This window comes from Clostridium lacusfryxellense (genome assembly GCF_018861735.1).
GTDB classification, from domain to species: domain Bacteria; phylum Bacillota; class Clostridia; order Clostridiales; family Clostridiaceae; genus Clostridium_AD; species Clostridium_AD lacusfryxellense.
This window is the reverse complement of the sequence record NZ_JAHLEB010000026.1, coordinates 1-57671: the sequence shown is the minus strand read 5'-3', so window position 1 is coordinate 57671 and position 57671 is coordinate 1. Positions and strand designations below refer to the sequence as shown.

Here is a 57671-nt window from a genome sequence, read left to right as displayed (position 1 = left end):
TCATATTATTTAATAAAATTCAACATTAATATTACTATAGCAAAACAAACCGCTGAAAATGCTGTAACTTTTGCTAAGACTGATTCTGCTGTTTTTGTTTTATTTTTCGCAAAAAAAGTATCAGAAGTTCCTCCTATAAGGCCACTTAATCCATCTGTTTTACTAGGTTGCATCATAACCGATACAATTATAACAATTGAAATTATAACTAATAAAACTATTAAAAAACTATGCATATGTACACCCCCTGTTCATTAAATACATGATTATTTTAACATACTTTAATGTAAAATGTAAGAGTATAGTCAAAGTGACTATACTCTTATTTGAAAATTTATCTATTTATATTATAGAATGCTTTAAGTCCTCTATATTCAGCCATTTCATCTAGTTCTTCTTCTATTCTTAATAACTGATTATATTTTGAAACTCTTTCGCTTCTAGCTGGAGCACCAGTCTTGATTTGTCCTGCATTCATAGCTACAACTAAATCAGCTATTGATGTATCCTCAGTCTCTCCTGATCTATGAGAAACTACTGCAGTATATCCTGCACGCTCAGCCATTTCTATAGCATTTAATGTTTCAGTAAGTGTTCCTATTTGATTTAATTTTATAAGAATTGAATTTGCAGTTTTCTTCTCAATTCCCATTTTCAATCTATCAGTATTAGTTACAAATAAGTCGTCTCCAACTAATTGAACTTTATCTCCAATTTTATCAGTTAAGTATTTCCAACCAGCCCAATCTTCTTCAGCCATACCATCTTCAATAGAGATAATTGGATATTTATTAACTAGTTCTACATAGTAATCAGCCATTTGCTCTGGAGTTAATATTCTTCCTTCTGATGCTAAATTGTATTTACCATCTTCGAAGAATTCAGAAGCAGCTGGATCAAGAGCTATAAATATATCTTTTCCTGGAACATATCCAGCTTTTTCTATAGCTTCAATTATAATTTTTATAGCTTCCTCATTTGATGATAAGTCTGGAGCAAATCCACCTTCGTCACCAACACCAGTAGCTAATCCTTTAGCTTTTAATAATGCTTTTAATGAATGATATACTTCTGCACTCATTTGTAAAGCTTGTTTGAAAGAAGTTGCTCCAACTGGCATAACCATAAACTCTTGTAAGTCTACATTATTGTCAGCATGGCTTCCACCATTTATAATGTTCATCATTGGTACTGGTAAAACTTTAGCGTTTACTCCACCAATATATTGATATAATCCAAGTCCTAATGACTCAGCAGCAGCTCTAGCGCATGCAAGAGATACTCCAAGAATTGCATTAGCTCCTAGTTTTGCTTTATTAGGTGTTCCATCAAGCGCTATCATTGCTTTGTCAATTGCTATCTGATCATATACATTCATTCCAACAATTTCTTCAGCTATTATATTATTTACATTATCAACAGCGTTTAATACTCCCTTACCGCCGTACACATCTTTATCTCCATCTCTTAACTCTACAGCTTCAAATATACCAGTAGATGCACCTGATGGCACTGATGCTCGTGCTATTGTTCCATCTTCTAATGTAACTTCAACCTCAACAGTTGGGAATGCTCTTGAATCTAAAATTTGTCTTGCATAAATATCAATTATCTCAATAAAGTTTTTCATATTATCTAACCTCCAAAGTTTTTTTCTATTATATTATTGCCTAAGTTAAACTAAGATACTCTTATAATTTAGAAGAATATCAAATTAACATAGGCATTGTGTTACTTAATTAAAGATTTCCCTGTCATTTCACTTGGAATATCAAGTCCCATAACTTGAAGCATTGTAGGAGCTATATCAGCTAATATTCCAGCTTCTCGCATCTCTGAACTGTGATTTGAAACATATGTGAATGGAACTAAATTTGTTGTATGTGCTGTCATTGGTTTTCCTGAAGAATAGTCTATCATTTGCTCAGAGTTTCCATGATCTGCAGTTATAAATACACAACCATCTTTTCCTAGAACAACATCTACAATTTTTCCAAGACATTCATCAACTGTTTCTATTGCTTTTTTAGCAGCATCAAAAACCCCTGTATGACCTACCATATCTGGATTAGCATAATTAAGTATAATCATGTCATATTCATCTGATTCAAGCCTTTTCAATAATTCTGTTGTAACCTCATATGCACTCATTTCTGGTTGCAAATCATAAGTTGCAACTTTAGGTGATGGAATTAACGCTCTATCTTCATTAGTATTCGGAGCCTCAACTCCTCCGTTAAAGAAGAATGTAACATGAGCGTATTTTTCTGTTTCAGCTATTCTTAATTGTTTTTTACCCATCTTGCTAACATATTCGCCAAGAGTGTTAGTGTAACTCTCAGGAGTATATGCTACATCAACGTTCTCAATAGATATATCATATTGAGTAGTACAAACATAATTAAGTGTTAAACTTTCTCTTTTAAATCCATCAAACTTTTTATCATTTATTGCTCTAGTAAATTCACGAGCTCTGTCTGGTCTAAAGTTAAAACATATTACAGTATCATTATTACTTATAGCTGCTATTGGCTTATTATTTTCCATTATAACAGTTGGAAGAACAAATTCATCTGTCTTATTGTCATGCATAGCTAAACGCACTGCCTCAAGTGCTGAGGTATTCTCCTCACCTTTAGATAAAACCATAGCATTATACGCAAGCTCAACTCTTTCCCATCTTTTATCTCTATCCATAGCATAATATCTACCAGCTATAGAAGCGATTTTCCCAAGGCCTATTTCACTCATGTATTCTTCTATTTCTGCTATGTACTTGAGCGCAGAACCTGGTTGCACATCTCTACCATCTAAAAAAGCATGAACATAAACTTTTTTAGCACCTTTATCTTTAGCAAGCTTTATTAAAGCTTTTAAATGATCAATATGAGAGTGAACTCCTCCATCAGACAATAATCCTAAAAGATGAATTGAAGAATTAGCTTTAATAGCTTTATCAATGGCTTTATTAAAAGCCTGATTTTTAAAGAAGTCTCCTTCTTTAATTTCTTTTGTTATTTTTGTAAGTGCTTGGTATATTATTCTGCCTGCACCTATATTTAAATGCCCAACTTCTGAATTTCCCATTTGACCCTCTGGTAATCCTACCTCAAGGCCACTTGCAGTTAACTTAATATTTGGATACTTCTCTATTAATCTGTCATAGTTTGGTTTATTTGCTGAAAATACTGCATTTCCGGAAGCGTTACTAGACAATCCAAATCCATCTAAAATCATTAGCATTACTGGTTTCTTTGACATTTTTGTACCCCCCCACCAATTATTTATAATATTAATGCATATAAATATGCATTAATATTTACTTAAGTAAAATAAATCACTTTAAATTAAGTATATTAATAGTTTACTATTCCAGCGAAGTCTTCTGCCTTGAGGCTAGCTCCACCAATTAGTCCACCATCTATATCTGATTTACCCATTTGTTCTTTTATAGTTGAAGGTTTAACAGAACCACCATATTGAATTCTAAGTTTCTGAGAAACGTCATCACCAAATATTCCACCAACAGTTGCTCTTATAAATGCAATTGTCTCATTAGCTTGATCAGCAGTTGCAGTTTTACCTGTTCCTATAGCCCAAATTGGTTCATATGCAATAACCAATTTTTCAACTTGTTCTTTTGTTAGTCCATCAATTCCTAATTTAACTTGATTTCCTAAAACTTTTTCTGTAATATTTCCTTCTCTATCACTAAGAGTTTCTCCTATACAAAATATAGGTTGAATAGCATGGCTATAAGCCGCTTTTATTTTTTTGTTTACAGTTTCATCAGTTTCATTGAAATATTGTCTTCTTTCACTATGTCCAATTATAACATATTCAACGCCCATATCTTTTAGCATTGATGGTGAAACTTCACCTGTAAACGCTCCATTGTCTTCAAAATGCATGTTTTGTGCTCCTACTTTTATGTTTGAACCCTTAGCTGCTTTTATTACTGCATCTAAAGCTAAAAATGTAGGACAAACTACAACATCACATTTTGCATCTTTAACTAATGGTTTCATTTCTTCGATTAAAATAACAGATTCAGCTACAGTTTTATTCATTTTAAAGTTTCCTGCGATTATACCTTTTCTCATCAAAAAAACCCCCTATATATCTTTGTTATAGATAAAACTATTTATTTTATCTATAACAAGGTATTTATTTTTTATTTAATTATTTATTTGTAAGAGCTTCAATTCCTGGTAATAATTTACCTTCTAGGAATTCAAGTGATGCTCCACCACCTGTAGATATGTGGGTCATCTTATCTCCAAATCCTAATTGATTAACAGCAGCGGCACTATCTCCACCACCTATTATAGTAGTTCCATCAACTAGTGACATAGCTTCTGCCACAGCAATTGTTCCATTTGCAAAGTTTTTGAATTCGAATACTCCCATAGGACCATTCCAAACAATAGTTTTAGCTGTGCTTATTGCACCTTTATATATTTCACAAGTCTTAGGTCCAATATCTAGTCCCATATATCCATCTTTTATGTTTTGATCTTCTGTAACTACTGGCTCTGCCTCAGCTGAAAATTTATCAGCAGTAATGTTATCTACTGGCAACAAAAATTTAACTCCTTTAGACTCAGCTTTTTGCATCATAACTTTAGCATATTGTACTTTATCTTCTTCAACTAAAGAACTTCCTATAGAATAACCTCCGGCTTTTAAGAATGTATAAGCCATTCCTCCACCAATTATTAAAGTATCAACTTTTTCAAGCAGATTTTCAATAACATTTATTTTATCTGAAACCTTAGCTCCACCTAAAATTGCAACAAATGGTCTAACAGGACTTTCTATTGTATCTCCTAAGAATTTCAATTCTTTTTGAATTAAATATCCACATACTGAAGTACTAACAAACTCAGTTACACCAACAGTAGAGCAATGAGCTCTATGAGCTGTTCCAAAAGCATCATTTACAAATATATCTGCAAGTGAAGCCAATTCTTTAGAAAAGTTTTCTTTATTTTTAGTTTCTTCTTTTCTATATCTTGTATTTTCAAGAAGCACTATGTCTCCGTCTTTCATTTTTGCTACGGTAGATTTTACTGTTTCACTAACTACATTTGGATCTGCTGCAAAAAGAACTTCTTTGTCTAGCATTTCACTTAACTTCTTAGCAACTGGTGCTAGTGAAAGTTCAGGTTTTGCTTCTCCAGCAGGTTTTCCAAGATGCGAACATAAAATAACTTTTGCACCTTTCTTTACTAAATATTTTATTGTAGGCATTGCACCTACTAATCTATTAACATCTGTAATTTCTCCATCTTTTAGTGGTACATTGAAATCACATCTTACTAATACATTTTTACCTTTAACCTCTATATCTTCGATTGTTTTCTTATTGAATTGCATACACATTCTCCTCTCGTTTATCTCATAATAGAAAAGGTCTGATTCCATAGAATAACTATAAAACCAGACCTTATACTATACTTACAGTTCCCTAAAATTAGATTTTATAGTCTATCTGCAACAAATTTAGTTAAATCAGCTAATCTATTTGAATAACCTGCTTCATTATCGTACCATGAAACAACTTTAACCATGTTTCCTTCGATAACCATAGTTGACATTGCATCAACTATAGAAGATCTTTCGTCCCCTTTGAAATCTATTGAAACTAATGGTTCTTCACAGAATCCAAGAATTCCCTTCATTTCATTTTCAGAAGCTTTTTTGAATGCTGCGTTTACTTCTTCTACAGTAACATCTCTAGAAACTTCACATACTAAATCTGTACATGAAACAGTAGGAGTTGGAACTCTTAAAGAGAAACCATTTAATTTTCCTTTTAATTGTGGTAAAACTAATGCAACTGCTTTAGCAGCTCCAGTTGTAGTTGGAATCATTGATAATGTAGCAGCTCTTGCACGTCTCATATCACTATGAGGAGCATCTAATAATCTTTGATCTCCTGTATATGAATGAATTGTAGTCATTAAGCCTTTAACTATTCCAAATTCAGCATCTAAAACTTTAGCAAATGGTGCTAAACAGTTTGTAGTACATGATGCATTTGAAATTATGTTATGTTTAGATGAATCATATTTTTCTTCGTTAACTCCTAAAACTATTGTTATATCTTCATTTTTAGCAGGTGCTGATATAAGAACTTTTTTAACACTTACTCCTAAATGATCGCTAGCTTTAGTAGCATCTGTAAAGAATCCTGTTGATTCTAAAACTATTTCTACTCCAAGTGAACTCCAATCTATGTTTTTTGGTTCTCTTTCTGCAAATATTTTAATTTCCTTACCATTAACAACTATTGAATTTTCTTTAGCTTCAACAGTTCCAGGGAATTTTCCGTAAAGAGAATCATATTTTAAAAGGTGTGCTAATGTTGCGGCACTAGTTAAATCATTGATTCCTACTACCTCTAACTCTGCTCCGTAATTTTTTACTAGTGCGTTAAATACGTTTCTTCCTATTCTACCAAATCCATTAATACCTACTTTTATCATATTGACAAAACCTCCTAAGATTTTTTTAAACTGATTATATGTAAATATATAATTCTCTTTTAATAAAATCATTATATAGTTTACTCTATTTTATCTAAAATATTTACTATTTCTACTGCGGCTGATTCATCAATTACTAAAACAGTACTAGAACAGTTGATTTCAGTTGCGATGATGGCTTTAGCCTTACTTTTTCCGGCCGCTACTGCAATCAATATCTTATCGTTTTTAGCATCCCCATTTTTAACCACAATAGTAGGTACTGTATAAATCTTTTTTCCTACCTCATTATAGTATTCACCAAACGCTTCCCCTACGGCACCTACTTCTTTAAGCTCCGCTATTACTTTTTGCGGTAACCCTCTTTTTAATGCCATTTCACTTGCGACACCTATTCCATAAATAAGTATATCCGCATTTCTAATCTTTTCAATTATATCTTTTATGTTTGTTTCATTTAATATAGTTTCTAGTGCTGCATTACTCAAATTATCTGGTACGTGCAGTAATTCATAATTTCCACCAATTTTATCTGATAACCTTGCAACCAAGGTATTAGCTTGGATTTCTACATTTCTCGCCATTCCGCCTCTAGCTGGAAGAACCAAAATATTATTGTATTTCTTATTTGGTAGAAAACTATCTACAACTTCCTTAACTGTTGATCCACCTGTTAATGCGATAACACTATTATCGCGAATAACATCCATTGCATAACCGGCTGCTGCTTTCCCAAGTTCTTTAAGAACACTTTTATCAATTTCTACATCTCCGGGAACAACTATAACTTGAGCAAGTTTCAAATGTTTCTCAATAAATTTTTCAATTTTAGACAACCCTTTGATTTCATGAATAAATCCTTTTAGCTGATTTATAACTTCTTCGCCCTCGATCGTAATGAACATACCTAATGCATTAACTTCAATCAAGTTCTGAGATTTTAGAAAATTTATTTCATTTCTTATTATTCTCTCACTTATGCACATATGATCCGCTAAAATTCTTCTTCCAATAGGTTGATTATAACATATCATCCTTAATATATCATGCCGTTTTTCAAGAAGTTCTATTAACTCAGGCACTACCTTTTGCTGTAATTTTAAAATTTTCTCCACTTGAACACCTTTCTCCACTTGAACACCTTTCTGGACTTTATAAGTCCCGGCCTATATTTTTTGCTCCCACATACATTATAGATGAAATACTAACCTTTTACAAATTAGTATTCCTAAAAATAATGTTAACATTCTGTAAACGAATCGATTAATATGAATAATTTTAAAATCTTTTCCGTTTACTAGAGCTTTTAATTTCTAATTCTTCTCTATATTTTGCTACAGTTCTTCTTGAAATATTCATGCCCTCAATATTTAATCGGTTACAAATGATTTGGTCTGATAGAGGTTTCTTTGGGTCTTCTTCCTCCACTATTGTCTTAATCGTTTTCTTAATATTAATTGTAGATATATCCTCGCCACTTGCGGCAGACGTTATTCCATTTGTAAAGAAGTCTTTTATTTTAATGATTTTTCCATTATTTATACTAACATATTTTTCTCTAATCGCACGACTTATAGTAGATTCATGCATTTCTAAATTATTAGCAATAATTTTAAGCGTCATTGGCTTTAAATATTCCGCCCCTTTTTCAAAATAATCTTTTTGAACCGATAAAATTTCTTCTAAAACCCTATAAACAGTATTCTTCCTTTGTTCAATACTTTTAAGAAGAAACATCGCACTATTAAGTTTCTCTTTCACATATTCAACAGCTTCTACGTCTTTTTCATTTATAATAATTTCTTTATATAAACTATTTATGTTAAGTTTCGGAAGAACATCTTCGTTCATAGAAATAAAGTATTGATCATCAATTTTATTAATATAAGCATCCGGAACAATATACTTAACACTCTCTCCTGTATAAAATCCTCTTGATGGCTTAGGTTCTAAATTCTTTATTATATCTGCATATGTTTGAACGTCACTAATTTTAACTTTTAATTCTTTTGCTATATCATTATACTTATTCTCTGCTAAAAGCTCTAGATAATTATTTATGACATTATAAATATTTTCATCATCTATACTTAAATTGCGTAGTTGAATTGTTAAACATTCTCTTAAATCCCTAGCACCTATACCTTCAGGATCTAATGATTGGAAAACTTTAAGTGCAGTTTCCGCCTTTTCATTTGATATTCCAAGTTCTTTACATATATCCGATAAATTAGCAGATAAATAACCTTTGTTATCTAAATTTTCAGCCAAATATTTGCATATATTTATAATATCATATCGCTGGTTGAGTTCCCCTATTTGTTCCTTAAGATAATCCTTAAGAGATTTTTCCTCTGCAATATAATAAAATGGAGAAACCTCATCATTTTCTGATTTCACAGCATAATTTTTTGTTTTATAATTATCTTTATCAAGGTACTTAATTATTTCCTTATATTCATTTACATCATTGGTATTACTTTTACTCGGCTGTACATCTCTTTCCTCAAGCACCGGATTTTCTTGCATTTCTTTATTCACATATTGTCCTAACTCATATGCCGACATTTGAAGAAGTTTAACAGACATCTGCATTTCTTGTGTCATTATTAATTTTTGTTCTTGGACCAAATTTAATCCAAAATTAATATTCATTTTATCCATCACCTCATATAAGTCGCATTATAAATATTATAACATAGCACTGATATATTATGCATTAGGATAAAATAAAAAAAGATGCGACCTACCTATGAACTCCCACTGTAGCACACAAATAAGAGTTTGAAACGTGAAATTCCATTAAGAGATTCTAATCTTTTGCAAATATAAAATCTTAAATGGAATTTCAATGTTTCTGCTCTTCTTATTTGGTGCCACTCCCGGAGAATTTCATACTTTATCATATTTACGTTTAGATGTATGGGTATGGTTTGCGTATAAGGAAATATAATCTCAAACCCCCCCACACAAGAAAAATTTTTCAGCCTACAATCTACAGATATAATGAGCATTTCAAGTACAATAAAAAACAGCATAAAAACTGTTATAAATTATAAATATTACTTTATAACGTATAACAGTTAATTTATGCTGAGATTATTATTCTTGATATGTTACCTAGATCCCTTATCGTATGGCTTGCCACTAGCAAGTGGTCCTGTTGTTTTCCCAACAAAACCTGCAAGTGCAACCATTGTAAGTACATAAGGAATAACGGTATATACTTCTGAAGGTAGATTTAGACTAAGTCCTTGCGCAAAAATATCAAATGCACTACCAAATGCAAATAATAAACTAGCACCAAATGCTCCAAAAGGCTTCCAATTTCCGAATATAACAGCAGCTAACGCAATAAATCCACGTCCAGATACCATACCTTCTCTATAAAGCGGAGTTATACCAAGCGACAATGCCGCTCCACCAAGGCCAGCAAGCATTCCTGATAAAATAACACATAAGTATCTTATTTTATAAACATTTATTCCTAATGTATCCGCAGCCTTTGGATGTTCTCCTACAGCCCTAATTCGAAGTCCTAAAGGTGTTTTATATAATACGTAATGAGATACTATTACTAAAGCAATGGCTAATATAACAAACCAGTTTAGTTGTGATATTAATTTACCTACCAAAGGTAAGTTTTTAATAAAGTCTGGTATGTTATATGATAGTCCTTCAACTATGTCAGTTTGACCACCTTTACCATCAAATAACTTAAATATCAAGAAACTAGATAGAGCCGTCGCAAAAAGATTTATAGCTGTCCCTGAAATTACCTGATCCGCACGCAAATGTATACTTAAAACAGCATGTATTAGCCCCAAGACGCCTCCCGCTAGCATGCCATAGAGAATCCCTACAACAGGACTTCCCGTCGCATAACTCCCATAGACCGCAAAGAATGCTCCTATAGCCATCATACCTTCAAGACCAATATTTACAACACCTGATTTTTCAGAAAATATACCACCTAGTGCAGCAAAAATTAGAGGCGTAGCTATTCTTAAAGTTTGCCCAAGCAAATTAATTAAAATAATGCTACTCATTTGCAATCGCCTCCTTATTTCTCTTTTCAGAGAAGTACTTAACAATGTAGTCTGTTGCTACAAATATAATAATTATAGCCTGAATTAAATAAACTATCTCTTTTGGTATTCCATTGAGCTGAAGAGTCCTAGCACTACTATTTAATGTTCCAAATAATAAGGCCGATGCTACACATCCAATAGGATTGCTTTTAGCAAGTAATGCAACTGCAATACCATCAAATCCATAGGATGGTAGTGCCATAAGGTCTTTTACATTATGAAGTACACCTGCAACATGCGTTGCCCCTCCTACTCCTGCTATAGCTCCAGAAAGCACCATAGCAAGTACAATATTTTTCGATACATTGATTCCACCATACTCTGCAGCGTGTGGATTTATGCCTACTGCTCTTATTTCATATCCAATAGTAGTTTTCCATAATAACCAGAATATAAATATAGCTACCGCTATTGCAAGAAATATACTAATATTAGCTCCACTACCAGCAACAAACCTATGAAGCTCTGCACTCTTTTGTATTTCTGGAGTACTTGATTTACCTGCAACTCCAAAACCAGTTCTTAATATAAGAAAATTTGCCAAAGCCATAGATATATAATTCATCATAATAGTGTTAATAACTTCATGGGTACCTACTTTAGCTTTTAAATAACCAGGTATAGCCCCCCATATGCCACCAGCGATAAATCCAGCAAGAATCATTAATATTATATGTATTACAGGATTTAGTCCTGGAATTAGCCCTACGGCAGCTCCTGCTAACATTCCAAGTATAAATTGACCAGCAACGCCTATATTAAACAGTCCACATTTAAATGCTACAGCATTAGCAACTCCTGTAAATATTAATGGGGTAACTTCTGAGATAGTAACAAATGTTACACGCTCGTTACCAAACCCACCTTTATATATAAGTCCAAACAAATCACCTAAAGCAGAAAAATACTGTAATATAGAATATCCTTTTGCCCACATTACAAAAAACACTGCAACAAATATAGAAATAATTATAGAAAGCAAAGGGAATGCAAGTGTTTTAAGTATGTTTTTGACTGAAACAATAAATTTATTATTTTTATCAACTTCTTTATTCATTAACTTTACCTCCTTCCCTAGCCTGGCCAAGAGTCCCACCAGCCATAAGTATTCCAAGTTTTTGCTCGGTAGCATCTTCTCTGGATAATATATCCACTATTTTCCCATCATACATTACAGCTATTCTATCTGATAACGATAATATTTCATCAAGTTCTAATGATACTAATAAAACAGCCTTGCCCTTATCTCGTTCCTCAACTAACCTTTTATGAATATATTCAATTGCGCCAACATCAAGACCTCTTGTAGGTTGCGCCGCTATTAGTAACTCTGGGTCTTTTGAAATCTCTCTAGCCGCTATAAGCTTTTGTTGATTTCCACCTGATAATGCCTCAGCGCTTACATCTTCGTTTGGAGTTCTAACATCAAACTCACGAATAAGATCATTACAGTGTTTTCTAATTGATTTATAATTCATAACTATGCCTTTACTAAATGGTTTATTTCTATGAATTCCAAGAACTGAATTTTCAACTAGAGAATAATCTAAAATAAGACCCCTTTTTTGTCTATCTTCTGGAATATGTCCAACCCCTGCCGACATAATGTCTCTTGGGGACTTGCCATATATATTTTTACCATTTATTATAATGTTTCCACTTTTAGGTTTACGAAGTCCAGTTAGAACCTCTAAAAATTGAGATTGCCCATTTCCATCAATACCAGCTATACCCAGAATTTCTCCACCATATACTGTTAAGTTTAAATTTTGTACTGCAGGTAATCCCCTTTGATCCTTAGCACAAAGATTTTCAATTTTTAATATTTCGCCTCGAATCTCAGCTGGTTTCTTTTCAACAGTTAGATTAACTTTTCTACCTACCATAAGTTCTGCTAATTCGTCTATACTTGTTTCTTTTGTTTTTATGCAGCCAGTTATCTTTCCTCGCCTTATTATAGTAACTCTATCACTCATACTCATAACTTCTTTTAATTTATGAGTAATAAGTATTACAGATTTTCCTTCATCTTCAAGATTTCTAATTATAATTCCAAGTTCTTTAATTTCCTTAGGCGTTAATACTGCTGTAGGCTCATCTAATATTAAAATTTCAGCTCCCCTATATAATGCCTTTAGTATCTCTACCCTTTGTTGTTGTCCAACTGAAATATCTTCTATAACTGCAGTAGGGTCTATCGCAAACCCATATTTTTCTGAAATCTCTTTAATGTCATTTATTGCTTTCTTCATATCAATTTTAAAACCTTTTCTGGGTTCAATACCTAATATTATATTTTGAGTAACAGTGAAATTATGTATTAGCATAAAATGTTGATGAACCATTCCTATGCCTAGTTTTATAGCATCATTAGGAGAAGATATATTAACTAGGTTACCGCTTACATAAATCTCGCCTTTTTCTTGTTTATAAAGTCCATAAAGAATATTCATAAGAGTTGTTTTTCCAGCGCCGTTTTCACCAAGCAGAACATGTGTCTCACCTTTTAACAATTCAAAATCTACATTATCATTAGCAACTGTACCTGGAAAAATTTTAGTTATTCCTTTCATTTCAATTACCTTTTCCATTTACTTTCCCCCTTAAAAAGATTTAATCATAACTTGAGTGTTATGCTTGTCGTGGTAAAATTACCACTTATAGATGTAGATGATTTTCTTTTTAAAAATTATAAATTATCATTATTCTTAAAAGGAGCTAGATGTACTACATCTAGCTCCTATTGTATACTGAAATTGATAAAATAGTAAATGATAAGTTCATAAAAATTTATTATTTCTATGAACTTATTTGTATGAACTATTTTAATTTAAAATCCATTGCTTCTTTTCTTGTTGCTGGAACAACTATTTCTCCAGCTATAACTTTATCTTGGTAAGTTTTAACTTCATCTAATACAGCTTTAGGTACATTTTTACTAGACGTGCCAGCTATTCCTACGCCTTCCTCTTTTAATCCAAGCGAAACAACTGCTCCACCCTTAAATTTATTTTCAGCTTGTGCTTTAGATTCATTATAAGTTGCTGTGTCAACTCTTTTGATCATACTTGAGAGAATTACATCAGCATATTTTTCAACTGTTACAGCTTGATCCATATCAACTCCTATAGCCCAAACTGCCTTTCCGCTATCCTTTAGTTCTTTAGCTGCTTTAAATAACCCAATACCAACGCCTCCTGCTGAATGATAAACTATGTCACAACCACCTTGGTATAAGGATTTAGCTAATTCATAACCTTTTGCTGTATCTGCGAAACTATCCGCATATTTTACAGTTGTTCCAGCACTTTTTCCATTTGAACTTATTAAACCTTTTGCAGCTTCTGGATTAACTGATTTAACACCAGCTGCAAATCCAGCTTCAAATTTGTTTATTAGTTCTCCATCTTTTCCACCAATAAATCCAATTTTATTAGTTTTAGTCATTTTTCCAGCAATTACTCCCATTAAAAAAGAACCTTCTTGTTCTTTAAATACAATTGAAGTTACGTTTGGAAGATCAACAACTGAATCTACAATTGCAAAATGTTTATCAGTATGGTTTTTAGCAACCTCTGTTATTGCATCAAACATTTGATATCCAATTGCAAATGTTAAATTTGAACCTTGTTCAACTAATGTTTCTAGATTAGCATTATAATCTTCTTTCTTTGCAGATTCAATTGGCATATATTTAAATCCAAGTTCAGCCTTAGCCTTATTAACACCTTCATTTGCCGATTGATTAAATGACTTATCGTTTAATCCACCTTCATCAGTAGTTAACCCTATAATAGTTTCATTTTTCACCGCTGTTTCTGTTTTTGCTGTTTCCGGTTTTACTTCTTCCTTAGTAGATTTACATCCCACGAATAGTGTTGCAACTAATGCCACTGATGTAAGTGCTGCAATTAACTTTCTTTTATTCATAATGATTTTGCCCCCTTAAATAATTAAATAATTTATTTTGTTTCGTTTTGTTAATTATATTTCAAGTATATATTCTATAAGTGTTTAAAAAAACCTCTTTATTATACATTTTTATTATTTCATATTTTTAATTATCTTATACTAATATATTAAATACTAACGTCTATTATATTAGTTATTGATATATTTAGAAAACTTATCTCTAATCGGTTTTACTTTTAAGATTATTTCATCTATATCTAGAACCATTTCCATAATACCGCATTGCTCTTCATAAACTGAATTTTCAAAAGCACCTTTTACTTCTGGTTCTAATACATGATATACAACAAGACCTAAAGCAATCCCCGATAAAGGAGCCATAGAGGTTTGGTCTCCTGTGGTCACTATTTCTGCGCAAAGTTCTGACGCTTCTGCCTGCGCTACTCCAATAACTATTACTATATTCTTAGCACCATACTTTTCAACATAATCCATAATTATTTGTTGCTGATCAAATTCTATCCCACCTAAAATGCTGCAAGCAAAACATGTTGTAGAGGCAAACAATACCTCCGCACCAGCAGATTTTACGCATTCCTCTATAGCAGGGCCTGGCACTCCATCTTTATCACCTATGATAATAGCTTTTTTACCATCTAGTATATTCTTTGTACCAATCACTTTCATCTTCCTCTCATGTTTCAATCTACTCTAGCTGAATTTATTTTCAATGTAATGCTCAGCAGCAGTTGCTGCTATTGCACCATCAGCAGCTGCAGTGATTACTTGTCTTAACAATTTTTCTCTTATGTCTCCTGCTACGAATACACCTGGTATGTTAGTTTTCATTTCCTCATCAGTAATAATGTCTCCACGACTTGTCATAGTTATTTTCCCTTTATATAATTCTGAAACTGGAAGGTATCCTACAAATACAAAACACCCATCTGTTTTTAAATCACTAACTTTTCCGGTTTTAATATTTTTAAGTACTAACCCTTCTAAGCCATTTTCACCCTTTGCTTCCTCAACTACCGTATCCCAAATAAACTTTATCTTAGGATTATTAAAAGCTTTTTCTTGAAGTGACTTAGCAGCTCTTAGCTCATCTCTTCTGTGAATTACAGTGACGGTTTCACCGAATTTAGTTAAATATATTGCTTCAGATATAGCTGAGTCTCCGCCTCCGAGTACTGCAATATCTAACCCCTCATAAAAGTCTGCATCACAGGTTGCACAATATGAAATTCCTTTTCCTCTTAATTCAACTTCGTTTTTAAATCCACCAAGTCTAGGGTATGCGCCCGTTGTAATTATAATGGTTTTAGCTTTGTAAGTTTCCCTCATACACTTAACAACCTTAATGTCACCTTCAAGTTCAACTTCTACAACTTCTTCGCTAACAAATAAAGCTCCAAACTCCGCTGCTTGCTCCTTCATTCTTACACTTAATGTTGCTCCTGTACAATTTTCAATGGATCCTGGGTAATTATCTATTTCATTAGTTGTTGCCACCTGTCCACCAAATGCTGCTCTCTCAATAATCAAAGTATCCATTTTTGATCTTGCTGCATAAAGTCCTGCTGATAATCCCGCAGGACCACCACCAATAATTATAGTATCGTAAATATGCTCCATATTTTACATCTCCTTATTTCTTACATTTCGATTTTTTTTGTTTTTCTATTTCATATCTTTAAAACCTATTTGCCTAAGTGCTTCATATGTCACAACAGCTACTGTATTTGAAAGATTAAGTGACCTTGTCGAACTATTTATCATAGGTACTTTTATGCATCTCTCGGGGTCACTACCGCGAACGCTATCTGGAAGTCCTGAAGACTCTCTCCCAAACACTATAAAATCTCCTTCCTTATACTCTACTTCACTGTAGAATTTTGAACTTTTAGTTGTAGAAAAATAAAATGTTGAATCTTTATATTTTTCTCTAAGTGCTTCGTATGATTCATGTATTTCTAACTCTAAATATGGCCAGTAATCGAGACCTGCCCTTTTTAGTTGTTTTTCCTCTAAGCTAAAACCTAAAGGTTTAACAAGATGAAGTTTACAATCAGTAAGCACGCAAGTTCTTCCTATATTTCCAGTGTTCTGTGGTATTTCAGGTTGAAATAAAACTATATTTAAATTCATTAATTAATCCTCCTTAGTTTTCTATTCTCTCCGCTCTTTTATATGCTCCTTGTGTTATTACTTTTGGATAATTCATATATTCTAAAAGCCTAATTGCATTTCTAGTTTGAGATATTCCTTTTTTTATCTTATAATCAAAACTTAACCCTTTTTTTGTATCAACTTTTTCACTAAAATAATAAAATCCGTAATTTTCTTTTAAAATATCAACCAATTCTCTATCATGAGTTGCTACAATAGAAATACTTTTTCCATTATTTATATATGTTAATATCTCTGCAGACATAGAAATTTTTTCTATTGGATTTGTACCTCTAAATATCTCATCTATTGGGCAAAATACAGGTACATCCTTTTCTAGAGCTTTAATTATTCTAAGAATTGATTCTACCTCTGCCATGTAGAAACTCTTTCCCTTTGTTAAATCATCATTTGGACTAATCGATGTAACTATATTAAAAAACGGTGCCTCATAATCTTTAGCCAAAACGAAATAAAAGGTTTGAGCCAAAATTATATTTACCCCAAGCATTCTTAAAAAAGTAGATTTTCCGGCCATATTTGTGCCGGTAAGTACTATACCTCCATTTTGTATGTTAATTGAGTTGGCAACAGCATCTTCTATAAGAGGATGTATACCTTCCTTTATATTTAAAGTAATTTTCTTTATAAACTTTGGTTCTACATATGACTGCTTTAAATTATGCTGATAACCTGCAATTGAAATTAATGCTTCCAATTCCCCAACTATGTAGAAAAGATCCATCAAAACTTTTTTTTCTTCTTTTATTTTGGCAGATATAGAATAATAAGCACTTTCTTCAAGAAGAAAAATTACAGAGATAAATTCAAAAAATCCTCCCCACATATTTATAACTCCTATCAATCTTGTACTTCTTTCTATGCCCTTTACACTTTTAAGCATAGATGTTATTTTCTCCTTATAATAAATAATACCATCATTATTTATGTTTGCAATTTTTTTAGCGGCAACAATATTTTTTCTCAAATAAAATATACCATTAGACTTAATCTCTTTTACTTCTGTTGAGTTTATAAGCATATTAATGGAACTTATTCCAAGTAAGGCAATCATATAACCTTTATTCACAAATATCGCAAGAAAAATTATAATTAATGGGATTATTTTACCAAGAAGTGTATAAACATAATATTTAGCTTTATTTACTATAACATCTTGGTCAAGCATATCTAAAAGACAATTTTTATAATCTCGATTTAATTTAAAATAAATGCTCTGAAGACTATCTCTTAATTTATTATCGTCTTTAAGTAACTTAATCAATATTCCTCGTTTTTTTAACTTCTCATCTTTAAGTAATGGATTTCTAAGCATTGAATATAGCGCAGCCTCTCCAGGAGTGCTATAAGCTCTATCCAATTTGTTATATACCTTATTCATATCCAAATCGTCCCATGTCTGATCATCTAAGGTATAGTCATTTTTTTCACTCATATCAAAATATTTCCTACTCTTTTCAAAATCGCTTTTTTTGTCTGTTTCATAGTTATAATCATTCCTAATTGAATTTAAAATCATTCCGCTCATAGTAAAATGCTCCCCTCTGTTTATTACATTATACTCAAACATAATAAACTTTTCCAATCTTTAATTATGTATTTGTATTTTAAATTATAAATTATAAATGAATTTTAGAATTACTTGGCGAAGTGAACGCATTTCTAGCAATATAAACTTTCGTTATAGCATAATCTAAGAAAAACCTCGTAACTGCAAGGCACACATGAAATTTTTCTATTGTACCATTTATCATAATTATGATATAATTTAATCATAATTATTATAGTGAGGTGTTAATAATGCCAAAAATTCTTCCAATTTCTGATTTAAGAAATAACTTTAATAAAATTTCTGAAACTTGTCATAAAGAAGCTGAACCTATTTATATTACAAAGAACGGTAAAGGTGACCTCGTAGTCATGAGTTTAGCTTATTTTGAACAACTTCAAGCAAAACTTGACTTATACGAAAAATTAGCTGTTGCTGAAGCAGAAAAGCTTAATTGTGCTCCTACAGTTTCACATGATGAATTCATGAAAACCTTAAGGAATAAATACAATGCCTAAATTATTTAAAATAGTATACTACCCTACAGCTATTGATGATGTTAACAATATTTTAAATTATATTTCGATTGATAATCCACCTGCAGCAATTAAATTAATTAATAAGATAGATGTTGCTATTAGTTCTCTAGCACAATTTCCGTACAAAGGCCCTACTCCAAAAGATTTTAATCTAAAATTAAAAAATTATCGTCTGCTTATTGTAGATTCATACATTGTATTTTACATTGTAAATGATCTTCTCTCCGTTATAGAAATAATGTGAGTTTTGTCAAGCAAACAAAGCTATTTATCAATTCTTTAGCTCCAAGGCATATGCTAACCCATTTAACTAAGTATAACAATGTAAGATTTATAAAACCCGCAGCCTACGGCTAAAACCTTTTAGATTAAGGCTTTTAAGCTTTTTTTACCTCTCTTATTTAAATGTATCTCAGTGTAATACATAACATAAAGTATGATATTTCTCCGGAGTGACTTGCAACAACAAACGAAGAAACTATTAAATTTCATTTAGTAATTCTTTTTTTGCAAATATAAACTTTTAGTAATACTATATGCGTCACAACAATTAAGAGTAACAATTTTAATAACTATATGTTTTTCTTAGATTATGCTAACAAAAGTTTATATTGCGCAGAATGCGTTGAGCGAGCCATAGTAATTCTTAATTCATTTTATTAACAGATGCGTAAAGAAAATGCATGTTTGAGCGTCAGCGAGTTTGCATTTTTAGCAACTGTTAATAAAATAAATTTTAGAATTACTTGGTGAAGTGAACGCACTTCTAGCAATATAAACTTTCGTTATAGCATAATCCAAGAAAAACTTCGCTACATTTCTAGTACAAATTTCTCAATAGCCTTTGCTACTCCATCACAATTATTGTTGTCAGTAATATACCCTGCCGCCTCTTTTACATTCTCATCTGCATTTCCCATAGCAATCCCAAGCCCAGCATATTTTATCATAGATAAATCATTTTCACTATCTCCAATACAAATAACCTGTTTACTATCTATTCCATAATAATTGGCTAAAACTTGAACCGCATTTCCTTTTGACACTCCCTTACCTGTTACTTCAAAATTATCAAAATGAGAACTTACCACTTCAAATTCATTCATATCTCTTATTGATATTTTTGCCTCTCGAATTTTTTCTAAATTAGAATGTATACCGATGGCTTTAAAAATTTCAGCCTCATATTTCTTAAATATAAGATCCCAATCTTCAACAAGCACAACCTTAATTTGCTTATCTTTTGGTAATGTTTTATTAGTTGCCTCGTAAAAACGCGAAGAATATTCCACATTTTCTGTAAAAATCCTTTCATTGGTATAATAATGTGGATATATATCATATTTTCTAAACACAGATAAAAGTTTCTTACATCTTTCAATACCTATTGATGATGTGTAAATTACTTCATCTCTATCCTTCTCTCTAATATAAGCGCCATTTGCTGCTATTACAGGTGACTTAACACCCAATAAATCTGAGAAAGCCTCTGCTGAAGTAAAAATCCTACCTGTACATACTGAAATCCGTACACCTCTATCATAAGCAAGCCTTATAGCTTTAATATTCCTCTCACTAATAGTTTTTTTATCATTAAGCAATGTACCATCCATATCTATACATATTAATTTGTAATCCATATTTTTATCCTCCCGACTATTTTTTATTACATTTACTATAAACATATAGTATATGTAAAATGTTGTAATTTCCATTAATTATATTATTAACTTAAGTTAAGTTTACTATAACAAACTACTCTTTACAAAAAAAACATAACGTTAATCCGTTATGTTTTTTGCACTATTTCTTTGTACCAACTTTTGTGATACCATTTATAACATGAAATGTATCATTGCTTATAACTTCTGTCTTAACTAACTTACCATTTTCATAAGTTTGTCTTGATATTTTAACTTTGAAACCTGCATATCCAGTTTTAACAATCTCTTTTTGACCCTCATACATAGTAGGATCTTGAATTATTTGCGTTGTTGGCTGGGTAACTCCATTTACTTCATTTAAAATTCTATATGTTTTTTTAGTTAATTCAGAATTAGAATAGACATTAAAATTAAGATTTCCATTTAATGAGGAACCTTCAATATATATTGGATACTTAAACGTATTTTTGAACTTATAATCAAGATTGCCATAATCAACTGTAGCATCTTGACCTTTAGGAATATAACCCGAAGAAATTGTATGATGAATTCTTTCTACAGAAACAATTCCAGTTGAAAGTATAGCATTATATAATGTAGATGAAGTTTGACATATTCCCCCACCCAATCCTTGTTCTAATTTATCTCCAATAATTACTCCTGCGGTTTGATATCCTCTTGCTACTGTTCGCTCTCCAACAACACCATTAAAGCTAAACACATCACCGGGCATAAGTAATGTTCCATTTATACTTTTAGTCGATAAATCTATATTTGTAATTCTTCCTTCTTTTGAACTTGAAAAATTTGTATTATAATTCGATATTTTCGTGTTTATTGTTTTTAATGCCTTTGCAGTTACTTTAGGCTTCAAATCTTTTACTTGTGCTTTAATACTTATAACATCCTCAGATAGAATTCCATTTATTTTGCTTTTAATTTCTTTTTTTAACTTATCTGACTCTAACTGTTTTCCAATAGTATCATTTGTAACAATAAATTCACCATTTTCAACCTTTGTTATAGTTGCATTTACAGATTCTTTATTTGTGTCTTTAGCCATTTCCGCAAGTATTGTATCAATAATCTTATCATTATACTCAAAGGTTAGCTTTATATTCTTGTTAACCGGTTTTCTTATAGCTTTATATTTTTGAAACATATTCATATCACTACCATAGCTCATTGCCTGATTTACTGCTTCGTCTATATTATATTTTGCATCTAACATAGCATAATCCACTGTATACTTTTTTTCATCAGTTACAATAGTAATTTTTTTCTTAATTACCTTACTTGAGTACTTGTCCTTCATTATAGTTTGAGCTTGCTGCCTAGTTTTACCTGTTAAATCTTCATTTTCTATTTTGACTTTGGGTAAAATCAAAGAATCCCATTGTTTTACTTTAATATAAGAGTAATTTGCAAATGAAACAACACAAGCTAACATTAAAACCCCTAATATTATTATCGCTTTTTTCTTCATATGTAATAATCTCCTTTTCTACTTATGGTAGTATAAAAGTATACTACAAAAAAACGGATAATCCTATATACTATCTATAAACTATCTTTTGCTTACTTATATGCTTAAACAAAATATATTAGTTCTTATTTTGTATACTTTATGGTAAAATTTACAGTATAAATTCCATTTTAAGGAGTGATCATATGATCTACAATGAAGAAAAAATTAAGTCTTATTTAAAAAATATTTTATCAATACCAAGTCCATCGGGTTATACCTCAAAAATTATGGACTACATAATAGATGAACTTCAAATTCTAAACGCACCCTATATCATTACTAATAAAGGTGCAGTTATAGTTACTTTAAAAGGTAAAAATAATGATTATCAAAGAACACTTTCAGCTCATGTTGATACACTTGGTGCGATGGTTAAGAATATTAATACTAGTGGCTCTTTAGCAATAGATCCTATAGGTGGGTTTATGATGAACTCAATAGAAGGTGAAAACTGCCAAATAGAAACTATTAACGGCGAAACTTTCACAGGAACTATTCAAACTACAAAACCTTCAGTACATATTAATGGTAGTGATGCTCGGGAGCTTAAAAGAGTTCCTGAAAATATGGAAGTAATTCTTGATGAAAAAATTTCTTCAAAACTAGAAGTTGAGGAATTAGGTATTAGTGTTGGTGATTTTATTTGCTTTGATGCTAGAACAATTTTTACGCAAAAAGGATTTATAAAATCTAGGCATTTAGATGATAAAGCTTCAGTTGCAATTCTGCTTTATGTCATCAAATATACACTGGAAAGTAAAATTGAACTTCCATATACAACCAATATATATATCAGTAATTATGAGGAAGTTGGACATGGTGCATCGTCCGCAATCCCTTTGAAAACTAAAGAATTTATATCTGTAGATATGGGTTGCCCTGGTCCTTTGCAAAATTCATCTGAATATAGTGTTTGCATATGTGCTAAAGATTCATCGGGACCTTATGATTTAGGACTTCGCAGAAAGTTAACAGAGGTATGCAAAAATGAAAATATAGATTATAAAATAGACGTATATCCTCACTATGGCTCTGATGCCTCCGCTGCTCTAAGAGCTGGATGGGATATAAAAACAGCTTTGATTGGTGCAGGAATTTTCGCTTCCCATGGATATGAAAGAACTCATATGGATTCAATATTAGCTACACTTGATTTAATAATAAAATACAATATGTTAGAATAAAACAAAAAAAATATATATTACGCGTATTGCATTGCAATACGATTAATGCAGTCGCTTCGCTAAGAACTACTAATTTTATTTTCAATTAATCTGCTAAAAACATAAACTCGCTGTCGCTCAACCATATGTTTTCTTTACGCATCTTAATTAAAAATAAAATAAGAAGTTCTAAAGCTCGCTTCAATGCATTATACGTAATAAATATTTTTTTTTTGCGCGTAGAAACATTGACTCTAAACTATAAAAAAAGTTATCCAGATTGTTTTCCGCAAGCTGTTTCCTATATAATAAAAAGTAGAGTATAAATTATCTACTCTACTTTTTGTTTGATTTAATTAACTACAAAATCTATGTTTTCCAATTACTTTTATAAGTGTTCTTGACCAAATCCACTTATTAGTACTAGTCGCAGGATTAAAATAGAATACTGCTCCACCAGATGGATCCCATCCATTTAACGCGTCCCTTGCCGCTCTTGTAGAGCTCTCAGCCATTTCTGCATTAATTTGTCCATCTACTATAGCTGTGAATGCCCCTGGTTGATATATTACTCCTGCTATTGTAGACGGGAATCTTGCATCTCTTGTTCTGTTTAAAATTGTTGCTCCAACAGCTACCTGACCTTCATAAGGTTCTCCTCTTGCCTCGCCATTTATAAGCCTTGCTACTAAAGCTACATCCTTACTATTTGTTAGATTTTTGCCAGAAGCAGCCCCACCAGAAGTCGGTGCGCTACTTGGAAGTCCAATGGCTGCAAGTGTTGTTTTACCCGCTATCCCATCTGCTTTTAACCCATTACTTTTTTGAAATGCTTTAACAGAAAGATATGTATTATAACCATATATTCCATCAACACCAAACTTATAATATCCCCATTTTTTTAACTTAGTTTGAATTTGCTTAACTTGTTCACCTCTTGACCCGTGTTTATAAACCTGTGCTATAACTTTTCTACTCGAAATATTAAAATAAACTTCACCTGCAAAGTATGCAATTAAAACTATCATAACCACAGCGCTGCATCTTTTGAGTAAATGTTTTCTAATCTTCAAATGTATTCCTCCTTATATAAAAATATAAATGCTTCTCAACATTATTAGTTTGTGCATAATTCCAAAAAAAATACACTATGCTACTATAATCTAATTTAGTAACACAGTGTATTCTTATATAATTCTTATATAAGTTATATAATTCTTATATAATTTTTTTAAGTTTTCTTTTCCATCTAGGAGATAATAATTCCTCAATTATATCATTCATAATTACTATTCCACATAATTTTTCTTCCTCGTCAACTACTGGGAGCGATATCAAATCATATTTAAGTGCCAGTTCAACAGCTTCCTCAATATCTTGGGAATCTTTAATTTTAACTACTTCCTCATCCATAATGTCTTTTAACTTTTGCACTGGAGACGATAACACTAAATTTCGCAGGGAAATTGTTCCTTGCAGTTTTTCATCTTCATCCACAATATAAATATAATGTATTACTTCATCTTCAGGTTGAAGTTCCCTTAAAATCTCTATAGTTTCACTAGCTGTAATATTAAATTTAAATGATATAAAATCCTTATTCATTATACTACCAACAACTTCCTCTTCATAATTCATAAGGTTTCTAATTTCTGCTTCATCATCTTTCTTAAAATTCATAAGGATTTTTTCTGCGTCATCTTCCTTCATTTCATCTAAAATATCAGCGATTTCATCATTAGGCATTTCATCTAAAATTTCTTGCGCGCGTATATTATTTATACTGCTTAAAATATCAGCTTGAATTTCCGGTTGCAACGCCTCTAGAGTATGAGCCGCCAAATCTTTTTCCAGACTTTCAAATATTTTGTTTCGAGCGGATGTATCTAGCCCCTCCAAAATATCTGCAAGGTCTGCTGGATGAAGTTTAGTTAATTTACCATAAGGCTCTGTTAATTTTAAGCTATGATCTACCATCTCGAGAGACTGAACACTTTCCCATGTAATACTATTTTCTCGTGGCTTTCTCCCAACTATCTCATAAAAAGCTCTAATTAATCCATCTAGTTTGTATTTTCTAGCCGCTGCAATAATACCCGATTCTACGGCTACAACCCTTATTTCTCCACCGACTTTATTCATAGTTAAATCATTAACTTTAACCACTTTCTTACCGTTAACATCAACTATTTGTTTGTTCAATAAATGTTTAGATAAAAGATAAGAAAATTTTCTTGGAATTATATCTCTAACTCCTCTTACTCTTATGGTTATTTTTTTATCTTCTTTACATATTTCAATTTTTTTAAATTCGTAATTAAAAATTTCGCTCTGCTTTTTAATTTTATACCCTATAACCCTTGGATATCCCTGATCGGTAGTAACATAAATGTCATATAGCCTACCAATATTATCCTCAAATTCATCATATACATTTTGATTTAGTATTTTGCTTAGAAAAAACTCTGAAATTTTTTCCATAGATATCCCTCCTCCTATGCAGAGAAATATCAAAATATATCTTAATCCACTATTTTATAATGGTTACTTATCTATATCAATTTCTATTATTAGAAACTCTCTGCATATTATTAAATTTTGAATTAATTTTGACCTTCTAATTCGAGGGCCATTTTCCATTTACTTTCACCACCTATGTTTTTTCCTTCTATAATAATCTATTGTATATACTATATTTTAATCCAATACAAAAAACTCATTCTATATAATTATATTATATAAACTTCAGATTGCAACCAAAAAAGAGAAATTCAATTAGAATTCTACATTTTACGATTAAGATATAATAAATATGGAGTATTATAGTTCATATTTATCACTAGATATGTTAATATTATTAAATACGGTTAACATGAGACGAAGAACTTTAGTTCAACTTGTGAACATCAGGTTCAACTAGTCAACCTAAGTTCAACCAGTCTCTTAGGAGGATTATATGATAGTAAACAAACAATTTTTACCCATTAGCATGGATGATTTAAAAGAAAGAAATATATCTCAATTAGATTTTATAATAATTACAGGGGATGCATATATCGATCATCCATCCTTTGGAACTGCTATAATTGGTAGAACCTTAGAACGAGAAGGATTCAGCGTTGGTATTATAGCCCAACCTAATTGGGAAAACGTAGATGATTTTAGAAAACTTGGAAAACCTAAATATGCATTTATAATAAATTCAGGCAATATAGATTCTATGGTTAATCACTATACTGCAGCAAAGAAAAAAAGACATATAGACCTTTATTCACCTGGTGGAGAATCAGGTCATAGACCCGATAGAGCTGTAATTGTTTATTGTAATAGAGCAAGGGAAGCATTTAAAAATGTCCCAATTGTAATTGGAGGTATAGAAGCAAGTCTTAGACGTTTTGCCCATTATGATTATTGGGCAGATAAGGTAAGAAGAAGTTTGTTAATTGATGCCAAAGCAGATTTACTAATTTATGGTATGGGCGAACGAACAATAGTTGAAATGGCTAATCTTTTTAGATATGGTATGAACATAGAAAAAATGACTAGTCTACTTGGAACAGTGTATGCAACAAAAGACATTAGTCAGCTTAAGGATTTTGTAGAAGTACCATCATTTGAAGAAGTTTCCACTGATAAAAAAGCTTATGGTCTCAGTTATAAATTGCAGTCTTTAGAGCAAGATGATATAAGAGGGAAGACAGTAGTTCAAAAACATAACGATCGATATGTAGTACAAAACGCCCCTCAAATTGCTCTAACTCAAAAGGAAATGGACATAACTTATGGTCTGCCATACACTAGAACCTACCATCCTATATATGAAGCTAAAGGTGGAATTCCAGCAATAATTGAAGTTGAATTTTCTATAACTAGCCATAGAGGTTGTTTTGGTAGTTGCTCGTTTTGCGCCCTAACATTTCATCAGGGCAGAGTTATTCAAAACAGGAGTCAGCAATCTATTATAGATGAAGCAACCACTTTAACTACTTTAAAGAATTTCAAAGGATATATTCATGATATTGGTGGACCCACTGCAAACTTTAGACATAGAGCCTGCAAGATTCAAGAAAAAGTAGGTGTATGCCGTGATAAACAATGTATGTTCCCGGCTCCCTGCAAAAATCTTATTATTGACCATACTGAGTATCTAGATTTATTAAGAAAAGTTAGAGTTATTCCAAACATTAAAAAAGTTTTCATTCGTTCTGGAATAAGATATGACTATTTAATATATGATAAAAACCCTAAGTTTTTTGACGAACTATGTGAACATCATATTAGTGGACAATTAAAAGTAGCACCTGAACACATAAGTGACAAGGTACTAGACCAAATGGGTAAATCAAAACAAGAAGTTTTCGACCGTTTTGTTAAAAAATATTCTGAAACGAATAAAAAACTAGATAAAAACCAATTTTTAGTTCCATACTTTATGTCAAGCCATCCTGGTTGTGACCTCGCGGAATCAATCAAATTATCAGAATATATAAAAGAAATGGGATACACTCCAGAGCAGGTTCAAGATTTTTACCCAACACCTGGAAGTTTATCCACTACAATATTTTATACAGGGGTTAATCCTTTCACTGGTGAGAAGGTTTATGTTCCCACTGAGCAAAAAGAGAAAAATATGCAAAGGGCTCTGATGCAATTTAAAAATCCAGACAACTATAACATTGTAAAAGAAGCGCTAATAAAAGCTCATAGAGAGGATTTAATTGGATTTGATAAAAAGGCCTTAATACCATCAAGACCTATTAAATCTAATACTAATTCTAAATTTCCAAGTAAAAGAAGATCTAAATCAACCTTTTCAAAATCAGAGGCAGATACATCTGTGAATCCTACTCAAAAAAGCTCTGCGAAAACTACTTTAAAGGTCGACATAAAACAATCTACAAAGACAATTTTGAAGACGTCTCCTAAAAAATCATCGAAACCATCTCCAAACCATAGTCCTAGGACAAGGAGAGATTAAAAAAGCATACACAACTATGAATTACTTATAGTTGTGTATGTTTTTTTAGTTCTTTATTTTTTTACTGCTTCTTCTTTTAAATTTAATTAGCCCATAATTAATAGTAATAATCCAAGAAATATCCCCCATCACAAGCCATTCGAAACCAGGGTTTGTAGAGGTTAAAATCACTGATAATAATGTAATACAAGAAGCTATTATTACCATTATATCACCTAATTTATTTGAAAATGATGTATTAAAGAGTTCTATACCCTTTATAACAAAAATCGAATTTATTATAAGCAGAGTAACATAGAAATAATCTTTAAATTGTAATTCTATAGTGTATCCACAGATGTTTGATATATTTATATTTGAAGTCGATTTATATACAACAACTCCATAAACTAGAAATAAAATAGCACATATAAATAAAATTTTCTCTAGTTTGATTTTATTGTTTTTAGCAAAAATCATAATTGAAATAACACCACATATCGGTAAACATAAAAAATTTGTATACACTCCAAATTTTAATAAATATAAATAATTTAGATTTTTTACAACAAAAAGGATTATTAGAGCTATGTATCTAGCAATCATTAAAATTAAAGCTATAACACTTATTATCTTAATTTTTCTAGGCGCATAAAACAAACTAGAAATTAAACCTTGATATAATAATAAACCCATTATTAATAAGAGTAAAAAATATATACTCATTAATATACTCTCCCTAAAATTGTTACTATTAATATTTATTAATTAATCTTTGAAAATATGCTTAATTTATTTTATGTTAGCTCCTAATATGGATAAACCACCTTTTTCACATTTTATAGTAAGCGGGAAATCTGGTCCTCTTTCACCGTCTATATCCGTAACAATATCCTCAAAACATTCTATTTCTAATCTATTAGTCTTAAAATAAACAATTCCATCTACATTTTCTAGATGCTCATTTCTAAGCATTCTTATAAAAATATTTAAAATATTTTTCATGACTCCAGCTTTAATTATAATTACATCTAAAAGACCATCATCGACCTTGGCGTTATATGCAAATTTTAGATTTCCTGCAGTTTGTCCATTAAACACTAACATTAAATACATGTCACCATCAAAAAAAACTTCATCAGAAGTAACTTTTATTTTTAATTTTCTAAAATTGGGTAATTGCTCTATACCTTTTACATAATACGCCAATTTTCCAATAGTATTTTTCAAATTGGTATCCATATTTTGAGATATATCAGTAAATAACCCTGTACTAGCTACATTCAAAAAATATTTGTCATTTATTTTTCCTATATCTACTTTTTTCACTTCACTTTTTAATATTTGATTACATGCTTCATAAACATCGTGAGGCATTCCTATATAGTTTGCGAAATCATTTGCAGTACCTGCTGGAAGGATAGCTATAGGTAAATCGATATTCCTTTTTTTCATCTCATTTAATACACTATCTACCGTTCCGTCTCCACCTGCTATTAAAATGTATCTATAACTTTTATCTATGTCCTCAAAGGCATCTGATATAGGATATTCATTGCATATTCTATAAGGCACTATTGTATGCTCATATTTTTGATGAATCATTATTATTGTATCTAAATCTGATGCTATAGTGTTTTCTCCAGAATATGGGTTGTAAATAAATTTCACCTTATTCATATTATTCTCTCCTATTCCCCGTTCAAATTATTATATTAATAATATAATATAAACAGCTCATTTTTGTACATTATACCTCTTTAAAAATAAATCCACAAGATTGCCTTTTCTTGTGGATTTTCACATAATAACTTAACTATTGTGACAAGATGGGATGGAAATCTCGCCAAGTGCTTGCGTTGTTTCCTCTCTTAGATTTGGTTCTAGTGCTAAATCTCCAAGAGAAAGCATACCAACTAACTTATTGCTTGAAGTTATTGGAATTCTTCTTATTTGCCTTTCGCTCATAATTCTAGCAGCTTCATTAACATCAATATCGCAATCACCAATTACTGGGTTCGAAGTCATAATTCCTCGAACTTTTTGTGTTTTTATATCTTTCCCCTCTGCTGCACATCTAAGTATTATATCTCTATCCGTTACAATGCCTACTACGCCTCTGTCCTCTGTGTTTACAGGAATTGATCCTATATTGTACTCCTTCATAAGCTCAGCTGCTCGCTCCACTGTATCATCTACCGATAAGCTTATAACATCTCTAGTCATTATTTCCGAAACCTTCATAATATATATCCTCCTCATTATTACTGATATAATTTTTCTTTAAAGTTAATTCATTATTTTTTTATTTTAACCATAAATAAAAATTAATATTAGTATTTGTTTATTTTATTTGTTTTTCTTTGAAGACTTGGAAATAAAAATATGTTTTAGACCCTTAAATATTCATCTAAAATGATGTATACTTATAGAGATGCTTTTATAAAATATATATTAATATTATATTTAAATTCATAATGAAATTTTATTATTTTAGGAGTGATGTTTAGTGAAAAAGTCTTCAATACCAAATATTCTTACTTTTGGAAATTTAGTTTTCGGCTTATTGTCCTTATTAATGACTTTTCAGGCTAATTACAAAATATCTGTAGTTTTTATATTATTAGCTGCTCTTATGGATAGATATGATGGCCAATTAGCACGATTTTTACAAGTATCTAGCAGTTTAGGAAAAGAATTAGATTCATTAGCTGACCTAGTATCTTTTGGCGTTGCACCTTCATTGCTAATGTTTAATTTATATAATTTTATGTCTTTAGGTTATTTGGGTTATATTTGTTTTTTAATTTTCCCTGTAGCTGGTGCTTATAGACTAGCAAGATATAATAACTCTGAATTTAATAATGTTTACACTGGTATTCCTATTACACTTGCTGGTATGCTCATAGCACTGTACGCCTTAGCAACTTTAAATTCACCTCATAACTTTCCACTTACTATTATTATAATATTTAGTCTTTCTTACCTTATGATAAGTAAAGTCCAAATTAAAAAAGTATGATAAGTAACTAGACATATAAAATAAAACTCAATATCTTCTTAGATATAAAATTTATTTTCCCCTGTAAAATATGGCTTAACCCAATATTTATATTTATGTCTGCGATTTCTATTCCTATAAAATAACCCTTAATATTCATTTTGTATACATTAATTAAATCTATTAACCCTAAGGAGTGAATAGATTTATTCTTCCCTCTATTCATTTTCATATCATCCAATCTTTTAAAAGTTAACGTGCCTGGAGTATTCCCATAATACGTTGAATCAATAATATAAAATATGTCTACCTCATTTAATTCCGAATAGCAGAAATCTACATCTGTTTCTCCTATAATAGTTTCTATACCTTTAGCCTGTAGGAAATTTTCAATTTTTTCTAAAATCAAAATTGCTACTGCATCATCCATCATTAACCTATTACCTATAGCAATAACTTTTTTACCAATATTAAAACACCCTCTTTATATAAATAAAACCTGTCATAAACAGACTTTATTTATTAATTTCTTTTTTTTCTTTACACATTCCAGAATCCATAAACATAGTTCATCTATCCCTTCATTTGATAAACATGATGTTTTAAAAATATTTGCCTTGTCATTTATTATTTTAATATCTTTATAAAACTCTTCTTCATTAAAATCCGTGAAATTAATTAAATCAATCTTATTTAAAATAACAGCTGTACTTTTTTTAAACATCAGTGGGTATTTTAAAGGTTTACCATTACCTTGGTCAACGCTAAGAACACAAATCTTTATATCCTCACCAATATCAAATTGTGCTGGAATTGTCAAACACCCCACATTTTCTATAACAATAAGATCTATCTCTCTTAAATCAAAATTTAATGAAGCCTCTCTTACCATTCCTCCATCTAAATAACAAGGTCCCGCTGTATCTATTTGTACCACGGGGACTCCCATGGCTTGAATTCTTTTTGAATCCTTAGTTGTATATATATCCCCCTCAATTATTCCCATATTTAATTTTTTTCTAAGTTTCGGTATCAACCTTTCAAGTATAGATGTTTTGCCAGACCCTGGAGCGCTCATTAAATTTATAACAAATATGCCCTCTTCATCGAAAAGACTTTTATTCTCCATATGGATTTCCTCATTAGTATTTAACATATTAATACTAATATTCATTCACTCTTCTCCTTCTATTTCATGTAAATATAGGTAATGTTTTAAGTAATATTTATATAATAAGGCTCGCCGTACTCAGTGTTAACATGGGTAGCACAGGATATACAAGGATCAAAAGACCTTACTATGCGACCTATCTCCACAGGATTTTTAAGATTTTGAATTTCAGTACCAATGAGAGCACTCTCAAGTGGTCCATGCCTGCCCTTTTCGTCTATCGGTGATAAATTCCAAGCGGTCGGTGTAACTATATCACAATTCTTTATAACGCCTTTTTCTATAGTAGTCCAGTGCCCAAGAGCTCCACGTACAGCATCACAAAGACCTACCCCCTGTGCGCTATCTGGAATAATAAATTTTTCCTGAACTGCTGGTATAGGCTCTATGGAATCAAGTATTAAAAACATTTTTTCACAAAGTTTTTTTCCCTCTAGTACCCTCGCCATTAGCCTATCCATGGTGGATATACTATTTTTATAAGAACCTGATAAAATCATGCGAGCAAGCGGCCCAACCTGCACAACACCTCCTTTATACCTAGGTGCTTTGATAAATGTATAAGCTCCTGGCTTTTTAATATCTGTTTCAGATGGATAATTTGCTGGCACTTCACTAGTTTTAGAGTCTTTATACCAAGAAAATGTTGAACTCTCCGTTATTGCCTTTGGATCTAAAGTAGCTACCTCACCGTCAATATAACTTGAAGGCAAAACATATTGCATATTTTTATTATTTAAATCATGAAATAAACCATAAGTTAAAAGATTTTTTGTCCCACCGCCAATTTTAAAATACTCTGGATAATAATTAGCTATAATATTTATGTCGTACACCATATTTTCGCACATAAATCCGCTGATGGAACTAAGAATAGATTTCATCCTTATAATTTTAGATGCATCCATGTTTGCTGTTGTTCCACCAACAAATACACCATGATTATGTGGTGCTTTGCCACCTATAAGCGCTATGATTTCGTGAGCAAGCCGACTACATTCTATTGCCTTTATATAGTCTTTATTAATTGTTTGCGTATGATTTTTAGAAAGTCTAAAATCATAATCTGAATTTCCTGGAGTAGCTGCTATATCTACATAATCTGGGAATACAAAAATACAAATTTGCCTTATGATGTTTTGAAGGAAATCAGCTCCATTTGCAAAATTTCTAATTTTTACTCCGTTTTCATTTGGTATTACTTTAAGTGCATCTTCTAGTGCTAAACTTGCTACGAGTCCATGTGACGTCGAACATATACCACATATTCTTTGCGTAAAATATACAGCATCTAATGGTGGCCGTCCTATTAGCATCTTTTCAAACCCTCTAAACTGTATTCCACTACTTTTAGCATCTACTATTTTATTTTTTTTAATTTCTACTTCAATACTTAAAGGTCCCATTATTCTAGTTATAGGGTCTATAGTTATTTTTGTAGTCAAAACACTCACCTCCCCATTGAATAAATTTTAATATCAATTATTACCTATCTAATAGTTCGTAATCCTACTTAGTATTTAACAAAAGGCTTTGTACCGTCCGGAAAAAATTCACTAGCGCATCCTATGCAAGGAGTGTTAGCCTCTACCGGCCAATTAATTCTCGAATTCCATAATCCAAGTGGACAATATGCCTTTGTAATAGGACCCTTGCATCCAACCTTTATCATGCACTCTTTTTCTCCTAACTTGTCTGCAAATACTTTATTATCAAAATACGAGCGTCTTGGACAATTAGTATGGTTGCTTTCTTTAAAAAACATTGTTGGACGTCCTTTTTCATCTATTTCAACCTTTTTATGAAGAATAATGCTAGCTATAGTTCCCATTACCCACAGTGGATTTGAAGGGCAACCCGGAATATTTATTACATCACGTCCAAGGAACTTCCCTAAACTTAAACATCCAGTTGGATTAGGACTAGCTGCAGATATTCCTCCAAATGAAGCACAAGTTCCAATGGCTATTATTGCTTTTGCATTTGGGGATGCTAACTTAATAGCTTCTGCTGTAGATATTCGCCTACCTTTATATGTTGCAAATATATTATAAAAACCATCATCCATATCGGTTATGGCGCCTTCAACTCCTAATATAAAGTCAGTATTTAAAATTTCCAAGAATTTTTCATATGCAACTTCGCCTTCTTCTTGCATAAGGCTAGGGCTAAATTTTAGTTCAACCATTTCTTTCTGGAAATAAAGAACATCTGGCTGATCTGCATTAAGAAAAGAAATTATATTTCCCATGCAACCATTCGCCTCTATCCATATAAAATTAATTTTTTTAGCCTCTCCTCTTTGAATTTTATCAATAGCATTTTTTATAAGTTTTCTTTCATGCAAAATATCCCCTCCTAAATCTAAAAATATTATCCATTTATTTAAAATTCATCTTTTTATTTTCTATTTTTCTAATTAACCAAAAACATATTTCATCTATCCCCTGATTTTTAACACATGATGTCTCAAATGTATCCACATTAGCATTTAGAGATTTTATATCTCTATAGAACTCTTCTTTGTCAAAGTCAGTAAATTCTATTAAATCTAGTTTGTTTAAAATAATAACCCCACTTTTTTCAAACATTAGTGGGTATTTAAGTGGTTTATCATTGCCTTCCGTGGTACTTAAAATGCAAATTTTTATATCTTCACCAATTTCAAATTCTGCGGGACAAACTAGATTACCTACATTTTCGATTACTAGCAAATCAATCTTATCAAGAGTTAATGTTTTTAATGCATTTTTTATCATCTCTGCGTCAAGGTGACACGCTCCCCCTGTGTTGATTTGAACCACTGGAACGCCTTGAGCCTCTATTCGCATCGCATCTTTCGTGGTATAAATGTCTCCTTCAATTACAGCAATATTTATATCATTTTTAAGCTTAGCTATTAATCGTTCAAGTAGCGAAGTTTTACCTGATCCTGGTGAGCTCATTAAATTTATTACATAAATACCTTTTTCGTCTAGTAATTTTTTATTTATAAGTGTTATCTCATCGTTTCTTTGAAGTATGTTCATAACTATTTTTATTTCACTCATATTTTAATCTCCTTCGATTGTATTTACATAAAGCTCATATCCACTAATAATGCTTAAGCAAAACTTATTACATATTGGACAAAGTTTATTAAAATGATCTATCGGGAATTTGCATTTACAATCAGAGCATTCTGCTCTTGCACCGACTTTTTCTATTTTTAAAGTTGAACCTTCAAGTATTGTATCAATTATGCAGATTTCAAATGCAAAGTGTAAACATTCTGCCATTACGCCAGATAACTCACCAATTTTTAAAGATACTTTGTTAACCTTAGTTAAATTGTTTTCATTTGCTTTTTCTGAGACTATTTTGATGACATTTTGAATTATCGAAACTTCATGCATATCTATCTCCTAATTATTTTGTAATTCTTTTTTATTAAGTATATGTTAAATATTTCATTAAAATGTTGATGATGTTTTTTAAATTGTGACTAGCTATCGTGATAAAAGTCTTTTCTACATTGCATAACAATAAAAAAGCACCTAGATAACAGACACGTCTGTATTCTAGATGTTTTTAAATTGACCAACTAATTTTAATTATTATTTTCTATTACAAGAGAACTTATTATAGCGCAGCTAGCTATAAATAATAGCCCAGTTTGCGGTGCAATCATTGTAAAATCAACTAATCCATGCCCGATTATTACGGCTTGAATACCAGCTAGCATTGGAACCAATCTACAATCTCGAGAATGAAGTATTTTTAAACTTTGAAATAAATTAATTTTCATATAAGTATATACACAAAGCCCAACCACCCCAAGAGTTGAAGTAATAGTAATCCAGATATTATGACCATGGTATAACGTTGAGTAATAATAACCTTTCATAAAGTCAGCACCATGCTCTGTAATCCCCATAAGCCCCCAACCTGTAAAAGGCTTAATCTGTATCATTTTTAAACATCCCTTCCATATTCCAAGACGACTAATAAATGATTCATCAAAATCATGTCCAGTTACATTTTTCAAAATCGCAGGTGGCATAAAAGTAACTACAACCGTAAGTATGAATATTGTTATAAACAACCACATATCCTTTTTATTACCCTTAAGAAGATAAAAAATAAATAGTCCAAATAATAGCCCAATAAACGCACCACGTGATCCTGTTAAATACAATGCAATAACAAACAAAAGAGTTGATGTTTGATAAAATATTTTTTTAGTTCTAACTGTAGAGGTGCAAAAATAAAGTCCTACAATAATCATTATAGCAAACCAATTTCCGGCTACATTTGGATTTCCAAATGTACTATATATTCTATTATTAACTACTGGCTGAGATGTAATTCGAAGAAATTTGGACCAAATATTAAATTTAAAATAAACATATATAGCTTTTTCAATAATTCCAAAAACAGCTGAAAATAGTGAAAAATACACTAAATACATATAAAACTTTTCTATATTATTTTCGTTTTCACAATAGTTTTGTATAAAAACACTTACACATAAATACATAAAGAGAGCAAACGATGTAGCAATTGATGTAAAACTATAATTTATTACTCCTACTATTAGAGCCCAAATAAAGAGCAAACAAAGTCCTATATTCCAGTAGTTTTTGTATATGCTTACCTTTCTAAACAAAACCATATAAGTCATATATATTACTGGTATTATGGTCGTATAAGGGGAAATGACTGTTAACAAAACTAAAATAACCATAATAAACCACCTCACCCTATAGTCTACCAAACCCCGTCAAAAATATACGCCTATAGTTATCTTAATATTAGCACTATTAAATATCAGTACTCGCGTCCCCCTCTTCATTGTCCCCATTTGTTTTTCTCTTTTCTTTTATAAATACTATAACTCCTGGCAGTATTGAAACAATAATTATAGCTATTAACATGTATGAAAAATGATTTTTTATAAAAGATAAACTTCCAAAGAAGTAACCCCCACCTAAGAATAAGCTAACCCATAGTCCCCCACCAATCATGTTGTAGGGTATAAATTTCGAATAATTCATTTCACCAATACCTGCAACAAAAGGCGCGAAGGTTCTAATTATAGGAATAAATCTAGCAATCACTATTGTCATTGAGCCATGCTCTTCATAAAATGTCTGTGCTTTTATTATATAATCCTTGTTTATAAACCTAACCTTTTCTTTTGAGAATATCTTTTTACCAATATTTTTGCCAATATAATAATTAGCAGTATCCCCAAGTACTGCTGCTATATATGCTACAATTAGAAGAGTAAATATATTCATTGATCCGATCCCTGCAAGTGCTCCTGCTGCAAATAACATTGAGTCACCTGGCAAAAATGGTGTAATAACCAAACCTGTTTCAATAAATATAATTAAGAAAATAATAACGTATGTTACTACCCCATACTGCTGTATTATTAAAGCTAAATACTTATCAATATGCATTAATCCATTTATAAAGCTCATTAAAATATCCATATTTTTCTCCTTTGATTATTATGAATTTGTGTAAATTTCTCTATGTTTCATATTATAGATATTTAAGATTAAAATGGGATTAAAAAAGCATTATATTTAGCTTAAGAATTGGGATATATTAAAATAAAATAGCGAGGAATTAAAATGAACATTTTAATTCCTTTATACATATAAATAACATAAAGGAGATGATACTTATTATGGCAAAGCTTACGATTAAACCTATGAAACAACCAGATAAAATCATTAATTATTGGAAAAAAGAAAAATTTGTTGTAACATGTATTGTAATATTTGGCTTAACCTTTAATAGTGCAACGATTCTTGGACCAATTTATCAGGGAAAGTTAATTGACTCCATTATTAGCGGTTACGACCTGCGATCTGTAGTAATACTTGCGATTACCTTTATAGCACTTATATCCATAATTCAATTGATGCGCTACTTTAAGCGTTTTTACATAAGACGATTTGCCAATAGTACAAGTGCTACCATGAGGCTTATGATATACAATAACATAATGCATAAAAGCATTGAAAAGTTGGATGAGGAAAACATGGGGGATTTAATGACTAGAGCCATTTCTGATGTTGACCTGTGCGTTGAAGGTATGCGCAAATTCACCACAGAGATATTTGATACTGGTGTACTAATGGCCTCCTATTTCATATCAATGCTTGTCTATGATTTAAAAATAACTATTCTATCTTGCCTTTTTATTCCCGTTGCAATGATGCTTGCTGAAAAACTAAAAAAAATTATTTACAAATATACCATCGCCTATCGCAGCAAAAGCAGCTATGTTGCTAGTATTACTTATGATACCATTGAGAATGCAATGTTATATCGTGCAAACGGCATGGAAGATCAAAATCTAGTCAAATATAATATTGAATTAGAAGACTTGCAAAATAAGGCTATTAAATCTAACATCTTAGAAAATTCCATGCAGCCAATTTATAATGTTATTGCAATGCTCGGAATAATAACGGTAATTTACCTTGGAGCTACGAATGTAATTAATGGTGGATGGACTGTAGGTAACTTTTCCACTTATCTTATTATGTTCGCCGCTATAGCAACTAAGGCAAGTAAAGCAGCTAATTTATTTAATTCTGTGCAAAAATCACAAATATCATGGAAACGTATTAAGCCATATCTTTCGTTATACCAAAGCAAAAATACCACAACCAACATCCATATGGATAATACAAAAATTTCAGTAAACAATTTTAGTTTTTGTTATCCAGAGGGTAAAGAGAATATATTAAAAAATATTAGTTTTGAAGGAAATCAAGGAGAAATCATAGGTGTCACTGGGTCTATTGCATCTGGTAAATCTACACTTGGTTTATCGCTCCTTGGATTGTATCCTTATATCGGCAGTATTAAGATCGATGACAAAGAGCTTAATACATACTCTGAATATGAGCGAAGCCATATGATCTCTTATCTCGGTCATAATCCTCAATTACTAACTGACAGCATTTATAACAATATAACCCTTGGAAATGGTAAAGACATTTCTTCTGTTTTAAAGGATGTTTGCTTCGATACTGATTTATCATCGATGCCTCTTGGAGAAAGCACATTAGTTGGTAACAGTGGAACTAGGCTAAGTGGCGGTCAACAATCAAGGATATCACTTGCAAGAACCCTAATAAACAAAAGCAAAATTATAGTTCTAGATGATCCATTTTCAGCAGTCGATATGAAAACGGAACAAGAAATAATTAAAAACATTAAAAATAATTATCAAAACAGTCTAATTATACTAATTTCACACCGCTTAACTATTTTTAGTGAAATTAACCAAATTATCTATCTCCACAAAGATAAAACAGTAGATTATGGTTCTCATAGTGAACTGATTAAAAGCTCTGAGGTTTATAAATCAATCTTTAATCTACAATCTACTGGAGGTGACACCTATGAGAAGTAGTCTAGTAAAAAATTCTATTATTAAAGTTATGAAGAAAAACATAAAAATTGATGTGTTATTGATTTTTGCTATTTGTGGTGTTGTTATAGCAAGTTTAATCCCTCCTCAAATTTTAAAATATATTGTAGATCATATCCTTGTACCTAAAGCCAGTGATAAACTACTTAACTTAGCAATTATTTATATGGGCGTACTACTCTTTATTGGTATCTTTGATTTTATGAAAAATACTGTACTTACCGTTCTAGGTCAAAAAATAACCAAAGAAATTCGACTTGAAATGATGGAAAAGTTAAAAAAAATAAATGCCATGTTCTTTTCCTCAAATGGTACCGGTACAATTGTTTCAAGATTTACCAATGATGTAGATTCAATAAGTTCCATGTTTACAAGTGGAATTATCGGAATGATGATTGATTGCCTCAAAGTTGTAGGAATCGTTGCTTCTATCTGGACATTCAGTACAAAGCTTGGAACTTTCACTTTATTTTTATTGCCTATTATTTATGTTATTACTAGAGTTTTTCAAAAGAAAATGCTAAATGCTCAAATAGAAAATCGAATTTTAGTTGGCAAGGTAAATAATCATATTTCAGAAAGTTTAAAAAATATACAAATGATTAAATCCTACAGTAAAGAAAGCTATATGGAAAAGAACTATTCAAATTATTTGTTAGATAACTATAAAACCATAGAAAAAGTAAATTTTTATGATTCTGTATTTTCTCCAATAATCCAGCTTACTCGTGCTTTAGTAATTGGCTTAATTGTACTACTGTCCTCAAGACAACTAAACTATTTGGGTATATCACTAGGTATGGTCGCTGCCTCTATTGAGTTAATCTCTAATCTATTTACTCCTATAGAAAATCTTGGCATGGAGCTTCAAAACATTCAGCAGGCAGTGTCTGGCATCCATAGAGTAAATGACTTTTATAACTTGCCTGAAGACCAATGCTCGCTTAGCAATCTTAAAGCAGAGGATATTATTCCAAGTCGCGCTGATATAAGACTATCCTTTAATGATGTGTCTTTTCAATATGAAAAAGGTGCTGATATTTTAAAAAACATTAGTCTTCATTTAAATCCTCGTGAAAAGGTTACATTTGTAGGAAGAACGGGTGTAGGAAAATCAACATTGTTCAAACTTGCTATGGGGTTTTTAAAGCCCTCAAATGGAAGTATCACCATAAATGGCATTGATGTTTATAACATATCAAACTCTGAAAAACGTAAAATGTTCGGATATGTTAACCAAAGCTTTCATATGATTAACGGAACAGTGGCTGATCAAATTAGTCTGCAAGATGAGAACATTAAAAAGAATCAAATTGAAAATGCACTAGAATTTGTGGGACTAACAGATTATGTAGTGGCTCTCGAAAATGGTATCGATACGGAGGTCACTAGTGATTCACTTTTTTCACAAGGTCAAAAGCAGCTCCTTGCAATTGCAAGAGCAATTGTGACAGATCCGCCTATACTATTACTTGACGAAATCACTGCAAATCTTGATTCTATTACAGAGAAAAAGTTTATATCAGTCCTCCAAAAGGCAAGTCATGCCCATACAATATTATCTATAACTCACCGCTTATCATCTATGATTGACTGTGACACTGTTGCTATATTAGAAGATGGCATGGTTAAAAATGTGTGCTCGCCTGAAATGCTTTTGAAAAATGATGATTGGTATAGAAGTCATATTGAACTCGAGAAGTTAAAATGGAACTAAACTCTTTAATGTTTTTTTAGTATCTCATTTTTCAACTGTTTATAAATATCTTCTTTTACTCAGAAAACTAATAACTGCAGTTATCGTAAGTATTATTACTAGAGCAGTAATTGCACAAAATATATAACCTAAAGATGAATTAACCAAAGTACTCTTGACCCCGGGCACAGAATAATTTGGAAACAATGCTTTCCATTTATCGCCAAACTTATTCATTCCCTCTGGAATAAAGCCAATCTTTGATTTTATTTCATCGCCAGACCATTCTCCATAGGCATTTCCCTGAGTTAATAGTCCGAGAGGAGCAAAAATTATTAAAGCGATTAAAACATGAAAGTACTTCTTTAACCCACCTATAACCTGCAAACTCTCAACCTCTGATTTTTTAGGTGGATAAATCTTAAGCATAGCGGGATTTGATTTTTGCATATATTTAACTACAAATCCTGTTACCACGGCTTCCAAGGGGCCTGCTACAATAATATGAGCAAACATCATAGCTGGCACGGCTTGCATCAGATTGTATGGTGCGTACAATGGAGTTCCATCAAGTTTATGAAATAATAATGGTTGAAGTCCAAGTTCTATTCCAGCACATAAGGCTGAAATACTCATAGCAACATATCCTGCTATGATTGATCCAATAAATCTGCGCCTTGAAGAAATTTTAGAATTTCCAGCTATTAACTTATATATATAATAACTCACAAAAGGAATCACAAATGCCATATTGAATATATTAGCACCAAGCGTCAAAATACCACCATCACCAAAGAAAAATGCTTGAATTATGAGTGCAATACTTACCCCTACAGTGGCAGCCCAAGGACCCAAAACGATTGCTAAAATTGTAGCTCCAACTGCATGTGCTGAAGTACCATCGGGTATAGGCACGTTATACATCATAATTGTAAATGAGAAAGCTGCTCCAATTGCTAGTAGTGGAACTTGCTTGTCCTTTAACGTCTTTTTTAGTTTTGCTGCTGCAGTCCCCATTACAGGAACCATAACAGCTCCCATTATTGCACAAGTTTGGGGACTTAAATATCCATCAGGTATGTGCATAATATCTCCTCCTAAAATTTAAATGTTATTGGATTGGCCTATTCGTTTACTATATCTAAAAATAATATCTAAGCTAAATTTCTATTCATGACTATGAAAATGATCATGATCTTCGCTCGGCTTTGCTACGTGAACATGACTATGGTAATGTTCATCAATAAGATTTACAGAAAGTAACAATTCTTTATTTGATAAAATATCCGCAGGCAATCCATCTGCAACTATGTTATGGTCTTCATTAAATACTATTACCCTATCTGCAATTTCGCAAACAATATCCAAATCATGAGTACACGTAATTAAGGTTTTACCTGCATTATTAAGGTCTACCAATAGGTTAATCAGCCATCTTTGAGTTCGTGGATCTAAGCCGTTAGTTGGCTCATCCAATATCAAAACTTCAGGATTTATTGATAGAACGCAGGCAATAGCTACTTTCTTTTTCTCACCTCCACTTAATTTATATGGCGGCCTGTCTTTTAATGATTCCAAGTTAAGCATTTTAATAACTCCTTTTACCCTATCATTTACTTCCTTAAAATCAAGCTTCATCTGTAAAGGTCCAAATGCGATTTCATCCCATACATTGGCAGAAAACAATTGAGCATCCGAATTTTGAAATATATATCCAATCCTTTGGCGAAACGATTGCGAGAACTGCTCATCATTTAATGTCTCTTCTGTAACAAGTTGACCAAAAGCCCTGTATTCGCCTTTACTTGGAAATATCAAGCCATTAAGAATTTTTTGAAGTGAAGACTTTCCTGAGCCATTAGCCCCTAGAATAACTATTTTTTCGCCACTGTAAATATTTAAATTTATATCTTTAAGTACCGGTTCATCCGCTATATATTCATATGAAACATCGTGAATCTCCATTATTTTTCTCTTATCCAAGAATTATTTCACCTCCAAAAGCTGTGAGAGTACAAATTACTACGCCCAGAAGCCATTGAAAATCAAGCAGCGTAAATTTAAACTTGTTCATAATAACTGGCTCACCTTTATAACCTCTTGATAACATTGCTTCATACACTTCTTCACTTAATGCATAACTTTTGCCAAAAAGACTTCCCATTGCACTAGATACAAAACGTCTGCCTTCTTTTGAATCAATTTTTCTTAAAGTCCTGCTTTTCCTTGCTACAAACATATCTGTTGTAATATTCAGTAATATAAAGATATAACGATAACACATTTCTAGTATCGTTATAAATATTTTTGGTATAAACAAAACTCTAAATGCCTTCATCAAATTAGCGAAACGTGTAGTTGCTGTAAATAAAAAAGCTAAAGAAACTGCAATCCCAACTCTGACTATTAAGAGTATAGCTCCTGATACGCCCTGTTTTGTAATTGCAAGTTCTGCTGGAAATGTGAATGGACCTAAATATAACTTATGTCCGAAGTTTATAATCGAAATTAAACTATTTCCGGGCCTAACATAATTAAAAATTGATGGCAATACCGTAATCGCTGTAAAAAGAGGTATAATCAGCCATACTCTTTTAAAATATAATTTTAATGATATACATGATATCTTTGCTAAAATACATGATATCAAATATATAATAATTAAAATAAATACATTGTGAAGCAAAGTAGCTGTAGAAATCAGTATAATCAAAGATATTACTTTCACCCTAGGATCCAATTTTTGCAAGAAACCATCTTGAAATGATATGTCTTCGAAAAAAATTACTTCCTTTATAAGTTTGGCAATATCATTAATAGTCTTTTCTAAAAAACTTACTTTCTTCCTTTTACCAGTGCAACCACATGGACACATTCCCATTTCTCCACTTTTTAGTAGCCACCCTGGTGTTTGATCCTTTAACATATTCTTGGAAGCTGGATCCCAGATGGCATGTCAACTAGTCTTTTCCCACCGACTACTGTGTTTAAATAAACTTTATTCCCCAATTCCATTGTAACTTCTCCGATAATTGTGGCTTCTAATCCTAAAGGATGTTTTCTCATTGCATTAAGCACCTTTTGAGCATATGCTTCTGGTACAAAAGCACAAAGTTTTCCTTCATTAGCAATATATAATGGATCGAGTCCAAGCATTTCAGTGGCACCTTTTACTTCTTCTTTAAGTGGTAAATTGTTTTCTTCAAGGGCTATAGTTACATCGCTAAATTCACTAATTTCATTAAGGACTGCCGCCACTCCACCTCTTGTAGCATCACGAATAACATGAATTCCAGGGTAAGCTTCAAGCATTACGTCTACTAATGAATTAAGGCAAGCGCAATCACTTTTTAGATTTCCTTCAAGCCCAAGTTTATTTCGCTCACACATTATTGTCATTCCATGGTCTCCGAGTGTTCCATTTACTATCACTACGTCTCCCACTGCAGCATTGGCGCAATTAATATTAACATTTTCATAAATCCTACCAATACCAGAAGTATTAATAAAAATCCCATCCACATTTCCTTTTTCTACAACTTTTGTGTCACCAGCTACAATTTTTACACCTGCTTTATTTGCTTCATCCGACATAGACTTCACAATCTCTTCTAATTCTTTAATAGAAAAACCTTCTTCAATAATAAAAGCACTTGTTAAATAAAGTGGTTTTGCTCCACTTACAGCTAAATCATTTACGCTGCCACAAACTGCTAATTTACCGATATTACCACCATTAAAAAATATTGGATTTACTACAAAAGAATCCGTAGTAAAAGCTAGTTTTTTAAAATCTATATCAACTTGAGCCGCATCATTCATTTGATTTAAAATATCGTTATTAAAATATTTGAAAAACACTTCATTAATCAATTTATTAGATTCCGAACCGCCACTTCCATGACTTAGAGTTATCTTGTCGTCCATTTGAAAATCCTCCCTTTATTTAGTGTGCGTCTTTATGGTACCTATAATATGCTGCGCAAGTACCTTCTGATGAAACCATGCATGAACCAACTGGATTTTCTGGTGTGCAAAGTTTTTTATAAAGTGGACAATCTGTTGGTTTAATTTTCCCCTTAAGTATTTCTCCACATTTGCAACCAGGACTACCATCATATTCTTCATAATCTATTTTAAAATGCTTAAGTGCATCAAAATCTTCATACTCACTATTCAATTCCAGACCACTTTTAGGTATTCTGCCAAGTCCTCTCCAACTACTATCAACAATATTAAAAGTTTTTTCTAAATATTCTAAAGCTATGGGGTTACCATCAGTTTTAACTATTCTTTTATATTCATTCTCAATTCTATAATCCTTTTTGCTTATTAAGCTTACTAATGTATTTAACCCTTGAAGTATATCAATAGGCTCGAACCCTGTAACTACTCCAGGAATGTTATAATTCTCACTAAGAAATTCATAGGGATCCGAACCTATAATTGCACAAACATGACCTGGTAATAAAAACCCATCAATTTTAAGTTCTTTATCTTGAACTAAAGCTTCCATAGCTGGTGGAACTATCTTGTGTGCTGTAAAGAAAAATAAATTTTTTATATTGTTTTTTTTAGCCTCTATAGCCGTAATAGCAGTCATAGGAGCAGTAGTTTCAAAACCTACTGACAAAAAAACTATTTTTTTAGAAGGATTTTGTGAAGCAATAGTAAGACAATCCATTGGTGAGTATACTATTCTTACATCAACGCCTTCTGCCTTTGCCTTGCTTAGTGAACCTTTTTTCCCAGGAACCCGCATCATATCTCCAAATGTTGTTATAATTACATCTTTTTTGGCGCTAAGAGTTATTGCGGTATCTATATAACTCTGTGGTGTAACGCACACAGGACAACCTGGTCCTGATATCAAATTTACATTTGGAGGAAGTATGTCCCTAATACCATATCTGAATATAGCCATAGTATGTGTACCACAAACTTCCATAATATTGATCTTTTCACTTGAAATATCATTTAACTTTTTAACTAGTTTTTTAGAGTAGTCTTTGTTTCTAAATTCATCAACAAATTTCATTTTGGGTTAGCTCCTTTAAAATATCCAAAGTTATTTTTGCTTCGTCTTCATCTATCATTTGTATTGCACAACCTGCATGCACAAGTACATATTCGTTTACTTTTGCCTCTGGAACAAGATGCATAAACACATCTCTTTTCATGTTTCCAACCTCAACAATACCTTTACTTCCATCTATTCTTAAAACCTTTCCTGGAATCGCTAGGCACATGGTCTCTCCTCCTTTTTCTTCTTTCATTTAAATATATTACCCAGATACTTACTTCATACATTAATAAAACAGGAGACGCTGCCACAACAAATGTAAGAAAATCCACTGAAGGTAATAACACTCCCTCAACCACTAGCACTCCTAATATAACCGGAATTTGCTTTTTCCTTAAAATCTTAGAACTTATTAGAGAAAGCTTCCCTAATAAAACTAATACATATGGTATCAGAAACATAATCCCTGTATAAAGGCAAAAAATGCCTATGAAATTAAAATAGGTGCTACCATTTAATACTGGTTTAAGATAAGTGCTTCCATATAAAATTAAGAAGCTAAGTGAATGAGGCAATATCATTGTGTATCCAAAAACTATTCCAATTATAAATAAACTCAAAATAATAAAAACATTCACATATAAAAACTTTTTTTCTTTCTTTGTTGAACCAGCTCCTACAAAAGCCAATATTTCGTATATTATAATAGGGCTAGTTATGATAATCGCGGTTATAAAAGAAACCTCGATTCTTGTAACAAACCCTTCTGTTAATTTAAAATATACTAGACTAAAATTAAATTTAGCTATAGGTTTCATAATAATTTTAATTAAATAATTAACCTTATCATAAGTATAAAAAGCAGCAGCAGAAATACTTATAACACATATTATTAATCTTTTTCTTAACTCATGTAAATGATCTACTACAGACATTTCATTTGCTGCCATACCTTCACCTCATAAAATTTATATTATCTTTGTTTTGGAACTTCTTTGTTTTTCTTTCGTTTATCCTTTTTCTCAAGTAAGAATATCGACCAAATACTTATTTCGTAAAGAGCTAAGATTGGCAAAGTTACAATCATTAAAGTAAAAGCATCTGAACTTGGAGTTATCAAAGCTGCAGCTATAAACGAAAACAAAATTGTCATCTTCCTTGCTTTTTTAAGCATTTTGAAATTAATAATTCCAATTCTTGATAAAGCTATCAATATTAGTGGAAGTTCAAATATTATCCCTATACAAAAAAGTAATGATCCTATAAATGAAAAGTATTCATTTGCAGATAGTATTGGTTTCATAAACCCATCGCTAGTATCCATAAGAAATTTTATAGTAGTAGGCAAAACCAGTGTATATCCAAAATACATTCCAAAAGCGAAAAGGACAAAAGATAAAGGGATAATAACAAATATCAAAAGTTTCTTAATTTTCTTTGTGAGTATTGGTCCAGTTGCTTGTATTATTAACAAAATAATCACAGGTGAGGCTATTACTAGCCCTCCTAAGACAGAAACCCTTATCTTTGCCATTAATCCTTCTGAAGGAGTCATAAAATGTAATTGTATTCCATTAAGCGGTTTTGCAAGTACACTAATTAACAAATTAGATTCTAAATATACAAGGGAGGTTGCTGCAATAATAATTAAAATTATCCAAAGGATAGTTTTTCTGAATTTTTCAAGCCAGTGAGCAGCCTGAACAATTAGTTCACTTTTTATCATAGTTTTTCTCCATAAAAATTATTTTACTTCTTATTTTTTAGTTTCTTCTACTTTAACTTCTGCTTTAGTTGATTCTTGGTTATCTGTTTTAGCTTCTGTTTTGTTTTCATTCATGAGCTCCGATGATGCCTTTTTAAATTCCTTTATTGTTTCACCAATTGACTTACCGAGGGACGGTAACTTACCTGGTCCGAAAATTATAAGTGCAATAACTAATATTATTGCAAGCTCTGGAAAACCTATTCTTGGCATAATAAAATTCCTCCTTTTATTTAATTCTTTATTTCTATTTAGCTTTTATTTTCTTGTTTTCTATTTTACTCACTAACCATAAACATATTTCATCTATACCTTGATCTTTTACACAAGAAGTCTCAAATGTATCAACATTTGCATTTAAAGATTTTATATCTCTGTAGAACTCTTCTTTATCAAAATTAGTGTAGTCTATTAAATCTAGTTTGTTTAAAATAACAGCACCACTTTTTTCGAACATAAGCGGGTATTTCAAAGGTTTATCATTACCTTCGGTGGTCGATAAAACACAGATTTTTATATCTTCACCAATTTCAAATTCAGCAGGGCAAACTAGATTACCTACATTTTCAATTACAAGCAAATCAATTTTATCAAGGTTTAATGAACTTAATGCACCTTTTATCATTTCACCATCAAGATGACAAGCCCCTCCAGTATTAATTTGAACTACAGGAACGCCTTGCGCTTCTATCCTCTGCGCATCTTTTGTGGTATAAATATCTCCTTCAATTACAGCAATATTTATATCGTTTTTAAGCTTAGCAATTATTAGTTCAAGTAGCGATGTCTTACCTGAACCAGGCGAACTCATTAGATTTACTACATAAATACCTTTGTCATTTAGTAAATCTTTATTTTTAGCGGTTATCGCATCATTTGTTTGAAGAATATTCGTAACTACCTTTATTTCGCTCATATTCTAATCTCCTTCTATTGTATTTATATAAAGCTCATACCCGTTAATAATACTTGAACAGAATTTATTACAGCATGGACAAAGTTTATTAAAATGGTCAATTGGGAATTCTTGTTTGCAGTCTTCGCACTTCGCTATTGCTTTTACCTTTTGTATTTCTAAAATTGAGCCTTCAATCATTGTACCTATTATGCAATTTTCGAATGCAAAGTTTAAAGAGTCTGTCATAACTCCAGCTAATTCTCCTATTTTTAATGATACTTTGTTAACTTTAGTAAATTTGTTTTCAGCTGCTTTTTCTAATACTATTTCAACAACATTTTGAATTATAGAAACTTCATGCATATTTATCTCCTAATTAATTTCTATTTCTTTTTTTATATTGTAAATTATCTCTGGAATCTTAGTAACCATAGTCTGCGTCATTTCTAAACCTACAGCTATTTTTTCTGGCTCAATTCCAAATATAATCACCTGCGGATACTTGTTCATCATGTTTGCCATTCGTACGACGTCCAATATTTGAACATCATGGATAGAAAGATTTTCTTTTTTATAACTTTTAATATCTTCAGGTTTTATTTTGTATATTGTCCCAGGTTCTAAACCTGCCCTTAGACAATCTACAACTATAATTTTTTTATAATCCAGAAAGAAACCCAGCATATCTAATGTGGAAGTACCTCCATCTACTAATTCAATAGTAGACGGAAGTTTTTCATTTTCTAGTTGCTTTATCACATGTACTCCCACGCCATCATCTTGAAGTAAAATATTTCCTATACCGATGATGACAGTATCCTTAATAATTAAACTCATAGCGGTTTCACTACAAAGTTTGACATTTCAATTCCTTCTGGAGACATTACATGAACAGAACATCCTGTACATGGGTTAAATGAGTGTACTATTCTTAAAAGTTCCACTGGTTGCGCCATATCTGCAACATGAGTTCCAATTAAGGCCTTTTCAATAGGTCCCACATTTCCTGCATCATCCATTGGTGAAGCATTCCAACAAGTTGGCGTTACTATTTGGTATTTAGATATTTTCGAAGTTGCAACGGAAACCCAATGTCCAAGAGCTCCTCTAGGTGCCTCTGTTAAACCTACTCCGCTTCCTGAAGTTGGTGCACCAAGGTTCGAGAACGCACTTGCTCCAACTACTATTTGATTGAGCCAAGTCTGCATATTAGCCGCTATCTTAGCCGTTTCAATATATCTAGCCATATGTCTATCCATTACAGAAACTCCATTTTTATAATCTCCACTTATCCAAGTTCTTGCGATGCTTCCTGCTTCATAAGGAGTACCATTATATCTTGGTGCCTTAAGCCAGGTATAAGCTCCTGTTTTCCCGTAGCTTGGAGTTGTTATTTCACTTGCTGGATTAACACCAGAAGGTGATGTATACCAAGAATGTCCTACGTATTCTTTTATATTAGCGGTCGCGAAACTTCCTACAACTCCGTTTGTTACAGTACCTGCAGGGAATAGCTTCCCACCAGTTGTATTTGTATCAAATACTCCATAGGCTATTAAATTACCATACCCCTTTCCAACATTGTAGTAATCACTATAGGTTGATGCTAATAAATTAACATCATTTTTATATGTGCTTGTAATAAACGATGTAACAGTATTTAAGTAATTCCTGAAATTTGTAATATCTGTTGAAGTTGGAATAGCAGTTACCCCACCTGGAACTACGTTGCCCACGTGTGGAAGCTTACCACCAAAAATTGCACCCATTTCATGTGCTTTTCTCCTAATAGACAAAGCCGTAACATAATTATTTATTAAAGTCTGGCTATCAGTAGCATTAAACTTAAAATCCTGACTGTATCCTGGAGTCCAAGGATGCATCTCTGGTCCCTTAACGTAATCCATTAATGCTAATTGATAAAAATGTAATATGTTATCCGATAAATAGTTAGCTCCTTGAATAAGATCTCTTAAAAGAAGTGCTTGCAAATTTGGAGTAAACCCTGAAGCCGCTTCCACCGCCTTTGAAGATGCAATTGCATGGGATACCGGGCAAAGTCCACAAATCCTTTGTGTTAAGAATGCCGCATCTTTTGGTACTCTGCCTATAAGCATGTTTTCAAAGTCTCTAAATAAATTACCCGTAGTCTCCGCAGCTGTTACAATGTTACTAGCGTCAAGAGTTACCGATACCTTTAAATGTCCTTCAAGTCTTGTTATTGGATCTAATACTATAGTACTCATCTATTATCATTCCTTTCTTAAATAAATTATTTTTGGGATAAGCCTATAATAATGCATTAGTTGGGAATGTAGGATTTGAGCATCCTATGCAAGGATAATTAACTCCTATACACCAAGCTTGTCCATTATTCCATTTCATTGATGGACATACATTTTGAGTAGTTGGTCCTTTACATCCAAATGGCCTGAAACATCCCGTTGCTGATCCTATTTGGGGAGCGTTACCAGTTCCTTTTCGAGGACAAGCGTTATGTACAGATTGGCCATAATATTTAGTAGGTCTATTGTTTGAATCCACTGTTGGTTTACCGATCAAAATCAGATCCAAAAGAGATTGTATCAAAACAGTAGGATGAACTGGACAACCTGGTAAATTTACTACAGGGTTAGTTGTTTTCCCAGTTAGTATAGTTTTAGCACTTTGGCATGCCGTATTATTTGTAAATGCAGCTGAAACTCCACCAAAGGAAGCACAAGTTCCTGCAGCTACTACATATTTAGCCATTGGACCATATTTTAAAACAGCTTGTTGCATTGTTAAAGGAGCCCCATTCACCTCTCCAATTATGCAATAATTCCCGCTTGCACCAGTAGGCACAGCACCCTCTATAACAAGTATAAACTGGCCTTTATATTGAGTTGCACATTCGTCTAATGTCTTCATTGCAAGATCCGATGAAGCTGTCATTAGTGTGCTATTATATTTCATGCTTATTTTATTTAAGAGTACATCATCGATAGTAGCTGGATTAGTTACGTTTAAAGCGGAGATTGTACATCCTGAGCAGCCTGCACCTTGAATCCAAATTATTGGCGGATCTGTTTCCGCAGCAAGAACAGTGTTTACATTTGCAAGATCAAAATCTACATTTAAAGCAACAGCTGCCGCAACAGACCACTTTAAAAAATCTCTTCTACTTATTTTCATAAATATCCTCCTTTAACTTTTAAAAAACTGTCGACAGTTTTCCTTTAACAACAATATACATGCAAAATATGTCGTCAAAATGTATATAACGTTAATTATTGTTAAGTTATGTTATGTATAATTTAACTTTCAATTAAATAATTATATTGGAGTTTTTAAAATATTTTTCCACATTAATAAAAAGATAGCAGCTTTTTTAAACTACTATCTTTTTATTATAAATATTGTTTTGAATTTATAGGATCTGTTCAAGATTTTATAAATCATTTTCAATTATTTCATTAGCTTTTATTATCTCATTAGCTTTTATTATCTCATTAGCTACAATTATCTGCCCAATTGCTACTCCTCCATCATTAGAAGGTAAGTCCTTATGAGTATAAACTTCAAAATTATTCTTCTCAAGGTTAGAACAGATTTTTTTAAGTAGAAACGAATTTTGAAAAACCCCACCACTAAGCGTTACTTCATTTATACCTGAGTCTTCTCTGATATGCAGACATACATTTACAGTTAAATCAACAATAGTGTTCTCAAATTTAGACGCAATAATTTTAGCTGATACACCCTTTGTTTTGTCATTTAGAGCCTCAATGATTATTTCATAGGGCTCTATAATATACATATCTTGTTTTGTTACTTTATAAGTATATGATCCTTCAATATCTATATCTGATATAGCTTCAAGCTCAATTGAAGCCTGCCCCTCGTATGTAACAACATCTGTAATTCCAATTATATTTGACATAGCATCAAATAACCTACCCATGCTTGAAGTTTCGCTGCAATTAATGTTTGAGTTTAAGATATTAATTAGAGTGATAGCCTTATTACCATATAACTTAGAAATCATATCCGTAACTTCTTTTTCGCTTTTTTGCTTGCTTAAAGCCTTATAAAGATAAGAAACTGCCATTCTCCAGGGTTCTTTAATAGCTTTTTCTCCTCCAGGCATTTTTATATAATCAAGATGAGCTACTCTTGTAAATTCGTGGCGGTCGCAAATCAAAAATTCTCCACCCCATATTTTACCGTCAGTTCCATAACCAGTTCCATCAAAACAAACTCCAATAACTTTTTTCTCTAAATTATTTTCAAACATGTTGCAAGCTATATGTGCATGATGATGCTGCACCGCAATCTTTGGCAAATCATATTTCATCGCATACTTAGTTGACATATAACCTGGATGCATATCATGTGCTATATATTTGGGTGAAAAAGAAAATATTTTTTTAAAATGCTCTATGTTTTTTTTATAGTGTTCATAAGTTTCTAAGTTTTCGAGATTACCATTGAACTGGCTTAGAAACAAAAACCCTTCCTTACTTATGCAAAAGGTATTCTTCATATTGGGACCACAAGCTAAGATATTTCTTTTATTATTCCACTTAAAAGGTTCAGGTACATAACCCCTGGCCCTTCTTAGAATTGTCTGTTTTTCATCTACAACCTTTAATACTGAATCATCAACTGGTACATGTATTTCACGGTTATGCATAAGAAAATAATCCACAATACCAGAAAGGCCCGACCTTGCGGAATCGTCCTTATACTCTATAGGTAGACCATTAACATTTGCACTAGTCATGATAAGAACTTCAAGTTTTTGTGAAAATAATAAAATATGTATAGGTGTATATGGAAGCATTACTCCTATTGTATTTTGATTAGGTGCGATATTTTGAGGTAAATCATATTCTTCTTTTTGATTTAAAATGACAATTGGTTTTTTTATTCCAGTTAGTATTTTTTCTTCTAACTGGTTTACTTTGCAATACTTATTTACTGTTTCTATATCTTTTATCATAACTGCTAGTGGCTTAAATGATCTTTTTTTCCTAACTCTTAAGTTACTCACGGAAGTTTCATTAAATCCATCACATGCTAAATGAAAACCTCCTAGACCTTTTATAGCAAATATTTTTCCTTCGCGAAGCATATTTTGTGCAAAACTTATAGGGTCTTCAACATCTAATCTGTTGCCGCTTGCATCCTCTATCCAAAGTTCAGGTCCACACTCAGTACAGGCATTTGGTTGTGCATGAAATCTCCTATTTGTAGGATCTAAATATTCACTACTACATTCATAACACATTTTAAACTCACTCATTGTAGTTTTATCTCTATCATATGGTAATTCTTTAATTATAGAAAACCTAGGGCCACAATTTATACAATTGGTAAAAGAATAACCTCTTCTCCTATTATTTGAATTTAGTATATCTTCTTCGCATTCGCTACAAGTAGCTATATCTGGTGAAATAAAAGTAATTTTATCTAAACAATGTTCACTTTCTCTAATTTTAAAATCCAAATAATTTAATACTTTATCATCTTTCACGGTTATTTTTTCTATTCGCGCAAGAGGTGGAGGATTATTTTTAATGTATTGCACAAATTTATCTATATCTTCCTTAACCCCCTCAACATCTATATAAACTCCTTCAGAGTTATTATTGACCCAGCCTTTTAACATAAAAGTTTTTGCTAGCTTATATACAAATGGACGGAAGCCTACACCTTGAACTATTCCTTCAACCCTAATAAAACTTCTGTTTTTTTCCACAATACACACCTCTCTTATATTCTTGAGTTTTCAAAATTCACTCTCATTCGACAATCTAACATAAAATAACAACACATGCAATCAAAACAATAAAGTACTAAGATATATTTTATCTTAACTCTTTTTATTTACAACTATATATATTTAATCAAATTTTAACTTACTTTTAACATAACAATTTTAAATTATGATATCAGACAAAATCGTCATCCATTCATATATATAACTTCTGAATTACTATCCGTAACTCTTTTTTTGGAACCTTTAAAAATCTAATGAATAAAGTAGTAGAGAAGATAAATTACTTAATGGAGGAATAAAAATGTTATTGCAGGGTAGTAATACACAAAAAAATCTTCTCAGCACTTTTGCTGGGGAATCAAGAGCAAGAAACAAATATACATTTTATGCTGAAAAAGCAGAAAAAGAGGGATATGAGTATGTGGCTTCTATTTTTGAAGCTACTGCAAACAATGAAAAAGCTCATGCAAGAGAAGTTTTTAATAGGTTTCTTAAAATGAATAAAACTACAGCAGATAATTTGAAAGATTCAGCCGAGGGCGAAGCTTTTGAGAGTGCAAAGTTATACAAACAATTTGAAAAAGAAGCCAGGCAAGAAGGTTTTATAGAAATTGCAGATTTTTATAAAGAATTACAAGAAGTAGAAGAAAATCATGAAATGAGATTTATGAAAATATATGAGAATCTTATATCAGGTTTGATGTTTAAACGAAACACTGATGTAAAATGGCAATGTATGAATTGTGGATATATTCATATAGGAAAAGAAGCACCTGATTTTTGCCCACTTTGTAAGTTTCCAAAGGCTTACTTTAAAATCTACTGCGAAGATTACAAATAGGAGGCAATACTATGCTAATTTGTTATCCCGATCACTATATACAATCAACTATGCCAATAATTAATTTAGATGAAGATGAAAATATCACTAGAAGCGATGAATACATCTCCCAAAACGATGACTACCTTCTTCGTAGTGATAAATATAGCATTCAAAACAATATGGACGAATATGAAGTTTATAATACATCCCGAAATATTCCTGTTAATATTTTTGAAGAAATTGATCAGGAATACGTAAATAAAACATTAAATAATATCTAATGTTTTTTGCAAAAATAACTTATAGAATAAACACTTATTCTATAAGTTATTTTTTTACATACTTTCGAACATATTTTAATCTTTTAATCTTAAATCTTCATCAATCTCTGATTCTATAAACTCTATTTGAATCTTGTCTTTCATAATTTCTGTTTTCATTCTGCAATAAGACATATAACTATAACTCGCATCATCTAATACCTTTATTGTTTCGTCAATAATGGATCCTAAACTATCAGCTCTTTTAAGTGCATCCTTAACATCACTTTTTTTAGATAATGCAATTTTATTTAATTCATCTGCTCCGCCTACCATTAGCCTATAAGAACTAACTAATTTAGTTAAAATATCTGCTAAATTATTTATATCATTGTAATAAGTCTCAATCACTCTTCTATGTGCCAAATAATCACCTTTTAGTTTAATTATATTATTATATGAATTAAATTATGCTATGCAATATAATAATATGCCAAAGTAATTATTATATAGGTAGTAACTAAAATGCTACCCTCTAGCCAATAAGTTTTACCGTCCTGAAATACTAAAAATGACATTCCAACAGCAATGCTGCACATTATTATATGAAAAACGGGAAATAGAAGTGTCATATTTAAACCCATAAAACAAGAGAATATTACAAGCACTGGAGTAACAAAAAGCGAAATTTGAATGCTAGACCCTATGGCAGTTTCTAAACTCATATCTACCTTATTTTGCATTGCGCACATTATAGTAGAACAATTTTCTCCTATATTACCTAAAAGCGGAATTAAAATTATACCTATAAACTCTTGTGATATATTATAGTCTTTTGTTAAATCTCTAATGTTAAAAATCAACTTATCACTGATAAAATAAAGTAAAACGGATATACAAATTAAGGTTATAGAGCTTTCAATTATTTTCTTAACATTGGTAGCTTTTTTTTCTTCCTTATGTTCACTTACAACAAATAAATTATTATGAGTATATAATGAAAATATTAACCCTAAGATATAAATACCTATTAGTAAAAAAGCAACTTTCACACTTATGGATATGAGAATCGGCTCCTTAACTACAGCATAGCTATTTAATGTTGCTATTATTACCATTGATGACAATGCGAGTAATAACATATTGAAATTCGTTCGTGCTATTATCCTGTTAAAACTCTGCTCTCTAAACTTAAATCCGCCAAAGACCACTGCTATTCCAAGGCCTAAAAGCATATTGTTAACAATTGAACCGATTAAAGAGGCTTGAACCATAGGTATCATTCCATACTTTATTGACCATATGCCCATCATAAGCTCTGGGACATTGCCAACTGTAGCGGCTAAAAGTCCACCTTTTTTTTGTCCTATATAGTCTGATATACTAGTGGTTTGATCTCCCAGTACAATAGCTAATGGAATAATAGCTATTGAATATATAACGGTATTCGCTAAACTTGAAGAAGTGTTTATAAACATTAATGCAATTACACAAATTATAAAAATATATGTTTTCTTCATTTATTTCGCCATATAATCATGTTTCACTCCTCCTAATATTAATAATTTATCTTCCTTATATTCTATTCATTAAGATTATAACGGTTACCCAAAAGAGAGGGACACCCCATAATGAACTGCCCCCCGTCAAGTAGACAGTGGAAATAATTAAAGATTTCAAGTAAGGCGTCTATCATTTGATAGGCGCTTTGTTTATGATGCATTGCCTAATAGATATCGCTG

Annotated in this window: 57 protein-coding genes; 9 read left to right on the top strand and 48 right to left on the bottom strand. The window is 31.6% G+C overall.

What is annotated here, in order from left to right:
- Positions 1-5: 5 nt before the first annotated feature.
- From secG to KPL55_RS14955, 16 genes are all read right to left on the bottom strand, one after another.
- Complete coding sequence (gene secG / locus KPL55_RS15030) at positions 6-236, bottom strand: preprotein translocase subunit SecG (protein WP_216307554.1); 231 nt, start codon at positions 234-236, stop codon at positions 6-8.
- Positions 237-334: 98 nt separating this feature from the next.
- Positions 335-1630 (bottom strand): phosphopyruvate hydratase, encoded by a 1296-nt coding sequence (eno, locus tag KPL55_RS15025; protein ID WP_216307553.1) that lies wholly within the window; start codon positions 1628-1630, stop codon positions 335-337.
- 101 nt (positions 1631-1731) lie between these two features.
- Positions 1732-3261 (bottom strand): 2,3-bisphosphoglycerate-independent phosphoglycerate mutase, encoded by a 1530-nt coding sequence (gpmI, locus tag KPL55_RS15020; protein WP_216307552.1) that lies wholly within the window; start codon positions 3259-3261, stop codon positions 1732-1734.
- A gap of 95 nt (positions 3262-3356) precedes the next feature.
- Positions 3357-4103 carry a triose-phosphate isomerase gene (gene tpiA, locus KPL55_RS15015; RefSeq protein ID WP_216307551.1) on the bottom strand — a complete coding sequence of 249 codons (747 nt, stop codon included), beginning with the start codon at positions 4101-4103 and terminating at the stop codon, positions 3357-3359.
- Between the two features lie 79 nt (positions 4104-4182).
- Positions 4183-5379, bottom strand: coding sequence for a phosphoglycerate kinase (locus tag KPL55_RS15010; RefSeq protein WP_216307550.1), 1197 nt, complete (start codon positions 5377-5379; stop codon positions 4183-4185).
- Positions 5380-5483: 104 nt separating this feature from the next.
- Entirely contained in the window at positions 5484-6491 is a 1008-nt protein-coding gene (gap, locus tag KPL55_RS15005) for a type I glyceraldehyde-3-phosphate dehydrogenase (protein ID WP_216307549.1), read from the bottom strand.
- An 80-nt stretch (positions 6492-6571) separates the two neighbouring features.
- Positions 6572-7606 (bottom strand): sugar-binding transcriptional regulator, encoded by a 1035-nt coding sequence (locus KPL55_RS15000; RefSeq protein ID WP_216307548.1) that lies wholly within the window; start codon positions 7604-7606, stop codon positions 6572-6574.
- Between the two features lie 163 nt (positions 7607-7769).
- Positions 7770-9140 (bottom strand): RNA polymerase factor sigma-54, encoded by a 1371-nt coding sequence (gene rpoN / locus KPL55_RS14995; protein WP_216307564.1) that lies wholly within the window; start codon positions 9138-9140, stop codon positions 7770-7772.
- A 467-nt stretch (positions 9141-9607) separates the two neighbouring features.
- Positions 9608-10540, bottom strand: a complete 933-nt coding sequence (locus tag KPL55_RS14990; protein WP_216307547.1) for an ABC transporter permease — start codon at positions 10538-10540, stop codon at positions 9608-9610.
- Positions 10533-11639, bottom strand: coding sequence for an ABC transporter permease (locus tag KPL55_RS14985; protein ID WP_216307546.1), 1107 nt, complete (start codon positions 11637-11639; stop codon positions 10533-10535). The genes KPL55_RS14990 and KPL55_RS14985 overlap by 8 nt, the downstream gene beginning before the upstream one ends.
- The gene (locus KPL55_RS14980) at positions 11632-13173 is read right to left on the bottom strand and encodes an ABC transporter ATP-binding protein (RefSeq protein WP_216307545.1); all 1542 of its coding nucleotides are present in this window, start codon (positions 13171-13173) and stop codon (positions 11632-11634) included. The genes KPL55_RS14985 and KPL55_RS14980 overlap by 8 nt, the downstream gene beginning before the upstream one ends.
- 229 nt (positions 13174-13402) lie before the next feature.
- A complete protein-coding gene (locus KPL55_RS14975; protein ID WP_216307544.1) occupies positions 13403-14512 on the bottom strand; it encodes a BMP family lipoprotein in 1110 nt (369 codons plus the stop codon).
- Positions 14513-14683: 171 nt separating this feature from the next.
- Positions 14684-15157 (bottom strand): glycine/sarcosine/betaine reductase complex selenoprotein A, encoded by a 474-nt coding sequence (grdA, locus tag KPL55_RS14970; protein WP_312887310.1) that lies wholly within the window; start codon positions 15155-15157, stop codon positions 14684-14686.
- A 48-nt stretch (positions 15158-15205) separates the two neighbouring features.
- Positions 15206-16132, bottom strand: coding sequence for a thioredoxin-disulfide reductase (gene trxB, locus KPL55_RS14965; protein ID WP_216307542.1), 927 nt, complete (start codon positions 16130-16132; stop codon positions 15206-15208).
- 45 nt (positions 16133-16177) lie between these two features.
- Complete coding sequence (locus tag KPL55_RS14960) at positions 16178-16645, bottom strand: tRNA (cytidine(34)-2'-O)-methyltransferase (RefSeq protein WP_216307541.1); 468 nt, start codon at positions 16643-16645, stop codon at positions 16178-16180.
- A gap of 13 nt (positions 16646-16658) precedes the next feature.
- Positions 16659-18215, bottom strand: coding sequence for a MutS-related protein (locus KPL55_RS14955; RefSeq protein ID WP_216307540.1), 1557 nt, complete (start codon positions 18213-18215; stop codon positions 16659-16661).
- 272 nt (positions 18216-18487) lie between these two features.
- Between KPL55_RS14955 and KPL55_RS14950 the strand changes: the two genes are divergently transcribed.
- Both KPL55_RS14950 and KPL55_RS14945 read left to right on the top strand, forming a co-directional pair.
- Positions 18488-18754 carry a type II toxin-antitoxin system Phd/YefM family antitoxin gene (locus KPL55_RS14950; RefSeq protein ID WP_216307539.1) on the top strand — a complete coding sequence of 89 codons (267 nt, stop codon included), beginning with the start codon at positions 18488-18490 and terminating at the stop codon, positions 18752-18754.
- Positions 18747-19019, top strand: coding sequence for a type II toxin-antitoxin system RelE/ParE family toxin (locus tag KPL55_RS14945; RefSeq protein WP_216307538.1), 273 nt, complete (start codon positions 18747-18749; stop codon positions 19017-19019). The genes KPL55_RS14950 and KPL55_RS14945 overlap by 8 nt, the downstream gene beginning before the upstream one ends.
- A gap of 568 nt (positions 19020-19587) precedes the next feature.
- On the opposite strand, the gene KPL55_RS14940 is transcribed toward KPL55_RS14945, so the two are convergent.
- Positions 19588-20415 carry a Cof-type HAD-IIB family hydrolase gene (locus KPL55_RS14940; protein WP_216307537.1) on the bottom strand — a complete coding sequence of 276 codons (828 nt, stop codon included), beginning with the start codon at positions 20413-20415 and terminating at the stop codon, positions 19588-19590.
- 163 nt (positions 20416-20578) lie between these two features.
- Positions 20579-21925, bottom strand: coding sequence for a VanW family protein (locus KPL55_RS14935; RefSeq protein ID WP_216307536.1), 1347 nt, complete (start codon positions 21923-21925; stop codon positions 20579-20581).
- A gap of 185 nt (positions 21926-22110) precedes the next feature.
- On the opposite strand from KPL55_RS14935, the gene KPL55_RS14930 reads away from it, so the two are divergent.
- Complete coding sequence (locus KPL55_RS14930; RefSeq protein WP_216307535.1) at positions 22111-23151, top strand: M42 family metallopeptidase; 1041 nt, start codon at positions 22111-22113, stop codon at positions 23149-23151.
- Between the two features lie 335 nt (positions 23152-23486).
- On the opposite strand, the gene sleB is transcribed toward KPL55_RS14930, so the two are convergent.
- Together sleB and KPL55_RS14920 are read right to left on the bottom strand one after the other, a co-directional pair.
- Positions 23487-24197 (bottom strand): spore cortex-lytic enzyme, encoded by a 711-nt coding sequence (gene sleB / locus KPL55_RS14925; RefSeq protein WP_312887309.1) that lies wholly within the window; start codon positions 24195-24197, stop codon positions 23487-23489.
- Positions 24198-24348: 151 nt separating this feature from the next.
- Positions 24349-25611 carry a magnesium transporter gene (locus KPL55_RS14920; protein WP_216307534.1) on the bottom strand — a complete coding sequence of 421 codons (1263 nt, stop codon included), beginning with the start codon at positions 25609-25611 and terminating at the stop codon, positions 24349-24351.
- 475 nt (positions 25612-26086) lie between these two features.
- Between KPL55_RS14920 and KPL55_RS14915 the strand changes: the two genes are divergently transcribed.
- Entirely contained in the window at positions 26087-28108 is a 2022-nt protein-coding gene (locus KPL55_RS14915) for a YgiQ family radical SAM protein (protein ID WP_246599526.1), read from the top strand.
- A gap of 45 nt (positions 28109-28153) precedes the next feature.
- Here the strand turns inward: KPL55_RS14915 and KPL55_RS14910 are convergent, their stop codons facing one another.
- The 3 genes from KPL55_RS14910 to KPL55_RS14900 form a co-directional block, all read right to left on the bottom strand.
- Positions 28154-28813, bottom strand: a complete 660-nt coding sequence (locus KPL55_RS14910) for a hypothetical protein (RefSeq protein WP_216307533.1) — start codon at positions 28811-28813, stop codon at positions 28154-28156.
- A gap of 66 nt (positions 28814-28879) precedes the next feature.
- Positions 28880-29767, bottom strand: coding sequence for a YegS/Rv2252/BmrU family lipid kinase (locus KPL55_RS14905; RefSeq protein WP_216307532.1), 888 nt, complete (start codon positions 29765-29767; stop codon positions 28880-28882).
- A 132-nt stretch (positions 29768-29899) separates the two neighbouring features.
- Positions 29900-30331 carry a CBS domain-containing protein gene (locus tag KPL55_RS14900; protein ID WP_216307531.1) on the bottom strand — a complete coding sequence of 144 codons (432 nt, stop codon included), beginning with the start codon at positions 30329-30331 and terminating at the stop codon, positions 29900-29902.
- Between the two features lie 265 nt (positions 30332-30596).
- Here KPL55_RS14900 and pssA point away from each other — a divergent pair, with 265 nt between their 5' ends.
- Positions 30597-31109 (top strand): CDP-diacylglycerol--serine O-phosphatidyltransferase, encoded by a 513-nt coding sequence (gene pssA, locus KPL55_RS14895; protein WP_216307530.1) that lies wholly within the window; start codon positions 30597-30599, stop codon positions 31107-31109.
- A 7-nt stretch (positions 31110-31116) separates the two neighbouring features.
- Here the strand turns inward: pssA and KPL55_RS14890 are convergent, their stop codons facing one another.
- The 8 genes from KPL55_RS14890 to KPL55_RS14855 form a co-directional block, all read right to left on the bottom strand.
- Positions 31117-31557, bottom strand: coding sequence for a hydrogenase maturation protease (locus tag KPL55_RS14890; RefSeq protein WP_312887308.1), 441 nt, complete (start codon positions 31555-31557; stop codon positions 31117-31119).
- A 33-nt stretch (positions 31558-31590) separates the two neighbouring features.
- Complete coding sequence (hypB, locus tag KPL55_RS14885) at positions 31591-32262, bottom strand: hydrogenase nickel incorporation protein HypB (protein WP_216307528.1); 672 nt, start codon at positions 32260-32262, stop codon at positions 31591-31593.
- Positions 32263-32303: 41 nt separating this feature from the next.
- Positions 32304-33704, bottom strand: coding sequence for a nickel-dependent hydrogenase large subunit (locus KPL55_RS14880; protein ID WP_216307527.1), 1401 nt, complete (start codon positions 33702-33704; stop codon positions 32304-32306).
- A 68-nt stretch (positions 33705-33772) separates the two neighbouring features.
- Positions 33773-34606 carry a hydrogenase small subunit gene (locus KPL55_RS14875; RefSeq protein ID WP_216307526.1) on the bottom strand — a complete coding sequence of 278 codons (834 nt, stop codon included), beginning with the start codon at positions 34604-34606 and terminating at the stop codon, positions 33773-33775.
- A gap of 34 nt (positions 34607-34640) precedes the next feature.
- Positions 34641-35309, bottom strand: a complete 669-nt coding sequence (gene hypB / locus KPL55_RS14870) for a hydrogenase nickel incorporation protein HypB (RefSeq protein WP_216307525.1) — start codon at positions 35307-35309, stop codon at positions 34641-34643.
- Between the two features lie 3 nt (positions 35310-35312).
- A complete protein-coding gene (hypA, locus tag KPL55_RS14865) occupies positions 35313-35654 on the bottom strand; it encodes a hydrogenase maturation nickel metallochaperone HypA (RefSeq protein ID WP_216307524.1) in 342 nt (113 codons plus the stop codon).
- 194 nt (positions 35655-35848) lie between these two features.
- Complete coding sequence (locus tag KPL55_RS14860; RefSeq protein ID WP_216307523.1) at positions 35849-36985, bottom strand: O-antigen ligase family protein; 1137 nt, start codon at positions 36983-36985, stop codon at positions 35849-35851.
- Positions 36986-37061: 76 nt separating this feature from the next.
- Entirely contained in the window at positions 37062-37739 is a 678-nt protein-coding gene (locus KPL55_RS14855; protein WP_216307522.1) for a DedA family protein, read from the bottom strand.
- 200 nt (positions 37740-37939) lie between these two features.
- On the opposite strand from KPL55_RS14855, the gene KPL55_RS14850 reads away from it, so the two are divergent.
- Together KPL55_RS14850 and KPL55_RS14845 are read left to right on the top strand one after the other, a co-directional pair.
- A complete protein-coding gene (locus tag KPL55_RS14850) occupies positions 37940-39682 on the top strand; it encodes an ABC transporter ATP-binding protein (RefSeq protein ID WP_216307521.1) in 1743 nt (580 codons plus the stop codon).
- On the top strand, positions 39672-41417 hold the full coding sequence (locus KPL55_RS14845; RefSeq protein WP_216307520.1) for an ABC transporter ATP-binding protein: 1746 nt from the start codon (positions 39672-39674) through the stop codon (positions 41415-41417). The genes KPL55_RS14850 and KPL55_RS14845 overlap by 11 nt, the downstream gene beginning before the upstream one ends.
- Before the next feature lie 39 nt (positions 41418-41456).
- Here the strand turns inward: KPL55_RS14845 and cbiM are convergent, their stop codons facing one another.
- The 15 genes from cbiM to hypF form a co-directional block, all read right to left on the bottom strand.
- Complete coding sequence (gene cbiM / locus KPL55_RS14840) at positions 41457-42482, bottom strand: cobalt transporter CbiM (protein ID WP_216307519.1); 1026 nt, start codon at positions 42480-42482, stop codon at positions 41457-41459.
- An 81-nt stretch (positions 42483-42563) separates the two neighbouring features.
- Positions 42564-43379, bottom strand: coding sequence for an energy-coupling factor ABC transporter ATP-binding protein (locus KPL55_RS14835; RefSeq protein WP_246599525.1), 816 nt, complete (start codon positions 43377-43379; stop codon positions 42564-42566).
- Positions 43372-44322, bottom strand: a complete 951-nt coding sequence (gene cbiQ, locus KPL55_RS14830; RefSeq protein ID WP_216307518.1) for a cobalt ECF transporter T component CbiQ — start codon at positions 44320-44322, stop codon at positions 43372-43374. The genes KPL55_RS14835 and cbiQ overlap by 8 nt, the downstream gene beginning before the upstream one ends.
- Positions 44316-45323, bottom strand: coding sequence for a hydrogenase expression/formation protein HypE (gene hypE, locus KPL55_RS14825; protein WP_216307517.1), 1008 nt, complete (start codon positions 45321-45323; stop codon positions 44316-44318). Before hypE ends, cbiQ begins: the two co-directional genes overlap by 7 nt.
- Positions 45324-45342: 19 nt before the next feature.
- Positions 45343-46434, bottom strand: a complete 1092-nt coding sequence (gene hypD, locus KPL55_RS14820) for a hydrogenase formation protein HypD (protein ID WP_216307516.1) — start codon at positions 46432-46434, stop codon at positions 45343-45345.
- Positions 46421-46645 carry a HypC/HybG/HupF family hydrogenase formation chaperone gene (locus KPL55_RS14815; RefSeq protein WP_216307515.1) on the bottom strand — a complete coding sequence of 75 codons (225 nt, stop codon included), beginning with the start codon at positions 46643-46645 and terminating at the stop codon, positions 46421-46423. The genes hypD and KPL55_RS14815 overlap by 14 nt, the downstream gene beginning before the upstream one ends.
- Positions 46599-47369, bottom strand: coding sequence for a twin-arginine translocase subunit TatC (tatC, locus tag KPL55_RS14810; protein ID WP_216307514.1), 771 nt, complete (start codon positions 47367-47369; stop codon positions 46599-46601). Before tatC (KPL55_RS14810) ends, KPL55_RS14815 begins: the two co-directional genes overlap by 47 nt.
- A 23-nt stretch (positions 47370-47392) precedes the next feature.
- A complete protein-coding gene (gene tatC, locus KPL55_RS14805) occupies positions 47393-48145 on the bottom strand; it encodes a twin-arginine translocase subunit TatC (RefSeq protein ID WP_216307513.1) in 753 nt (250 codons plus the stop codon).
- A 30-nt stretch (positions 48146-48175) separates the two neighbouring features.
- A complete protein-coding gene (tatA, locus tag KPL55_RS14800) occupies positions 48176-48397 on the bottom strand; it encodes a twin-arginine translocase TatA/TatE family subunit (RefSeq protein ID WP_216307512.1) in 222 nt (73 codons plus the stop codon).
- A gap of 34 nt (positions 48398-48431) precedes the next feature.
- Positions 48432-49100: a hydrogenase nickel incorporation protein HypB gene (gene hypB / locus KPL55_RS14795; protein ID WP_216307511.1), complete on the bottom strand. Its 669-nt coding sequence runs from the start codon at positions 49098-49100 to the stop codon at positions 48432-48434.
- Positions 49101-49103: 3 nt separating this feature from the next.
- The gene (gene hypA, locus KPL55_RS14790) at positions 49104-49445 is read right to left on the bottom strand and encodes a hydrogenase maturation nickel metallochaperone HypA (RefSeq protein ID WP_216307510.1); all 342 of its coding nucleotides are present in this window, start codon (positions 49443-49445) and stop codon (positions 49104-49106) included.
- Positions 49446-49454: 9 nt separating this feature from the next.
- A complete protein-coding gene (locus KPL55_RS14785; protein ID WP_246599523.1) occupies positions 49455-49919 on the bottom strand; it encodes a HyaD/HybD family hydrogenase maturation endopeptidase in 465 nt (154 codons plus the stop codon).
- Complete coding sequence (locus KPL55_RS14780) at positions 49916-51328, bottom strand: nickel-dependent hydrogenase large subunit (RefSeq protein WP_216307509.1); 1413 nt, start codon at positions 51326-51328, stop codon at positions 49916-49918. The genes KPL55_RS14785 and KPL55_RS14780 overlap by 4 nt, the downstream gene beginning before the upstream one ends.
- Before the next feature lie 43 nt (positions 51329-51371).
- Entirely contained in the window at positions 51372-52256 is an 885-nt protein-coding gene (locus tag KPL55_RS14775) for a hydrogenase small subunit (RefSeq protein WP_216307508.1), read from the bottom strand.
- A gap of 256 nt (positions 52257-52512) precedes the next feature.
- Positions 52513-54825: a carbamoyltransferase HypF gene (gene hypF, locus KPL55_RS14770; protein ID WP_312887304.1), complete on the bottom strand. Its 2313-nt coding sequence runs from the start codon at positions 54823-54825 to the stop codon at positions 52513-52515.
- Between the two features lie 322 nt (positions 54826-55147).
- On the opposite strand from hypF, the gene rbr reads away from it, so the two are divergent.
- The gene (gene rbr, locus KPL55_RS14765) at positions 55148-55687 is read left to right on the top strand and encodes a rubrerythrin (protein WP_216307507.1); all 540 of its coding nucleotides are present in this window, start codon (positions 55148-55150) and stop codon (positions 55685-55687) included.
- A gap of 11 nt (positions 55688-55698) precedes the next feature.
- Positions 55699-55950 carry a hypothetical protein gene (locus KPL55_RS14760; protein ID WP_216307506.1) on the top strand — a complete coding sequence of 84 codons (252 nt, stop codon included), beginning with the start codon at positions 55699-55701 and terminating at the stop codon, positions 55948-55950.
- Between the two features lie 75 nt (positions 55951-56025).
- On the opposite strand, the gene KPL55_RS14755 is transcribed toward KPL55_RS14760, so the two are convergent.
- Positions 56026-56355, bottom strand: a complete 330-nt coding sequence (locus KPL55_RS14755; protein ID WP_216307505.1) for a hypothetical protein — start codon at positions 56353-56355, stop codon at positions 56026-56028.
- 47 nt (positions 56356-56402) lie between these two features.
- Complete coding sequence (gene cax / locus KPL55_RS14750; protein ID WP_216307504.1) at positions 56403-57449, bottom strand: calcium/proton exchanger; 1047 nt, start codon at positions 57447-57449, stop codon at positions 56403-56405.
- Positions 57450-57671 lie beyond the last annotated feature (222 nt).

Bases quoted from the DNA above. Each gene is read 5' to 3' on its own strand.
- hypB (WP_216307511.1), bottom strand. From the start codon at position 49,100: ATGAGCGAAATAAAGGTAGTTACGAATATTCTTCAAACAAATGATGCG.
- KPL55_RS14910 (WP_216307533.1), bottom strand. From the start codon at position 28,813: ATGAGTATATATTTTTTACTCTTATTAATAATGGGTTTATTATTATAT.
- KPL55_RS14940 (WP_216307537.1), bottom strand. From the start codon at position 20,415: ATGGATTACAAATTAATATGTATAGATATGGATGGTACATTGCTTAAT.
- KPL55_RS14850 (WP_216307521.1), top strand. From the start codon at position 37,940: ATGGCAAAGCTTACGATTAAACCTATGAAACAACCAGATAAAATCATT.
- KPL55_RS14760 (WP_216307506.1), top strand. From the start codon at position 55,699: ATGCTAATTTGTTATCCCGATCACTATATACAATCAACTATGCCAATA.
- hypA (WP_216307524.1), bottom strand. From the start codon at position 35,654: ATGCATGAAGTTTCGATAATTCAAAATGTCATCAAAATAGTCTCAGAA.
- tpiA (WP_216307551.1), bottom strand. From the start codon at position 4,103: ATGAGAAAAGGTATAATCGCAGGAAACTTTAAAATGAATAAAACTGTA.
- KPL55_RS14935 (WP_216307536.1), bottom strand. From the start codon at position 21,925: ATGAAGAAAAAAGCGATAATAATATTAGGGGTTTTAATGTTAGCTTGT.
- KPL55_RS14945 (WP_216307538.1), top strand. From the start codon at position 18,747: ATGCCTAAATTATTTAAAATAGTATACTACCCTACAGCTATTGATGAT.
- KPL55_RS14775 (WP_216307508.1), bottom strand. From the start codon at position 52,256: ATGAAAATAAGTAGAAGAGATTTTTTAAAGTGGTCTGTTGCGGCAGCT.
- KPL55_RS14920 (WP_216307534.1), bottom strand. From the start codon at position 25,611: ATGGAAAAAATTTCAGAGTTTTTTCTAAGCAAAATACTAAATCAAAAT.
- KPL55_RS14855 (WP_216307522.1), bottom strand. From the start codon at position 37,739: ATGGATATTTTAATGAGCTTTATAAATGGATTAATGCATATTGATAAG.
- gpmI (WP_216307552.1), bottom strand. From the start codon at position 3,261: ATGTCAAAGAAACCAGTAATGCTAATGATTTTAGATGGATTTGGATTG.
- tatC (WP_216307513.1), bottom strand. From the start codon at position 48,145: ATGATAAAAAGTGAACTAATTGTTCAGGCTGCTCACTGGCTTGAAAAA.
- cax (WP_216307504.1), bottom strand. From the start codon at position 57,449: ATGAAGAAAACATATATTTTTATAATTTGTGTAATTGCATTAATGTTT.
- KPL55_RS14780 (WP_216307509.1), bottom strand. From the start codon at position 51,328: ATGAGTACTATAGTATTAGATCCAATAACAAGACTTGAAGGACATTTA.
- hypE (WP_216307517.1), bottom strand. From the start codon at position 45,323: ATGGACGACAAGATAACTCTAAGTCATGGAAGTGGCGGTTCGGAATCT.
- rbr (WP_216307507.1), top strand. From the start codon at position 55,148: ATGTTATTGCAGGGTAGTAATACACAAAAAAATCTTCTCAGCACTTTT.
- hypB (WP_216307525.1), bottom strand. From the start codon at position 35,309: ATGAGTGAAATAAAAATAGTTATGAACATACTTCAAAGAAACGATGAG.
- KPL55_RS14990 (WP_216307547.1), bottom strand. From the start codon at position 10,540: ATGAGTAGCATTATTTTAATTAATTTGCTTGGGCAAACTTTAAGAATA.
- KPL55_RS14900 (WP_216307531.1), bottom strand. From the start codon at position 30,331: ATGAAGGTTTCGGAAATAATGACTAGAGATGTTATAAGCTTATCGGTA.
- hypB (WP_216307528.1), bottom strand. From the start codon at position 32,262: ATGAATATTAGTATTAATATGTTAAATACTAATGAGGAAATCCATATG.
- hypA (WP_216307510.1), bottom strand. From the start codon at position 49,445: ATGCATGAAGTTTCTATAATTCAAAATGTTGTTGAAATAGTATTAGAA.
- gap (WP_216307549.1), bottom strand. From the start codon at position 6,491: ATGATAAAAGTAGGTATTAATGGATTTGGTAGAATAGGAAGAAACGTA.
- eno (WP_216307553.1), bottom strand. From the start codon at position 1,630: ATGAAAAACTTTATTGAGATAATTGATATTTATGCAAGACAAATTTTA.
- KPL55_RS14845 (WP_216307520.1), top strand. From the start codon at position 39,672: ATGAGAAGTAGTCTAGTAAAAAATTCTATTATTAAAGTTATGAAGAAA.
- KPL55_RS14975 (WP_216307544.1), bottom strand. From the start codon at position 14,512: ATGAATAAAAGAAAGTTAATTGCAGCACTTACATCAGTGGCATTAGTT.
- cbiM (WP_216307519.1), bottom strand. From the start codon at position 42,482: ATGCACATACCTGATGGATATTTAAGTCCCCAAACTTGTGCAATAATG.
- KPL55_RS14955 (WP_216307540.1), bottom strand. From the start codon at position 18,215: ATGAGCGGAATGATTTTAAATTCAATTAGGAATGATTATAACTATGAA.
- hypD (WP_216307516.1), bottom strand. From the start codon at position 46,434: ATGAAATTTGTTGATGAATTTAGAAACAAAGACTACTCTAAAAAACTA.
- KPL55_RS14985 (WP_216307546.1), bottom strand. From the start codon at position 11,639: ATGAATAAAGAAGTTGATAAAAATAATAAATTTATTGTTTCAGTCAAA.
- KPL55_RS14905 (WP_216307532.1), bottom strand. From the start codon at position 29,767: ATGAATAAGGTGAAATTTATTTACAACCCATATTCTGGAGAAAACACT.
- trxB (WP_216307542.1), bottom strand. From the start codon at position 16,132: ATGGAGCATATTTACGATACTATAATTATTGGTGGTGGTCCTGCGGGA.
- KPL55_RS14860 (WP_216307523.1), bottom strand. From the start codon at position 36,985: ATGGTTATTTTAGTTTTGTTAACAGTCATTTCCCCTTATACGACCATA.
- KPL55_RS14915 (WP_246599526.1), top strand. From the start codon at position 26,087: ATGATAGTAAACAAACAATTTTTACCCATTAGCATGGATGATTTAAAA.
- KPL55_RS14815 (WP_216307515.1), bottom strand. From the start codon at position 46,645: ATGTGCCTAGCGATTCCAGGAAAGGTTTTAAGAATAGATGGAAGTAAA.
- KPL55_RS14980 (WP_216307545.1), bottom strand. From the start codon at position 13,173: ATGGAAAAGGTAATTGAAATGAAAGGAATAACTAAAATTTTTCCAGGT.
- tatA (WP_216307512.1), bottom strand. From the start codon at position 48,397: ATGCCAAGAATAGGTTTTCCAGAGCTTGCAATAATATTAGTTATTGCA.
- KPL55_RS14785 (WP_246599523.1), bottom strand. From the start codon at position 49,919: ATGAGTTTAATTATTAAGGATACTGTCATCATCGGTATAGGAAATATT.
- tatC (WP_216307514.1), bottom strand. From the start codon at position 47,369: ATGGCAGCAAATGAAATGTCTGTAGTAGATCATTTACATGAGTTAAGA.
- secG (WP_216307554.1), bottom strand. From the start codon at position 236: ATGCATAGTTTTTTAATAGTTTTATTAGTTATAATTTCAATTGTTATA.
- KPL55_RS14930 (WP_216307535.1), top strand. From the start codon at position 22,111: ATGATCTACAATGAAGAAAAAATTAAGTCTTATTTAAAAAATATTTTA.
- KPL55_RS14950 (WP_216307539.1), top strand. From the start codon at position 18,488: ATGCCAAAAATTCTTCCAATTTCTGATTTAAGAAATAACTTTAATAAA.
- KPL55_RS15010 (WP_216307550.1), bottom strand. From the start codon at position 5,379: ATGCAATTCAATAAGAAAACAATCGAAGATATAGAGGTTAAAGGTAAA.
- KPL55_RS14960 (WP_216307541.1), bottom strand. From the start codon at position 16,645: ATGAATTTAAATATAGTTTTATTTCAACCTGAAATACCACAGAACACT.
- cbiQ (WP_216307518.1), bottom strand. From the start codon at position 44,322: ATGTTAAAGGATCAAACACCAGGGTGGCTACTAAAAAGTGGAGAAATG.